Annotated in this window: 45 protein-coding genes, 1 tRNA gene and 1 pseudogene (1 of these 47 only partly in view); 24 read left to right on the forward strand and 23 right to left on the reverse strand. The window is 42.0% G+C overall.

Annotation, left to right across the window (positions count from 1 at the left end):
* Positions 1-448: 448 nt before the first annotated feature.
* Together AACU25_RS00220 and AACU25_RS00225 are read right to left on the reverse strand one after the other, a co-directional pair.
* Entirely contained in the window at positions 449-1,714 is a 1,266-nt protein-coding gene (locus AACU25_RS00220; RefSeq protein ID WP_096573370.1) for a hypothetical protein, read from the reverse strand.
* A gap of 129 nt (positions 1,715-1,843) precedes the next feature.
* The gene (locus AACU25_RS00225) at positions 1,844-3,535 is read right to left on the reverse strand and encodes a potassium channel family protein (RefSeq protein ID WP_096573371.1); all 1,692 of its coding nucleotides are present in this window, start codon (positions 3,533-3,535) and stop codon (positions 1,844-1,846) included.
* Positions 3,536-3,709: 174 nt separating this feature from the next.
* On the opposite strand from AACU25_RS00225, the gene AACU25_RS00230 reads away from it, so the two are divergent.
* Entirely contained in the window at positions 3,710-4,204 is a 495-nt protein-coding gene (locus AACU25_RS00230; RefSeq protein ID WP_096573372.1) for a hypothetical protein, read from the forward strand.
* A gap of 540 nt (positions 4,205-4,744) precedes the next feature.
* Here the strand turns inward: AACU25_RS00230 and AACU25_RS00235 are convergent.
* The 4 genes and pseudogenes from AACU25_RS00235 to AACU25_RS00250 all read right to left on the reverse strand — a co-directional run bounded on the left by AACU25_RS00235 (position 4,745) and on the right by AACU25_RS00250 (position 9,821).
* Positions 4,745-6,433 carry a hypothetical protein gene (locus AACU25_RS00235; RefSeq protein WP_096573373.1) on the reverse strand — a complete coding sequence of 563 codons (1,689 nt, stop codon included), beginning with the start codon at positions 6,431-6,433 and terminating at the stop codon, positions 4,745-4,747.
* Positions 6,434-6,571: 138 nt separating this feature from the next.
* Positions 6,572-6,679: pseudogene (locus AACU25_RS00240) on the reverse strand (VOC family protein); the annotation flags it as partial.
* A gap of 130 nt (positions 6,680-6,809) precedes the next feature.
* Positions 6,810-7,640, reverse strand: coding sequence for an ATP-dependent sacrificial sulfur transferase LarE (gene larE, locus AACU25_RS00245; RefSeq protein WP_096573374.1), 831 nt, complete (start codon positions 7,638-7,640; stop codon positions 6,810-6,812).
* A gap of 282 nt (positions 7,641-7,922) precedes the next feature.
* Positions 7,923-9,821, reverse strand: a complete 1,899-nt coding sequence (locus AACU25_RS00250) for a transketolase C-terminal domain-containing protein (RefSeq protein WP_096573375.1) — start codon at positions 9,819-9,821, stop codon at positions 7,923-7,925.
* A 503-nt stretch (positions 9,822-10,324) separates the two neighbouring features.
* Here AACU25_RS00250 and AACU25_RS00255 point away from each other — a divergent pair.
* On the forward strand, positions 10,325-11,083 hold the full coding sequence (locus AACU25_RS00255; RefSeq protein WP_096573376.1) for a DeoR/GlpR family DNA-binding transcription regulator: 759 nt from the start codon (positions 10,325-10,327) through the stop codon (positions 11,081-11,083).
* 381 nt (positions 11,084-11,464) lie between these two features.
* Positions 11,465-12,457: a metal ABC transporter solute-binding protein, Zn/Mn family gene (locus AACU25_RS00260; protein WP_096573377.1), complete on the forward strand. Its 993-nt coding sequence runs from the start codon at positions 11,465-11,467 to the stop codon at positions 12,455-12,457.
* 34 nt (positions 12,458-12,491) lie between these two features.
* Here the strand turns inward: AACU25_RS00260 and AACU25_RS00265 are convergent, their stop codons facing one another.
* The gene (locus AACU25_RS00265; protein ID WP_096573378.1) at positions 12,492-13,028 is read right to left on the reverse strand and encodes a GrpB family protein; all 537 of its coding nucleotides are present in this window, start codon (positions 13,026-13,028) and stop codon (positions 12,492-12,494) included.
* Between the two features lie 255 nt (positions 13,029-13,283).
* Here AACU25_RS00265 and AACU25_RS00270 point away from each other — a divergent pair, with 255 nt between their 5' ends.
* Positions 13,284-13,979 carry a phosphatase PAP2 family protein gene (locus AACU25_RS00270; RefSeq protein WP_096573379.1) on the forward strand — a complete coding sequence of 232 codons (696 nt, stop codon included), beginning with the start codon at positions 13,284-13,286 and terminating at the stop codon, positions 13,977-13,979.
* Between the two features lie 210 nt (positions 13,980-14,189).
* On the opposite strand, the gene AACU25_RS00275 is transcribed toward AACU25_RS00270, so the two are convergent.
* A complete protein-coding gene (locus AACU25_RS00275; protein ID WP_096573380.1) occupies positions 14,190-14,687 on the reverse strand; it encodes a DUF427 domain-containing protein in 498 nt (165 codons plus the stop codon).
* 152 nt (positions 14,688-14,839) lie between these two features.
* Between AACU25_RS00275 and AACU25_RS00280 the strand changes: the two genes are divergently transcribed.
* Positions 14,840-16,525, forward strand: a complete 1,686-nt coding sequence (locus AACU25_RS00280; RefSeq protein ID WP_096573381.1) for a M14 family metallopeptidase — start codon at positions 14,840-14,842, stop codon at positions 16,523-16,525.
* A gap of 259 nt (positions 16,526-16,784) precedes the next feature.
* Here the strand turns inward: AACU25_RS00280 and AACU25_RS00285 are convergent, their stop codons facing one another.
* Together AACU25_RS00285 and AACU25_RS00290 are read right to left on the reverse strand one after the other, a co-directional pair.
* On the reverse strand, positions 16,785-17,096 hold the full coding sequence (locus AACU25_RS00285) for an RNA recognition motif domain-containing protein (protein WP_045871993.1): 312 nt from the start codon (positions 17,094-17,096) through the stop codon (positions 16,785-16,787).
* Positions 17,097-17,664: 568 nt separating this feature from the next.
* Positions 17,665-17,737, reverse strand: a tRNA-Arg gene (locus AACU25_RS00290).
* 357 nt (positions 17,738-18,094) lie between these two features.
* Between AACU25_RS00290 and AACU25_RS00295 the strand changes: the two genes are divergently transcribed.
* The 3 genes from AACU25_RS00295 (at position 18,095) to AACU25_RS00305 (ending at position 20,995) form a co-directional block, all read left to right on the forward strand.
* Complete coding sequence (locus AACU25_RS00295) at positions 18,095-18,754, forward strand: Npun_F0813 family protein (protein ID WP_045871991.1); 660 nt, start codon at positions 18,095-18,097, stop codon at positions 18,752-18,754.
* Positions 18,755-19,075: 321 nt separating this feature from the next.
* Entirely contained in the window at positions 19,076-19,927 is an 852-nt protein-coding gene (locus AACU25_RS00300) for a hypothetical protein (protein WP_045871990.1), read from the forward strand.
* 21 nt (positions 19,928-19,948) lie between these two features.
* Positions 19,949-20,995 (forward strand): transposase, encoded by a 1,047-nt coding sequence (locus AACU25_RS00305; protein WP_190445940.1) that lies wholly within the window; start codon positions 19,949-19,951, stop codon positions 20,993-20,995.
* A 185-nt stretch (positions 20,996-21,180) separates the two neighbouring features.
* On the opposite strand, the gene AACU25_RS00310 is transcribed toward AACU25_RS00305, so the two are convergent.
* On the reverse strand, positions 21,181-22,122 hold the full coding sequence (locus tag AACU25_RS00310) for an ADP-ribosylglycohydrolase family protein (protein ID WP_096573386.1): 942 nt from the start codon (positions 22,120-22,122) through the stop codon (positions 21,181-21,183).
* Between the two features lie 392 nt (positions 22,123-22,514).
* Between AACU25_RS00310 and AACU25_RS00315 the strand changes: the two genes are divergently transcribed.
* The 4 genes from AACU25_RS00315 (at position 22,515) to AACU25_RS00330 (ending at position 27,732) form a co-directional block, all read left to right on the forward strand.
* Entirely contained in the window at positions 22,515-23,051 is a 537-nt protein-coding gene (locus AACU25_RS00315; RefSeq protein ID WP_096573387.1) for a porin family protein, read from the forward strand.
* Between the two features lie 307 nt (positions 23,052-23,358).
* Positions 23,359-25,383: a sulfite reductase, ferredoxin dependent gene (sir, locus tag AACU25_RS00320; protein WP_096573388.1), complete on the forward strand. Its 2,025-nt coding sequence runs from the start codon at positions 23,359-23,361 to the stop codon at positions 25,381-25,383.
* Between the two features lie 468 nt (positions 25,384-25,851).
* On the forward strand, positions 25,852-26,571 hold the full coding sequence (locus tag AACU25_RS00325) for a 16S rRNA (uracil(1498)-N(3))-methyltransferase (RefSeq protein ID WP_096573389.1): 720 nt from the start codon (positions 25,852-25,854) through the stop codon (positions 26,569-26,571).
* 84 nt (positions 26,572-26,655) lie between these two features.
* Positions 26,656-27,732, forward strand: coding sequence for a tetratricopeptide repeat protein (locus AACU25_RS00330; RefSeq protein WP_096583397.1), 1,077 nt, complete (start codon positions 26,656-26,658; stop codon positions 27,730-27,732).
* Positions 27,733-27,941: 209 nt separating this feature from the next.
* Here AACU25_RS00330 and AACU25_RS00335 read toward each other — a convergent pair whose 3' ends face one another.
* Entirely contained in the window at positions 27,942-28,511 is a 570-nt protein-coding gene (locus tag AACU25_RS00335) for a hypothetical protein (RefSeq protein WP_096573390.1), read from the reverse strand.
* A gap of 422 nt (positions 28,512-28,933) precedes the next feature.
* Between AACU25_RS00335 and AACU25_RS00340 the strand changes: the two genes are divergently transcribed.
* Positions 28,934-29,602, forward strand: a complete 669-nt coding sequence (locus AACU25_RS00340; protein ID WP_096583399.1) for an alpha/beta fold hydrolase — start codon at positions 28,934-28,936, stop codon at positions 29,600-29,602.
* Here the strand turns inward: AACU25_RS00340 and AACU25_RS00345 are convergent.
* A complete protein-coding gene (locus tag AACU25_RS00345) occupies positions 29,532-29,963 on the reverse strand; it encodes a VOC family protein (protein WP_096573391.1) in 432 nt (143 codons plus the stop codon). The two genes, AACU25_RS00340 and AACU25_RS00345, sit on opposite strands and share 71 nt — an antisense overlap.
* Positions 29,964-30,718: 755 nt before the next feature.
* Between AACU25_RS00345 and AACU25_RS00350 the strand changes: the two genes are divergently transcribed.
* From AACU25_RS00350 to AACU25_RS00360, 3 genes are all read left to right on the forward strand, one after another.
* Positions 30,719-31,513 carry a TIGR00297 family protein gene (locus tag AACU25_RS00350; RefSeq protein ID WP_096573392.1) on the forward strand — a complete coding sequence of 265 codons (795 nt, stop codon included), beginning with the start codon at positions 30,719-30,721 and terminating at the stop codon, positions 31,511-31,513.
* A 228-nt stretch (positions 31,514-31,741) separates the two neighbouring features.
* The gene (locus AACU25_RS00355; RefSeq protein WP_096573393.1) at positions 31,742-32,500 is read left to right on the forward strand and encodes a peptidylprolyl isomerase; all 759 of its coding nucleotides are present in this window, start codon (positions 31,742-31,744) and stop codon (positions 32,498-32,500) included.
* Positions 32,449-35,187 (forward strand): type I secretion system permease/ATPase, encoded by a 2,739-nt coding sequence (locus tag AACU25_RS00360; RefSeq protein WP_096573394.1) that lies wholly within the window; start codon positions 32,449-32,451, stop codon positions 35,185-35,187. Before AACU25_RS00355 ends, AACU25_RS00360 begins: the two co-directional genes overlap by 52 nt.
* Before the next feature lie 271 nt (positions 35,188-35,458).
* Here the strand turns inward: AACU25_RS00360 and AACU25_RS00365 are convergent, their stop codons facing one another.
* Positions 35,459-35,653: a hypothetical protein gene (locus tag AACU25_RS00365; protein ID WP_096573395.1), complete on the reverse strand. Its 195-nt coding sequence runs from the start codon at positions 35,651-35,653 to the stop codon at positions 35,459-35,461.
* A 133-nt stretch (positions 35,654-35,786) separates the two neighbouring features.
* Positions 35,787-36,149, reverse strand: a complete 363-nt coding sequence (locus tag AACU25_RS00370; protein WP_321206840.1) for a DUF4351 domain-containing protein — start codon at positions 36,147-36,149, stop codon at positions 35,787-35,789.
* A gap of 596 nt (positions 36,150-36,745) precedes the next feature.
* Between AACU25_RS00370 and AACU25_RS00375 the strand changes: the two genes are divergently transcribed.
* Positions 36,746-37,927 carry an aldo/keto reductase gene (locus tag AACU25_RS00375; RefSeq protein WP_096573397.1) on the forward strand — a complete coding sequence of 394 codons (1,182 nt, stop codon included), beginning with the start codon at positions 36,746-36,748 and terminating at the stop codon, positions 37,925-37,927.
* A gap of 82 nt (positions 37,928-38,009) precedes the next feature.
* On the opposite strand, the gene AACU25_RS00380 is transcribed toward AACU25_RS00375, so the two are convergent.
* Both AACU25_RS00380 and AACU25_RS00385 read right to left on the reverse strand, forming a co-directional pair.
* Positions 38,010-38,396 (reverse strand): hypothetical protein, encoded by a 387-nt coding sequence (locus AACU25_RS00380; RefSeq protein WP_096573398.1) that lies wholly within the window; start codon positions 38,394-38,396, stop codon positions 38,010-38,012.
* 476 nt (positions 38,397-38,872) lie between these two features.
* Positions 38,873-39,835, reverse strand: coding sequence for a M48 family metallopeptidase (locus tag AACU25_RS00385; protein ID WP_096573399.1), 963 nt, complete (start codon positions 39,833-39,835; stop codon positions 38,873-38,875).
* Between the two features lie 125 nt (positions 39,836-39,960).
* On the opposite strand from AACU25_RS00385, the gene AACU25_RS00390 reads away from it, so the two are divergent.
* From AACU25_RS00390 to AACU25_RS00405, 4 genes are all read left to right on the forward strand, one after another.
* The gene (locus AACU25_RS00390) at positions 39,961-41,538 is read left to right on the forward strand and encodes an ATP-dependent DNA helicase (RefSeq protein WP_096573400.1); all 1,578 of its coding nucleotides are present in this window, start codon (positions 39,961-39,963) and stop codon (positions 41,536-41,538) included.
* An 865-nt stretch (positions 41,539-42,403) separates the two neighbouring features.
* A complete protein-coding gene (locus AACU25_RS00395; protein ID WP_096573401.1) occupies positions 42,404-43,978 on the forward strand; it encodes a group II intron reverse transcriptase/maturase in 1,575 nt (524 codons plus the stop codon).
* Between the two features lie 53 nt (positions 43,979-44,031).
* Positions 44,032-44,256 (forward strand): DUF2839 domain-containing protein, encoded by a 225-nt coding sequence (locus AACU25_RS00400; RefSeq protein ID WP_321206841.1) that lies wholly within the window; start codon positions 44,032-44,034, stop codon positions 44,254-44,256.
* Positions 44,257-45,286: 1,030 nt separating this feature from the next.
* Entirely contained in the window at positions 45,287-45,634 is a 348-nt protein-coding gene (locus tag AACU25_RS00405) for a DUF1815 family protein (RefSeq protein WP_096573402.1), read from the forward strand.
* Between the two features lie 166 nt (positions 45,635-45,800).
* Here AACU25_RS00405 and AACU25_RS00410 read toward each other — a convergent pair whose 3' ends face one another.
* Entirely contained in the window at positions 45,801-47,876 is a 2,076-nt protein-coding gene (locus tag AACU25_RS00410) for a CHAT domain-containing protein (RefSeq protein ID WP_096573403.1), read from the reverse strand.
* Positions 47,877-48,430: 554 nt separating this feature from the next.
* Here AACU25_RS00410 and AACU25_RS00415 point away from each other — a divergent pair.
* Positions 48,431-48,931 (forward strand): acyl-CoA thioesterase, encoded by a 501-nt coding sequence (locus AACU25_RS00415; protein WP_096573404.1) that lies wholly within the window; start codon positions 48,431-48,433, stop codon positions 48,929-48,931.
* Positions 48,932-48,987: 56 nt separating this feature from the next.
* Here the strand turns inward: AACU25_RS00415 and AACU25_RS00420 are convergent, their stop codons facing one another.
* Both AACU25_RS00420 and AACU25_RS00425 read right to left on the reverse strand, forming a co-directional pair.
* A complete protein-coding gene (locus AACU25_RS00420) occupies positions 48,988-49,185 on the reverse strand; it encodes a hypothetical protein (protein WP_045871967.1) in 198 nt (65 codons plus the stop codon).
* Positions 49,186-49,426: 241 nt separating this feature from the next.
* Positions 49,427-49,831 (reverse strand): hypothetical protein, encoded by a 405-nt coding sequence (locus tag AACU25_RS00425; RefSeq protein WP_096573405.1) that lies wholly within the window; start codon positions 49,829-49,831, stop codon positions 49,427-49,429.
* Positions 49,832-50,534: 703 nt separating this feature from the next.
* On the opposite strand from AACU25_RS00425, the gene AACU25_RS00430 reads away from it, so the two are divergent.
* On the forward strand, positions 50,535-50,963 hold the full coding sequence (locus tag AACU25_RS00430) for a hypothetical protein (RefSeq protein WP_096573406.1): 429 nt from the start codon (positions 50,535-50,537) through the stop codon (positions 50,961-50,963).
* A gap of 550 nt (positions 50,964-51,513) precedes the next feature.
* Here AACU25_RS00430 and AACU25_RS00435 read toward each other — a convergent pair.
* The gene (locus AACU25_RS00435; RefSeq protein ID WP_096573407.1) at positions 51,514-51,891 is read right to left on the reverse strand and encodes a hypothetical protein; all 378 of its coding nucleotides are present in this window, start codon (positions 51,889-51,891) and stop codon (positions 51,514-51,516) included.
* Positions 51,892-52,507: 616 nt separating this feature from the next.
* Positions 52,508-53,458, reverse strand: coding sequence for an RpoD/SigA family RNA polymerase sigma factor (locus AACU25_RS00440; RefSeq protein WP_096573408.1), 951 nt, complete (start codon positions 53,456-53,458; stop codon positions 52,508-52,510).
* Between the two features lie 250 nt (positions 53,459-53,708).
* On the opposite strand from AACU25_RS00440, the gene AACU25_RS36875 reads away from it, so the two are divergent.
* Positions 53,709-53,831, forward strand: a complete 123-nt coding sequence (locus AACU25_RS36875) for a hypothetical protein (protein WP_422641093.1) — start codon at positions 53,709-53,711, stop codon at positions 53,829-53,831.
* Positions 53,832-55,572: 1,741 nt separating this feature from the next.
* On the opposite strand, the gene AACU25_RS00445 is transcribed toward AACU25_RS36875, so the two are convergent.
* Positions 55,573-57,671, reverse strand: the 3' portion of a protein-coding gene (locus AACU25_RS00445; protein WP_096573409.1) for a HEAT repeat domain-containing protein. Its footprint extends 1,948 nt past the window's final position; 2,099 of the gene's 4,047 nt are visible here — the last part of the coding sequence; its start codon lies beyond the right edge, outside the window; it ends in the stop codon at positions 55,573-55,575.

Below are 57,671 nucleotides of genomic sequence, written 5' to 3' on the forward strand. Positions count from 1 at the left end.
TATTCAAAGGATTTTCCTAATCGCTTTAAATACCGACTTAATTTACTAATATGCGATTTAGCTAGATCAAGACTGTAAATGTCGTTACCTATAATAACAATACAGTTCAGATAAGATCATTAGTGATTGATTTATCACTTGTTGAAACACTAGCTCAATTGGGGGATTCTCCCCCAAACCCCCGATTGGGTGACGGTTGCGTCCCCCAAACCCCCTCCAAAATTATTGTTTTTGTTGTCAATTTATTTTTTAAACTGAACTGGATTGACCTATAAAAGTAGAAATACAGCATATTCCAGGTAAATCATTTATGCGAGTAGGACACAGGGACTGCTCATACCTGTTAATTTAACCTTAAACCCTACCCCCCCTTTCAAGGTTGTTTGGGGGGATAAGCGCTTAAAGTTACAGCCGCTCATTTTTCAAAAAACCTCTAATATTTTTTGTATCACTTGCGAATACCATCATTATCAATTGCACTGTAACTGTCATTACTCATCAATCCCAACCAAGGATCGGAATTAGGAGTTAAAAACAATTCAGCGTAAACTTTTTCATTCAATTTATTCACATTATTTGTGGCATTACCCTGCATAAACCACTGATGAATTTGGTGATGCAGTGTATATTCGTTCCTGATTGTATCTAATGCCATTACAGTTTCAAAATTGCCCACAACTCGCTGTAAATTATCAGCTTTATTAGCTTGAAAACGCTTGTTACGTATTAATGCCACACTGTTATTATCTAACTTGGCATCTGCTTTGTAGAGTTGGGCAATTCGCTGCCATGTTGCTGAGTCAGTAATATCTTGAAGTGCTGTTTGATTGGTACTAGCAATATTAATATCTCGCAATAAAGGAGATTCAATTCGCATTTTACTCACAGCTATAGTACCAGCAACCGCGGCACTAGGTGTTTCACTATTATTAGCAGGTATTTCCACAAGTCGAGGAAGATTTTTAATACCTAGTTTTGCTAAATCTGCTCCCCATTGACGTTGGCTAGATGCTAATTGTTGACGATGATACTCTTGCAAAAAACCAGCGCGGGCTACACCTTGAGAATTAGTATATTCTTTAACTGCTTTTTCCCCAGCTACTAACTGACGCAGGAATGCTTGCGGCCCATATAAACCAGGAATTGCATCGACTGGTTCACCAGAACTATCGAGAATATAGTGAATGCTATTACCTGTAATGGTGCGTTCTAACTTGCGCCCGTCACCAAAATCTATGGTAACTTTGGGGACAGGACGTACCGATTGCCAGTGGAGAATATAGCGATCGCGCAGGAATTTGGAAATTTCTGCATTGGGATATAATGCTACGCGGAAAAAGCGACTATTGGCACAGCTTAAATCTTGGTCAAGATTTCCTAACAAACGTAATGAAAGTATAGGCTTATTACTAGCTTTAGCAGCAGCTTTTGCTTGTTCTAAATCGGTGTACCAATAAAGTTTAGAAGCATAGCAATCTCGTTGCTGACAAAGTTTATCTAACGCTTCTTTGATTTGTGGCGAGGGGTTTTTTAATTCTTGTGCATGATTATTAAGAAATGTCTCTAAACCTTTTGCCCCTTGGGGACGAAGTGATGCAACTTGCTGTGTAAGTTGTGCGTAATTTGCGCTGGGTGTTTGAGTATGAGCAGTTTGCGAAAATCCCACACTAATCAGCGATAAAGCGATCGCAATTTTAATAGACCTAACTTTCATATTGGAACTAATTTAATAAAAGAAAATAGACGTTTTCTTGGGTAATTAGTTCCCGATGAAAGTTAGAGCAATGAAGTGAACAAATGACAAATGGCAAATGACAAATAACAAATGACAAACGACCACCAATCAACTTACCATTACTTGCGATCGCCCATCGCGCCATAATTCATATAATCTATTTGCAGGCATTGTTAAATATAAAATATCGCCTGGACTCAGTTGAGTTTCTAATAAATCCCAGCCGTGAAAGGTTTGGCAACTCGCTTCTACGTACAAAGGGACAAAATCAGCCGACATCGCAGCATCTTTGACTAATTGACCGCAGAAAGGATGTGCTGGTGTAATCATCGTGGCGAAAGCTACCCACAAACTATCGGCGGTAATCCCATTACCTAGGATGCGTCCCCCTAATGCAGCCGCCGCAAAAGCTGGTGCAGCTAGTTCTGCAGGACTGAGTACGGCTTCAAAATCAAATACTTGTTGTGCCATCCCTGCAAAATCTGGGTCAGCATAATGCACAATGACAGGAATGCTGGGTGATAATCCTTTGGCTTTGAGAGCAATTTCTAAGTTAATAGCATCGTTGCTAGTAACAGCCAGCACGGCGACAGCATTATCAATATTACTGGCTTGGAGAATAGCGCGGAAACTGGCATCACCTTGAATGACGGGAATACCTAAGCCACGAGTTGTGTTGACAAATCTGTTGTTGCTGTCGGTTTCAATTACTACCACCTCATGTCCACTGGTATGAAGTTCTTGCACAATTCTCACGCCAATACCACTCAATCCGCAGACTATGTAGTGATGTCGCTGCGGAATGCGCGCAGCATCCCAAAATTGCTTGAAGCGGTTACCTAAAATAAAATCGGTGAGCATAGCATACCAAATACCAATTACTGCTGCACCAACTAACATCATTACGACAGTAAATAATTTAATACTGCTGGGAGCATTTTCAACTATTTTGTCATTACCACCTGCTCCCGTAATCATGCCGACTGCAAAATATAAAGCATCGATAAAAGAGATATTTAAACTAGCAGAAACATAGGTAAGTGTAGCCATCAAAATAATGGCAAATAACACCATTGCCATCGCTACAACTGATTGAGCGTGTTTTTGAAATTGCTGCAAACTAGTGAGAACTTTGATGAATTTTCTTACCCATGATTTGCGGATAGGACGAACGCGAGGTTGGATACCAACAATTAAGCGATCGCCTACTTTTAATTCTTGCCCAGATAGCACTGCCGCGACTAAATCTAAATCACCTTCTACAGGAAGGTAATAGATTAACATTCGCGACCTCTCTTCCCATAAATCGCCTAATTTACGACCTAACCAAGGATGATATTCGTCAATATATTCTTCTTGAATCGGCCAAGTTTGTTGAAATAATTTAATTTGTCCGATCGCTTTATTACCCAGTGCTGCAAAAGTAAACACTGGTGCTGCCAAACCTACCACACTCATACTTAAATGGTCTGGCAAAGTATGATCGAGACGTTCTGCCAGACTATTATTATAAAAGCGGTTGATAATGCGAATATGCGGATTTAGTATCCGCGCTTGCATCATAATTGCTAAATTACGCGCATCATCAGAGCTAGCAATGACTAAAGTATGGGATTCTTCAATTCCAGCGGCTTTGAGGGTAGCCGCCGTATGCAAATCGCCAATAATCACATCTCCTGCGGTTTCGCCAGGGATAGGCTTGTGATGAATACCAACTACAAACGCACCCTGCTGTCGCAGCAGACGAAAGACTTTATATCCAGTCCGTCCTAAGCCACAAACAATAATTCTAGGTTTCATGAAAGAGCCGCAATATTGCGATGAGGCTGCATTCTCAAGTATTTATTAACATTGTTGCTGAATTAGTTGTGTAGAACTGTAACTGACAACACGGTAATCTTAAATAAGATGGCACTTTCGCAAGATTTTGCGAGTCAATATTAATTAGATAGGTTGAATTTGCAAAAAATCTATATGAATACTTGGCTAAAATTAACAACTCTTGGTGTATTTCTATCTCCCTTAGCAGTGGTAGTAACACTTTTTGCTAAAGCACAAGCGCAACCAGAATCAGCAACAGGTCCAATTACTACACCAAATGTCAAATTAAATATCCAAAGTACTGCGGGTACTTGTCCTGAGTCAGTTGGTTTATGGTGGTTGACACTACCTTATGAAGGTGGTGCTGAACATACAGTAATTGCTGATACTAGACCATTTTCTAACACCACAAAATTAGTTTCATCTAATAAGCAAGTTGTAGAATATGTTGCCAGCTTAAATGATAAATATGCTTCTTGTGTTGGTCAAACACAGAATAAAGAATACACATTTTACAATGTGCAATTTAAGAATAAACAAGCATATTTCCGTGTAGATTTGCGAAAAATTCAGGCAAATGCTAAGGAAATCACCTACAAAACTGTAGCAGCTTCTCGACCTTATGTCAGATGGGCGATCGCGGATTAATAGGGACTGCTTGTCCAGTCAGAAATCTTCGACAAAAATCTGCACGTCGAGCTGGTGGTTTAAGCATTGGGTAACAAGTAGTGTTTGAGACCAAAATCTGAAATTGATATTACCCCTAATTAACCCTGTTTTGTCACTCTCGGAAAACAATAATCTCAGGCTGATTCTGAGATTATTAGTTAAGAAAATTAATTGACAACAAAACCACAAAACTAGTAGTCTGTCCCATAAGTTCTGAGGTGTTGAGGAACGAACCGCAAAGGCGCGTTCGACGAAGTCGTTCCCGCAGGGTAGTACACAAAGGAAGAGAAATGAAGAATGAGTTCACCCAGCAAAATTAATGGGACAGACCAATAGTTACTCAACAAAAAACCGAACAATAATTTTGGAGGGGGTTTGGGGGACGCAACCGTCACCCAATCGGGGGTTTGGGGGAGAATCCCCCAATTGAGCTAGTTGTTTCCACAACTGACAAATCAATCACTAATGATCTTATCTGACCTGTATTGAATTAGATTTTCCCAATCTGACAAAAGAGGATTAAGAACCACATGTACCCAAAGGCAATTGATGAACATTTGTCATCACATCGCCGCCAGGTTGTGCTTCACCCCTTTTGTTGGGGCCGTAGAGATAGTCCACAACAGTTGTGAGATTGTTATCTGTATAATCTCTGACTAGAGAAGGTACTTTCCTTGTATCTGCATTAATTATGTCATTGAAAGGGCTAGGGCCACGTACTTGAACACTACCTGGTTCTGGGTCTAAATTTTTGGGGGGATGGGTATGATATATTCCCACCACGTATACACCATTTTCATCAGGCGGGGTGTTTCCTGGTGCAACGCTACCACTAATGGGATCTCCTACTGTGACATTTGTCACTGAAAGTTTTCCAGTAGTGCTATTCCACAACACCCATCTCAGTCTCTCTCTATTATCAGCTTGTGTTCCTTGCCAGTCTTGGTCAAGAGATTGCCTGACTACAGGATTACAAAAGATTTCTAATTTTGATGGCGCTTTAGGTGTGGGTGTTAGGGTATTTCCTGTTCTGGGAGCAGATGAGTCTGGCTGTGAATTTGTATCATCACCTGTACCAGAAGCACCGTTTGCATTATTACCTGTACCAGGAGTACCGCTTGCGTCATTACCTGCGTTATTACCTGCATCGTTATCTGCATCGGGAGTACCTCCATCAGCCGGACGAGCTGATAAACCTAAGCGCTGTCTTCCTGTGTCACCAGGAACAGCAACTTCACCAGCTGGATTGTATTCTACGCCCCCATCTTGTGTTAGAAGTAATGCTTTTTTTGTAGACTTAGCTGCTAAGTTTACATTGGCATTTGCTTGCTTACGAAAATTATCAGGAACGTAAATTTGAATTAGTGTCTTGCTGTAGTAAGTAGGCAGATAACGGATGTAAAATCCTTGGGGATTAAGTGACCAACGACCCTCTGGTATTTCTGGCCCATCTCGTTGCGGTTCTCCAGCCAACACTGCAATTTGCTCTAGTTGCGTGTAACTTGTACTCTTGATTGTGAGCATTTCTCGGATACGCGCTTCTGTTTCAAACACCAAACGTAATGGAGAAGGCAAATTAGCAGTGGCTTTATCTAATACTGATTTGGGTATTAAGCCCAAAGCACCGCCGTTGAGTTGAAAAATATCATCTTTAGTGAGTAATTTTGCTGCTGTCTGCTGGATTTCTGCGTTAGTATCACTAATTTTTGTGCGGGCAATAATAGCCCATAGCAACACTTGTATATCTTTTTGGGGAATTTCTGGATGACGGACGGAGTTTTGCAGAATTTGCTGGATAAGTCCGGCTTTGGAACCTTTTAAAGGTGCGTAGAGATAGCCATTTCCCTGACTAGGCCCATGAGTACCTGCTCTTAAACAGTAACTTTCCACTGCCAATTCAAAAGCCCCCGGACGTAATAAAAAACCACCATTAGCGCCGCGTGGTAGCTGTGTTAAGCGTTGGAATTTCTGGGGTTTAAAGTTATCGGGAAGGGTTGATTGCTGGCGAGTATCGGCAAAACTGGTGGTGATCGGGGGGTCTCCCTCTAACAGTTTGGTAATATCGGGGATGGGAAGTTGTGGTGTTGGAATTTCAGGTATGGGAATGGGGACAGTTGGTATGGGGATAGGTAGAGAAAATTGAGCCATTGCTGGTGTTGCTGTCACTAGCAATAAGCTGATGAAAAACAATACAATAAACTTTTTCATCAATAAAATATTTGCTTGCAGTTGTAAGGTATATTAGGTAACCTTTGAGGTAATTATGCAAGCATTTTTTCGGAATTTAATCAAAAGAATATAACTATCAAAGTCAATTTTCGTAGTTTTTCTGTGAAAGTGTCAGCTTTATTGAGGATGGCAGCAAATTTCAATCATCAAGCCATCTTGATAGTAAAAATATACACCTCTACCAGTAGGACAGGTGACTGGGCTATGAGCGATCGCTATCCGATTAGAGATTTCCAAGAAATAAATTATTCCATCTTGTGGGGCAGGCAAGATGCCCGCCACATCAACTGGGCGGAAAAGATGTCCACCCCACAATAAATACTGGGATATTTTTTTATTTGTCAGTTCCTTAGCTCTAAATTTTCAAGCTCAAGGCTTGCGGCTGCAAAACTTGATTTAACTTACCACTGCGATAGCCTTCTAAGTCGAGGGTGACATAGATAAAACCAAACTCTTGAAAAGCAGACACGACTTGCGGTAAATCTATCGTCAATACAAATTCTTTGATTTGTTCTGGTGGTAATTCAATGCGTGCTGTATCACCTTCCGAACGCACGCGCAAATTTTTCAAACCCAACTTACGCAAGTAAATTTCTGCTCTCCCAACGCGTTGTAACTTCGCAACAGTAATCTCCTCACCATAGGGGAAACGGGAACTGAGACAGGGTTGCGCTGGTTTATCCCACCAAGGTAAACTCAGTTCCTGTGAAAGCTGGCGGACTTCCATTTTACTCACACCAACTTCCGCTAGAGGCGATCGCGCACCTCTTTCTTTAGCTGCTTGAATTCCTGGGCGATAATCGTGTAAATCATCGGCGTTTACGCCATCCACGACGTATGGATAACCCAATTCCCTAGCTAGAGGCTTGAGGGTGTCGTGCAATTCGCTTTTGCAGAAATAGCAACGGTTTACAGGGTTAGAGGTGTAATTGGGATTGTCCATTTCGTTTGTCTGGACAATTTGATGAGGAATCCCAATAGTTGCCGCTTGAATTTTTGCATCTTCCAATTCTTCCGGCAATAGCGATGGTGAAACAGCAGTTACAGCCAAAGCGCGATCGCCTAAAACATCATATGCAATCTTGGCAACCAATGTACTATCAACACCCCCAGAGTAAGCAATTAGCGCTTGCTCCATTTCTGCGAATATCGCTTTTAGTCGCTCAAGTTTTTCTTTCTGTGTCATTTTCCAGTCCTACCGCAATCCTATAGCACCCAACTCTATCTTAATGGAGCAATTTATCTCCCGTTAGCGCGACGAAGTTGACTAATATAGAACTAAACACAGCAAATCATTAACCGCGCAGAGGCGATCGCATTTTTGCACGGCAAATCGAGCATCAAATACCTTTAATATCGGCTATCAGGTTTTGCGATCGCATAAATTTTTTGTCTCTTCCTGAAAAAAATCGGTGCGTTGCGCTACGCGACAACACACCCTACTCAATTACGAATTACGAATTACGAATTACAACAATTCTTTCACCTTCTTGATAATACCCACTGGATCGATACCTTGATGGGGATACTGTTCCCACAAGCCACCGGAACCTTCTCTATAAGTTCCCAAGTGAGCATATTTAGGAGTCAAGCCGCGTTCTAACAGCCAGGAACCGAAACGGCTACCTAAGCCAGTGCGACGGTTGAATGCTTCCACTACTAAGACAAAGGGTGCTTTACCAATTTTAGCGATCGCTTCTTCATCAACTACGTTTAAAGTCGGTTTGTTAATTAAACCCACGTCTAAGCCTTCTTGCTTCAAGCGTTCTACCGCATCTAAAGAACGGTATAAAGCATCACCATAGCTGACAATATAGCCTTGTGTGCCTTCGCGGATTACTTCATCTTTATCAGGGACGAATTTGTAACCACTGCCAAAGAATTCATTACCGTTACTATCCAAAATATTGGGGACTTTGGAACGGGTGGAGAAGATAAACCGCAATCCGGGGTCAAAAAATACAGCTTCTACACAAGCTGTCATTTGATTCACATCGGCGGGGAAGTAGAGTCTTGTGTCATGGCGGTCATCTAAGCCATTATCGGCAAACATATTATTTAAGCCGAAGTGACAGGTATTATCCGCCATGTCATCGATACCAGCATGGGAAAAGTGACAGAGAACGTTAGATTGGTTCAACCGCGCCATTGTGATTTCAGAAATGCACATTTCTAAAAAGGCGCTGAAGGTGGCGAAAATGCCTTGTTTGCCTTTTACCATCCCAAACCCTGACGCAGCCGAGAAATTACCCCTTTCCATGATGCCAGAGGGGATAAATACTTCGGGATAGGTATCATGGATTTTCTTCAATCCGCAGGAGCCTTCTAAGTCGCTATCAATGACTAAGACTTTCTCCTTGCGTTCGGCTTCACTCATGCGGCTGAGGACATTTACCACAGCTTCCCCAAACACGTTGCGGTTAGCGCCCCATTTATCGCTAGAACCAATAAATGTATAGGTTTGCTTGGGTTGCTCGATATTTTTCAGGTATTCTACAGCCGCAGTCTGTCCGCGAGATTCGAGATATTTAATCGCTAAATCGACGGAAATCACATCATGACCGTGGGTTGAGCCTTCTAAGCCTTCAATACCGGGACACATGGGGCGTTTGTTGATGACTGCGATCGCACCGGGTGTATTTACGGCTTCGCATAGGCGGCTGTACAAATCGTCTAAATCTTCCCCATCTCCCTGAAGTATCTTTAATCCATGCCCTTCTAAGGTTTTGGCGACGGTGAACCCAGGTAAATATTTAGAAGGATGTCCGGCGATGGTGACATCATTATCATCAATAATCAGCTTGACATTGAGATGTTGAGCAACAGCCAACCGCGCCGCTTCTGCGTCGTTACCTTCCTGCTGGGAACCATCGGAACCAAGGCAGAACACTACTTTGCCAGGATTCGCCATTGCTACACCGTTGACGTAAGGCCAGACGTGTCCCAATCTTCCAGAGCTAAATTTTACCCCAGGAGTAAACCCTAATTCCGGGTGTCCGGGTAAATGAGAATGGGCTGCGCGATATTGTAGCAGGCGCTCTGCGGGTAAATCCCCATGCAGCGTTGACATGAGATACTGGGTAGCGACACGATGTCCAGCTTCATCAAAGAAAATCGGCACAAATTGCTCAGATACTCCCCGGAAGAAAGCATCGAGAATCATCACTTCTGGAACTGTATCGTATGGCCCACCAGTGTGACCACCCACGCCTCTAGCTGCACCTGTAGCGGTAAAAAACACGATCGCATCTCGGCAAAGTTGAATATTGGCTTTGAGTGCGTCTCTTTGTTCCGCCGTCAAGCTAGGATTCGCCGGATTAAGTGATAAATACTTGTAAGCACCGAGATCAATAGGAAATTTAGTCATTTGTTATTTGTCCTTTGTTAATTATTGGGCATGGGGCATTGGGCATGGGGCATTGTATTTGTTCCCTTTCTCCTTTTCCCTTTCCCCTTTCCCCTTTCCCCCACTCAACCATGCACGAATATGCTTGAATCCAAGTGAAGATACGGTTAAATGCACGAAAATATGCACTTTACCGCTATTGTGAAATGAATAACCCTTGCAGCAATCTCTCTTTTGGCAGAAGATAGGCTGAAATGTCTGCTTGCTGGTATAGGAAAAAGCAGCCGGAGGTGATATCAAGTCCGATTTAATACTGATCGATAGGTTGACACTGGTCAATCGAAAAGCTTACTCTGTAAGGATTCAGAGCGACAGGAGCAAGGAGAGTTGTTTGATTGGCAATTAGGCAGACATCAGATTGAGTCTAATGCTTGTGATTTATTTGTATTGAACTGTATGCAATAAGTATAAACTCACAAACGTGCAATTTCAAGATTAAAAACGCAACTTCCGGAAAATTAATTATGCTCACTGCTGAACGCCGACAATTCATCCTCGAAATTCTGCGTCGTGATAAAAAGGTGCTGTCAACTGAACTGAGTGCAGTTCTCAAGGTTTCGGAAGATACGATTCGGCGGGATTTGCGGGAATTAGCCGAAGCTGGACTTTTACAGCGCGTACATGGCGGCGCATTGCTAACTTCCCCAGCCACCGCCAGTTACGCCGATCGCCAAAAACAAGCGCCCAAAGAAAAAGAAGCGATCGCTATTGCTGCAGCTAAATTAGTTTGTCCGGGACAGGTGGTAATTTTAGATGGGGGAACGACTACGCTGCAAGTTACCCGCCATTTACCAAAAGATTTGCCAGCCACAGTCGTCACCAATAGTCCGCCAATTGCGATCGCCTTAGCAGAACATCCCCATATAGAAGTTGTAATGTTGGGTGGTAAGCTCTACAAAAAAGCCTTAGTGAACGTCGGTACTGTCACCATTGAGTCTTTACGGATGATTCGTGCAGATTTGTGCATGTTGGGAGTGTGCAGTTTGCATCCGGAAGTTGGCATCAGTGTACCGAATTTAGATGAAGCCCATGTTAAACGAGCCATGATAGCTGGTTCGGCTGAAGTAGTGGGATTAGTCACCGCAGAAAAATTAGACACAGCCGCCCCTTATGTAGTGGAGTCGATTCATGCACTGACTTACCTTGTAACTGCACCGACAGTATCTAATCAAATGCTAGCTGCTTACAAATCTTTAGGTTTGACAATTATTCGTGATGAGTAAACCTCAATACTTTGCTAAAGCACTATCTGGTTTCATAGCTTGAGAGTTAGCATTGCTGTTACTGCTGCAATATCTTATGGAAACTAGAGAATTTACAGCTTCAGACAGTTAATAATATGTGGATAGAATGCTGCAAAATAGCAAACAAATATGTTATGTTATGTCCGCAAAAGATAAATTGCTGTTGCTGAATTATGGAAAATTAAAACTCTTATCCTCTTTGCGGCTTTGCGCCTCTGCGTGAGCTAAATCATCCCGAATTGATGCAACATCGATAAATTTTATATTTAACCATCCCTTCCGATACTTATGAGACTTTTTCAAACATCTTTTTAATGAAATAATTCTCATAATTATTTTTAAATATCTAACCTTAATAGTATGTCAAAATTAGTAATAAAAGATAATTATATCCGTGCCACACTTATCGCTTTGACAATAGGATTTGTTGGCTGTGGTAACCAAGCAACAAGTACTTCCTTAACTCAAACCACCACTCGAGTAAATACTAATCTACCGCGAGTAGTTGCAACCACAAGTATAATATGTGATTTTGCCAGACAAATTGCTAAAACTACTATTAACCTTACCTGCTTAATTCCGCCAGGTACAGACCCGCATATTTACCAGCCAAAACCAGAAGACCGAGAAGCTTTAGAACAAGCTAATTTGATTTTATATAACGGCTACAATTTAGAACCAAGGCTGATTAGACAAATTAGAACAATTAAAAGCGCTGCACCTAAAATTGCCGTTGCCCCGCTTGCTGTTCCCAAACCACAAAAATTTAGGGAAGATGGCAATATAGTTACCGACCCGCATATTTGGCACAATGCTAAGTATGCTATCAGAATGGTTGAGATAATTAGCAGTAACTTAGGTAAATTAGAACCTAGCAATGCGAGAAATTATAATAGTAATAAAAGAAAAATTACCCAAGAAATCAACCAATTAGACCGCTGGGTTAAAGCGAGAATTGCCAGTATTCCTAATGATAAACGTACAGTAGTTACTACCCATAATGCACTTGGTTATTACACCCAAGCTTACGGTCTTTCCTTAATAGGAACTTTAGAAGGTATTAGCACCAATGACAGACCAACAAACAAACAAGTGAAGAACTTGGCTAAAAATGTTGAACGGGCGAAAGTGCCGACAATTTTTGCAGAAGCAGATATTAATTCTAATGTGATTCAGTCTGTAGCTAAAGAAGCTACAGTCAAACTTTCCGAAAGACAACTTTATGCTGATGGGTTGGGAAGGCCGGGAACTGAGGGAGAAACTTATCAAAGTATGATAGTTGCTAATACGCGCACACTAGTAGAAGGGTTAGGAGGGACGTACTTAATATTTGAACCAAAAGCTTCAAAGTAACACCAAATAAAAAACCTCTTCATCCTATCTTTAGTTAAGAGTTCTCTATCGTTTGTTGCGATCGCTTCCATATTAGAGCTTTTCTTTCCATCTCCTTGACGAATCCATCTTTCCCATTGACATATCCTTGGATATCTTGCGGGAATTGCTTGGCTAATTCACGTTTCAAGTCACTGTATTTGAGCGCATCATCAGGATGTGCAATCATGTAATCGCGAAAAGCCAAATGTCTTTGGACTTCAGCAACGTCAAACTCAAAAATGTGAACGTGATGCGTCCTTGTACCTGCTTTATTATCCCTGCGAAAGAAACGACGACCTGGTAAGCCAAACTCACCCATAGCTTCATAACCTAATGCAATCATCGCTGAACATTGCTGATCTAACTTAGCAAGGTCTTTCACTTGAACCAACAGATCAATAATCGGTTTGGCATAGATATTGGGAATTGAGGTGCTACCAATATGGTGAATTGCTACTATATTGTCACCAAGTGCTAGAGCAATTCGCTTGGCTTCCTCCTCAAATTTGACACTCCATGTTGAGTCATGCGGTACCACTTCTACTTTCATGAGGGAAATAGGGAAATATTTATTTAAACTAACTAGCAATTATACGGAAGTCTATGTTATCTGTGTTTTTTCAGGAATATGGCATTTATTGAACTGAATTGATGAAGTTATGGAAGTGAATAAAGCAGCAGCGATCGCTACTTCAACCCAGGTGAGAGTTGAGAAAGCTTATATTATCAGAGTTAAAGCTTAGTTTTCAATTGGTCGTAGCTTCCAGATTACTACACCAATTTTCAAGTTAATCTGACAAACGCAATGTTTAACTCTGCTTTTTGGCGATACTCAAAGTCTTTCCTAACTTTTTTGTGGCATCTGGTTATTAAGCGCCGTGCTGCACTCGTTATCTTGTTCATCGGCGTATTTTTACCGCTACAAATCTTTGGAGAATTAGCCGAAGAAGTTTGGGAAAAGGAAGGTGGCTTTGCTTGGGATGTACCTATCTTGTTAGCAATACACTCAACAGCCCAACCGCAACTAGATACTTTTGCTTCCACACTGACCAAATTGGGGGTATTCTGGGGTGTATTTCCAGTTGCTAGTGCGATCGCATTGGCTTTGTTTATCCGTAGAAAATGGCGTAAACTTGCGTACCTCCTCACCACTCTGCTGGGAAGCATCATCATTAATCGCACTGCAAAAGTACTGTTGCATCGAGTACGCCCCCATCTGTGGGAATCACCAGCCCCAGAGTTTGACTACGGATTTCCTAGCGGTCATGCTATGTCAAGTATGACTTTGGTGGTAGCCTTAGTAATTCTCACCTGGGGAAGCCGTTGGAGTCTATTTGTTCTGATTGTTGGAGGTATATTTGTCTTAGCAATTGGCTGGACACGCCTATATTTGGGAGTCCACTATCCCAGCGATATTTTAGCCGGCTGGACAGCTTCAATTGCCTGGGCAACTGGAGTCAGTTTGCTCATTAGGCCATATCGCACCAAGCGGCAGCAGTAGCCACCGAATTTTAGATTTTAGATTTTGGATTTTGGATTGAGATTTAATATTGACAGTGTCCTCTAAAATTTAGAGTCGCTGCGCCAGAAGCAAGCTACATAGAATCAATTTAAAATCCCCATATTCAAAACAAAATTGTTAATTGAAAACACAGCATTTGTTCACCCTTGGAAACAATCTAAAATCTAAAATCCAAAATCCAAAATTGATTCACCATCCCCAACTACCAGGAATACCTTTAAAAGGCCCAACAATATCGCTTGTAATCCAACCGCCGTAAAAGTTACCTGGTTGTGGTTGTACTTTTTCGCCATCGACATAGCAAGCATCCATTATATGAGCATAAAAAGCTACATAATCTTTGATAGATGCAAAAGCTGGTGTGGGATTAGGATAGAACCAGGCAGCATTTTTAACTTCTTTGTCACCAACACGCAGAGTGTAATAACCTGCACTTCCTTTCCATTCACAAAAGCTAGATTGTGGTGTCAGCAACAGGTATTCCATTTTGATATCCGCAGGTGGGATATAGTAAACCGGGGGATGGCTAGTTTCTAACACACGCTTGGCTGAGTGCGTGTCTACAATTGTTACCCCATTAAAAATAATTTGAATATGTTTACTTGTATCCTCAAGGCGCGGTGGACGGGGATAATCCCACACCGATTCTTGTCCAGGTAAGGGTTCTATGCGTTGGGGATAAGCCATAATAACCGAAGTTGCTAGTTAACGTAGATATAGTGTTGGAATTTGGTAATAGGTAATTGCTAATTGGGAATTGCGACAAAGTTTTTACCCATTACCTATTACCAGCCAATGGTATTGTAAAGGATGTTCACCTGGCGCATGAGAGGGCAGTTATGCCAGATGTGCGGTTTAACAAGTATTATCGTTACGCAGAATTGACCAATATCTTGCATAGTTATGCTGAAGAATTTCCTCACTTGGTACGCATTGAAAGCATCGGCAAGAGTTATGAAAATCGGGACATTTGGCTGCTGACTGTTACCAATTTCACTACAGGAACAGATGCCGAAAAACCTGCTTTATGGGTTGATGGCAATATCCACGCTACGGAATTAGCGCCCTCAATTGTCTGCCTGTATCTGCTGCAAACATTAGTTACAGCTTACGGCACTCAGGCAGATATTACTCGTTGTTTGGACAGCCGCACCTTTTATATTTGCCCCCGTGTTAACCCTGATGGTGCAGAGTGGGCTTTGGCTGACAAACCAAAATTTATTCGTTCTGCTACCCGTCCCTATCCTGAAGGTAGGGAAAGCAATGATGGCTTAATCATGGAAGACATCGATGGCGATGGTCGGATTTTACTTATGCGTATTCCTGATGCTAATGGCGCATGGAAAATCTGCCCTAGTGAACCCCGGTTATTAATGCGCCGTGAACCCACAGAAATAGGCGGTCAATATTACCGAGTTTTGCCGGAAGGAAGTATAGAAAATTATGATGGAGTGCAGATTAATATTCAGCCTCCGCAACAGGGGTTAGACTTAAATCGTAATTTTCCGGTGATGTGGCGGCAAGAATTTCAGCAGCTAGGGGCGGGCCCTTATCCAGCATCAGAAACAGAAGTGCGATCGCTTGTCCAATTTATCACGAACCATCCTAATATCACTGGGGCTGTATCTTTCCATACTTTTGGCGGTGTCATCATCAGACCTTTTAGCTATCACAGTGATGATGAATTCCCAGTTAATGACCTCCGTACTTATCAGTATATTGGTCAAAAAGGTGCAGATTTTACTACATACCCAGCAATTTCTGCTTTTCATGATTTTCGCTATGACCCCAAAGATTTCATCTCCGGGACTTTCGATGACTGGGCCTATGATGAACGGGGGATATTTGCTTGGACGGTAGAAGTCTGGAGTCCCCAAAACCAAGCGGGAATTAAAGATTATCAACACGTCGAATGGCAACGCGAACACTCTTTAGAAGATGAACTCAAGTTGTTGCGCTGGAATGACGAACAACTCTCAGGCAAAGGTTATGTAGATTGGTATGCTTTCGACCATCCCCAACTAGGTCAAGTAGAATTAGGTGGTTGGAATACTATGTATGCTTGGGTGAATCCACCTCCAGAGTTTTTAGAACGAGAGATAGCCCTTTTTCCTGATTGGTTAGTTTGGCATCTATTAATCTCCCCCCGCTTGGAGATTTATCAAACTAATGTCCATAATTTAGGTAATGACATATATCAAGTAGAGTTAGTAGTACAAAATACAGGTTGGCTACCTACCTACATTACCCAAAAAGCCCTAGAGAAAAAGCTTGTCAAAGGCTGTATTTGTGAAATTCAATTACCTGATAGCGTAACTTTAATCACAGGCAAACTCCGCGAAGAATTAGGACAACTAGAGGGACGTGCCTATAAACCTTCATATCCGACGAGGAGACAGAGTGATCCAACCCAAGACCGCGCCAAGGTTAAATGGGTTGTGCGTGGATCTGCGGGTAGCAAAGTTCAACTTTTAGCCCGTCATGAACGCGCTGGTGTTGTCCGTGCTGAAATCATATTGGCTTAAAATTGCTGCTCAGAAATCAAAGATTCATCTATAACTTATACACATTTCAATACTTGTCGGTTAAGGGCAAAAGGGGTAAGAAAAAACCTTTAACCCTTACCCTTTAACCTTTTCCCCAAACTAAATTCCGATTTGAAAATCCTTAACCGAGCAGTATATAGCAAAAAGGCTCAAGCATCTTGCCTGAGCCTCAGCCAAAATCTATATAGACTTATTTAAAAACAAATAAACCTGTATGTTGTGATGTCAAAACAGTAGCTTAATAGCGATTACGAGAACCACCGCCGTAGCCACCACCACGGTTACCGCCAAAGGAACCGCCTCTATTTTCCTTTGGTTTAGCCTTATTGACTTTCAGGTCACGTCCCATCCATTCAGCACCATCAAGTGCTTCAATGGCAGCTGCTTCTTCAGCGTCGGAACTCATCTCTACAAAACCAAAGCCGCGTAAACGACCTGTTTCACGATCAGTAGGCAGCTGAACGCGCTTTACAGAACCATATTCTGCAAATACAGCATTCAAACTCTCTTCTGTAACTTCGTAGGAAAGATTGCCTACATAAACTGACATAAGTCGTCTCCAAAATCAAAACGGTGTAGAGATTTAGATTTCGGAGAAAAGTTTGTGAATACCACAAGGAAAAAGCCTATCAATAATAAAAACAAACGCGGTCGCCGAATTAACTCTCCATTTCCAGTGTTACACAGCAGCCTGCTCTCAGGGGGTCAGTTACAAAAAGCGTTACAAAAAGTCATTTAAACACGGATATTTAAGTATAAGTGTTCTCTATTTACTGATTATTCAGGCTCTCGCTGCATTGATTACCGATACCAAAAATTGCTAAATTTTTAACAAAATACTCCTTTAGGGGGTTGTCATAAAACAGCATCTCATATTGTGGAGGACAGAGACGCAAACAGCAGCTAGGAAAGGTTTGATCGCCTAGAGGAATGGAGAAAATTTATCTTTTGGAGTTCAAAGACGGAAAATGAATAACGATATTGTTTTATTTTTGATTACTGCTGGTCTGATTATCTTATATCTATTTTTCTCGGCATTAACTGAGATGGGTACAAAGCTACCTTGGAAAAAGTAGGTTATTTTGGTAATGCCAAAACTTTGGCATTGTAATTTAAAACGAGCGCGGCAGGGTTCGAACCTGCGACCAACGGATTAGAAATCCGTGGCTCTATCCACTGAGCTACGCGCCCAACATAATACTGTGGCTCTTTAACGAGTCATCTCTCCAATTATATCGTTTTCTCTAGCAATAGGCAATTGAAAATTGCAGATTTGCTAGTAGCAAGGCTAAGATGCTAGTCGCTAGTTAGTCAATCTACAACTTTAAACGAAGTAAATGGACTATTTATTCAATATATTGTGTGGTCAATGGGTTATTTGGGTATTGGCGTAAATCACCTTTGGGCGAATTACTGTAGAGCAACCTCTGGCGATCGCGAGGCTGACCCCTACTGTACGTTAGGTAATCGCACTCTTGGCGATGCCTTGAAATCAGATTATAGATCGCATATTGAGAACGCCCCTGAGAGGAGTTATTTGCTAGTGCCATGTTTATTCTCAAACGGCAGGATGTAGAAATATCAAGCATTCCGCACCCTAAGCGAGAGCAGCCAATGCCAGTCCTCCACTATCAGGGGCAAACTTTCCGCTTGATTAGTGTTTTTAAAGCTAGTCAAGAGGAAGAAGCCAGAGCCTTGTGGAGAGAATTAACAGACGGGCGAGGTAAAGCCTGTGTCTTGTTGGAAGAACCAGACCGCTATAGCATTTGGGGAAAAATCCGTTTAGACCAGCTAGGTTCTGATACGGATGTCCACAGCAAGACAGGAGTGTTTATCCAAGCTAGTATTTTGCTGCTGCAAGCTGTCTATCTAGAAATAGAAGATTTTTTAGGTTCTAAACAAGCAGCTTTATTTGAAAAAGATATTACGGAAGTATTGCGGCAGAAGCAATTACCACAAGCATCTTCGCCAGAAGCCGTAAAATATTTGCTCAATGAAGATCCACTGGATACGACCAGTCTGCCTTCTTGGCAAGAAAATCATGTAATTACTCTGTTACAAGAACTCCATAAGCTAGGAAAAACCTATTTTGGTAATGCTAACTTCGCTCATCCAGTGGTTGATCGCTTACAAGATCTACCCGAAGGAGAGCGATCGATGTTTATTAGTTGGCTAAATCAATCTCCAATGAGTAAACTGTGGCAATAGCATTAACAAAGTGGGAAAAATATTGCCAAGGATAGTTGCTCTTGGCATTTAATTATGCATCGTTTGGTAGAGCAATTGACTAGTACATCTGTGCGGAAGTCAAAAGTAGCCATTGCTTGGTGCGGGTGCGCCGCGTTGTAGTAATTGGCATTCAAAAGCCTAGATTTTGAGCTTTTTGGCTGTTTTGTAGATACTAGACAGCTACTCTTACGAGTTCTATTTCCACCATGCTGTACTAGTTAATTTTCAGTACAAAAGCTTCTCACACAGTTATATAAGTCAAAATCCTGCCAAAGTGTGTTTACATAATCAAGTCATATTATGAGTAGTTCTTACGAAAGCTCCCAGCGTTCTAAATCTATTTTCAATACAGGAAATATAGTCTTAGCGAGCATTGGCTGGGCTGTACTAGCACTGTTATACTTTTTATTGTTTAGTGCTAAAGTCCCGGGTGCAGATGGCGTAGAAAGTCGTGCTGAATGGTATGTAATTGGTACAAATATTTTTGAAGCGTTAGCTTACCTGGGTGCCGGTATCTTATGCTTGAGGAATTGGCGTAGCCAAAAAATTGTCAGTGGTCGAAATGTTTGGCTCGCTATTGGCATAGGTATGCTGTCTTATTTCCTGGGGGGGATATTTTTCGGTTATACGGAAATAATCTTAAAAGAAGAACCGGATGTTTCTATTGGTGATGTGTTTTTTGTAGTAACGTATCTGTGTCTTGGTACAGGCATGATTTTAGCAGCGGCTCACAGGCGAATCAATCTCGAAAAATGGCAATGGCTAGTTGTCTTAGCTATTGGCGTGTTTGGCAGTTTGTTAGCTTGGTGGATTTCTCTGCAACAGCCAAAACCTCTGGATTTGCTAGGCACGGTATTGAATTGGTTTTACATCGTTAGCGATGTAGCTATTCTCATTATTGCTACTACCTTGCTCTTAGCTTTTTGGGGAGGAAAAGTTGCCCAGTCTTGGAGAATGATTGCAGCCGCAGCGTTTTCGCTATACATTGCAGATATGTGGTTTAAATACGCCCAAGGTCCCAATTATCAAAGTGGAGAAATATTAGAAGTGTTTTGGGTTTTTAGTGGAGTTTTATTTGGTATGGGCGCTGCTCTCGAATATGAGGCATCATTGAGCCGCTCGCGGCGGGAACGCGGACGCAAACGAGCATAAAAAAGATTTTTGGTGTCTACCGTGAGAAAATTAACAGATTCTGACAAACAAGAAATTCTTAAGTTATATCGAGAGACTGCCGAAACCACCTCAACTTTGGCAGAGCGCTATGACGTTAGTAACTCGACAATTAGCCGCCTGCTCAAAAGTACGTTACCAGAAGACGAGTATGAATACCTCGTTTCTTTAAAACGTGCGGCGAGAACTCCCGAGGGTAGAGCGCAGGTAAACTATGAACAGTTACCACTGTTGAGTAAACCACAGCCAGAAATAGACATTCCTCACGCAGAAAGTCGCCCTGTAGAGTTGCCGAAAGTTGAGCCAGAACCAGTAGTAGCGAAGTCTGAGGACAGGGATAGTCGGGATATAGCTCCTCCTATCAGGCGGGTACGGCGACGCTCTTCTGCAGAAGGAACACTAGAGCCTCCAGCAGCAGAGCAGCTAGAGATTTTACCCACCAAAAAATTACCTGAAATCGTCAGCATTCCCAGCCCTAAACCGCCGGAAATGCCCATTCTTCCCACTCCCAAGCGGCAAGAACCTGCAAGTATTTCTAGCCCATTGTTAGAGGACGAACGTCCAGAAGCCAACGTTTTAGCTCAAATGCTAGGCGAAGACTTGCTAGATGAGTCTGAAGATTTGGACGATTTAGACGACGATTTAGAAGATGATGACTTCGAGGATGACGATGAGGAATATGATTTTGAGGAATCAAGACCTCTAGTCACAAGGCGCAGACCAGGTGAAGCACCAGTCCAAGTTTTACCCTTGTCGTCAGCGCACTTGCCCAAAACCTGCTATTTGGTCATCGACAGGTCATCAGAATTGATTACTCGACCGTTGAAAGACTTTGGCGATTTGGGGCAAATTCCCAGCTTAGAAACCCAGCAAAGAACACTACCAATATTCGATAATCACCGCGTAGCCAAGCGCTTTTCCACTAAGCGCGATCGCGTGATTAAAGTCCCTGATAGTAAAATGCTGCAAAAGGCTAGGACTCATCTTCAAGCTAAAGGTATTACGCGGCTATTGATTGATGGTCAGGTGTATTCTTTATCTCCGGTGTAGTGGGGACTGGGGACTGGGGACTGGGGACTGGGGACTGGGGACTGGGGACTGGGGACTGGGGATTGGGGATTGGGATATGAGAGATGAAGGAGAAAATTACTCTTGTACAGACGCGATTAATCGCGTCTCTCCGTCTCTTTTAAAGACGCGATTAATCGCGTCTCTACGGCTCTTGATTCTATCCCCTAGCTGTAAACAGCAGCCGCAAAGCGGGTAGCTAAGTTAATAATGTCCTGCTTGCGGGCGATTTGGTTAATCCATGCTTGGGGGATATTTTCTACCCCATAGTAAATTCCTGCTAACCCACCAGTAACGGCGGCGGTGGTGTCTGTATCTCCGCCTAAGTTAACTGCTGTCAATACCGCTTGTGAGTAGGAAGAACTATTTAAGAAGCACCACAGTGAAGCTTCTAGGGTATCAATCACATAGCCACCAGAATTAATCTCTTCTACTGGTAACTGAGCAATTGTGCCACTGTAGATTCGGGCAAAATGGTGTTTCTCTAATAAATATTCGCGCTGTGAGTAAATTGGCTCCAGCTTGTGTAAGCTTTGCAAATAAGCCGTTTGCGGGTCAGCCCCTTCAAGTAAAGCAACAGCAATAGTGATATAAATACCACAAGCCATTAGCGATCGCGCATGGGCATGGGTAATTGCAGAAACATCATGTACCCGCGCGATTAATTCGCTGAAGGTGAGTATCTTGTGACAATAAGCCATTGGCAGGATTCTCATCAGTGAACCATTGCCATTGGTATTTTCGATTTTTCCCCCTGCTTCCCGGGGCAAAATACCCTGCTTTAAGCGCATAATCGCGGCATGGGTGGTATGTCCAATATCAAAGAGTTCACCACGGGGAGTCCAGTAAGCTTGCTTGTACCAGCGCCAGAAGGAATTGGCTATAGCATCTAAGGAATACCCGCGACAAAGAGTTTCTGCCAAACAAAACGTCAAAGAACTATCATCTGACCAAGTTCCCGGCGGTTGATTCCATGTGCCATAACCCAACATCTTGGTAACTGGAGATTGCACCCGTTCGGCGCGGCTGGTAAACTCCACCGGCACACCCAACGCATCACCGACACATAAACCCATCAAACCAGACAATGTTTTTGCAGCGGTTAGCATTGTTTAGTCTCCATCGAAGCTCCCAAAACTTTACTTTATATATTCCCTCTAGAGCTTGTTGCAATAGCTGCTACAACCGATGATTTCATTCTCTGTAAAAATAACCTATTTATCAGGTAATAGGTTAGTCGAGCCACCTCGATTAGATAATTTGTATTGCTAATTATTGTGCCAGTTGAAAAACCGTCTATCTTTTGGGAAAAGTCCCGGAAAGAGGCAAAATGTTTTGTAATTATAACTATTTTATATAAAAATTAAATGAATACCATGACTAAAGTTATATGCATCAATAGCAACAATGATTAAATATAAATTGCCAAATAATAGGAACATTTCTTGTGAGTTTGCGACTAATAATTTATCAGCATAATTCACGATTTTTGGGCAAGATTATGAAAGGTATTGTTAAATCTTTTGTGACAATTTCTGCATTGTCTTCTTTAGTAGTAGCTCCGCTTTTTTTAAATGCTGGACAAGCATCTGCACAAACACAAAAAGGTACTGATGCTAGCTATATCGGTGCGGGTGTTGCAGGTGGTGTAACTAATGGCGGACAAGTTGGTCAGGATGCTCAATTTGGTGGTAACGTTAGCGGACGTTTAAAATTGGGCCCCACTCCATTTTCTGCACGTACACAAATCCTCTTTAGCGATCAGACGACAGCAATCATCCCTCAAGTTTCCGTAGACGCACCAATTGCTAAAGGAACTAACGTCTTTTTAGGTGCTGGTTATTCTTTTGTCGAAGCTAATGGTAAACAAACTCCCCTTGGTGACAGAGATGGAGTAGCGCTAACTGCTGGTGTAGAGTCGGAAGTTGCTAAAAACTTTTTGATCTACAGTAATGCTACCGTAGGTATGAAGACTTACCAAAATAGCCCTGCTTCTGCTGTTAGTATCCAAGGTGGTCTGGGTTATCGCTTTAGATAACAAACTATAGAGAGCAAGAGGAAAAGGTGAAAGGAGAAGGGAAAAATTCCTCTGATTCCCTGAAGTGAACAAATATTGAGACCCAGGGAAATCACTATTTTTTACTGGTTCCCTGATTACCGAAATATATGTATGCTGGTTTTGTGAAGTGTTACATCACTGACAAAGCCAGCTTTTTGCTATGTTAAAATTAAATATTCCCCATAATTTCGACCGGATATCCGGGGATCATCTTGCCGAATAGATGCTTTTAAATTTGCAACTTCGGCCTCTACTGATGCCTTATTCAGAATAGTCTACAACTCTAATGGTTAAATCTCCTCCTTCCCCGATAGCAAGCCGTAAGCCTTCCAAAGTCGAAGGAATCAAGGAAAATAGTAATTTTTTGCGTGAACCTGTAGCCACCGAAGTACTTCAGGATACGACTCACTTTAGCGAAGACGCAGTGCAGTTACTGAAGTTTCACGGGTCTTATCAACAAGATAACCGTGATAATCGCGTCAAGGGGCAGGAGAAAGATTACCAGTTTATGCTGCGGACAAAAAATCCTGGTGGTTTAGTACCGCCGCAGCTATATCTAGCTTTAGATAAGCTATCTGATGAATATGGTAACCACACGTTGCGAGCGACTACCCGTCAAGGGTTCCAGTTACATGGGATTTTAAAGAAGAATCTCAAAACTGCGATCGCTACTATTGTGAAAAATCTCGGTTCCACTTTGGGCGCTTGTGGCGATATTAACCGCAACGTCATGGCACCGCCAGTTCCTTGGAAGAATCGCCCAGAATACCAGTACGCTTGGGAATATGCCCAAAATGTTGCTGACTTATTGTCGCCCCAAACTGGTGCTTATTACGAAATTTGGCTAGATGGTGAAAAGGCAATTAGTGCAGAAGAAAGCCCAGAAGTCAAAGCCGCGCGACAACGCGATACGAATGGGACACTCATCAGCAATACTGAAGAACCCATATATGGCACCTACTATATGCCACGCAAATTTAAAGTTAGCGTGACAGTGCCGGGGGATAATTCGATTGATTTATATTCCCAAGACCTCACCTTAGTCGTGATTACTAATGAAAAAGGTGAACTTGAAGGATTTAACGTATTTGCTGGTGGTGGCTTAGGAAGAACACATAACAAAGAAGAAACCTTTGCTAGGCTGGCAGATCCCATTGGCTACGTAGATAAAGCAGATGTTTACGAAATAGTCAAAGCAATTGTTGCCACCCAAAGAGATTATGGCGATCGCACTGACCGCCGCCACGCCCGATTAAAATATTTACTGCACGATTGGGGTGTAGAGAAGTTCCGCGCCAAAGTAGAAGAATATTTTGGCAAAGCGATCGCTCCCTCTAAGGAACTGCCAGAATTTAAATATCATGACTTCCTAGGATGGCATGAACAAGGCGATGGCAAGCTGTTCTTCGGGCTTTCCATTGATAATGGTCGGGTAAAAGACGAAGGTTCGTTTCAACTGAAAACTGCTTTACGAGAAATTGTTGAGCAATTTAACCTGCCCATTCGCCTTACAGCTCACCAAAACCTGATTTTCTACGAAATTGCACCAGCAGATAAAGCCGCGATTCAAGACCTTCTTGACCGTCGCGGTGTCATCTCCGACCCCAGCAAAATTGCCCGCTTAGAAAGGCTGGCAATGGCTTGCCCAGCTTTACCAACTTGCGGCTTGGCTATTACCGAATCAGAACGTGCAATTCCTGGGATTTTAGAACGGATTGGCACAGTTTTGGATAAAGTTGGTTTACAAAATGAAGAATTTGTGGTAAGGATGACAGGCTGTCCTAATGGTTGCGCTCGTCCTTACATGGCGGAATTGGCTTTTGTCGGAAGTGCGCCGGAAAGCTATCAAGTATGGTTAGGCGGTTCGCCCAATCAAACGCGGTTAGCGCAGCCTTACATGGAAAGGTTGCACCATAACGACATAGAAACCCAGCTAGAGCCGATTTTTGTTTACTTCAAGCAAGCGAAAACAGCAGAAGAAAGCTTTGGCGATTTTTGCGATCGCGTCGGTTTTGATGCCATCCGCGAATTTGCAGCTAATTACACAACTCAAGCTGTTGCTACCTCAGACATTACAGACGATAGTGATGGTTTAGTTGAAGCCATAGCCGACTCCAGAACCGCAGAAAGCGAAGGACAAGAAGTGGCGATCGCAAATACCACCATTGCCACCTATAAGACTCGCCGTCGCGTGAGTTTGCAACATGAGGTGTATGACAAGCTGAAAGCTGCTGCAGCTAGCCAAGGTAGGCCGATGACCGAATTGGTGCATGAGGCGCTAGAAGCTTATTTCCAGAACCTTGAGAAGTAGGGACTAGTACCGCAAGGCGGAATTCAAAATTCGTCTTCTCCCAAAGGGAGAGGCTACGCCAAGGAAAGTTTGCTCAACGGGGGGAACCCCCCTCCGGGTTCACCACTTTGCTTATGCCGGGAAACCCGTCCACCGCAAGTGGTTCACCGCACGCAACTTTCCGCAAAATTCAAAATTCAAAATTAAGACAGAGTAGGCTTTTTGTTGATTTTGAATTGTCTGTTTCTCTTACAAAGTTTGGCGGGACGGAAACCGACACCGCCAACTTTGCGCTATTTACGCCGTGATGTACTAGTTAGCAATTTTAACCGCTGATATAGACGCTCTGCGGCTTCCCGTAGGGTATGCAGGTGAACGCCGATGATACAGATAGATTATCGGCGTTTATTTTTATTTATAAGTTCTCTTTAACTCTGTGTTCTCTGTGCCTCTGCGGTTCGTAAAAATTACGAATTACGAATTGTTATCATGTCTCAACTACAAAGAATTGCGATCGCACCCTCTCAACTCCAAGCAGGGGAAATTTCACTCACCAAAGAACAACAACACTATCTAGCAAGGGTTTTACGGTTGCGTGAGGGCGATCGCTTTATTGCGATGGATGGTAAGGGTAAATGGTGGTTAACGCAGCTAGTAGGGGAGCAAGGGCAGGTTTTAGAAGCCTTGGTGGTGGAAACTGAGTTACCTGTATCAATTACTCTGATGGTGGCTTTACCTAAAGGTAGCGGCTTTGATGAAGTCGTCAGGTGTTGCACAGAGTTGGGAGTCACAACTATTGCCCCCATATTGAGCGATCGCACTTTACTACAACCCAGCCCCCAAAAACTCGAACGCTGGCGGCGGATTGCGGCGGAAGCTGCGGAACAATCAGAGCGCGCTTTTATACCGACAATTTTAGAAGCTGTGGCTTTTAGCAGTAGTTTATCTTTTGCAAACAGCCACAGATATATCTGTGAAGCGCGAGGAAATTTACCTCACCTCAAAAATTGCTTGCAACACCAAGGACAAATGACAAATGACCAAGAACTAGTTATAGCTATAGGCCCAGAAGGTGGATGGACACAACAAGAAATTGAGAGTGCGATCGCGGCGGGATTTCAACCAGTTTCCCTTGGGCGGAGAATTTTACGAGCAGTCACAGCGCCAGTAGTTGCTTTATCACTAGTTTCCGCAGCGTTTGAAGTATAAATGATGTATATCTCATGCATTTAGCCCAGCCGTTACCGCAGGGTAGGCGCGAGACATTCTTTTCGCGTGGATGTAAACAAAGTGATGATTGAACAAGTTGCCACGGCCTTTGAACGTAAAGACTATAGCACCGCAGCTAAATTAATCCAACAGCTGTTAAAAGAATCACCAGAAAATCCTTGGGTGCAATTTTATCTAGGAAGGCTGCATGAAGTCTCGAAAAAGTACGAGAATGCGGAAAAAATTTATCGGCAACTACTACGAAGTACAACCAATAGTAAAATCTTGACGCAAGCGCGTCAGGGTTTGCAGCGAATCCAAGAAATTGAGCAAGAAGTTAGACAAAGGGCTATTATTCAGGCGACCACAGAACCTAGCGAGACTGAACTAGGCGTACTCGTCTTAGAACCTCTCAGCAACGAATTAAAAGCTGAAGCAGCACCGAAATTTGCTCAAATATGGCAAATTGACACCTATACTGCCAGGTTAACTTTGCCGAGTCGCGGCTGGAAGTTATATCGCACTGGACAAATCGGAGAACTGAAATTTTACGGCACACAATTACAAGCGGTTGGTATTCCCTGCTTTTGGGCAACAATTACGGAAATTAAGCAGATACAAGTATTTCAAGTCAATTATTTTGCAGAATCTGCGGCTGATACTACTGTTGTTTGTCGTAATCAAACCAGTCAACTTGGTTCTTTAACCTTTAACTGGTCAGAGGTGAAAGCACGGGTGTCGGGAATGTTACCGATTTTTGAACAAGTTGTAGATGTTGACGCGCAACGTAAACTAGAGCGTAAAACTCAAACCCAAGACTATGCCGAATTTTGCGATTTACACCTACCTGGTAGGCGTTGCATTTTGCGCCTTTCCGATCAAAGCTATCAATTCCAACAAGGGCTAGAAATCGCTACTCACCCTAACCAAAATACTATCAAAATTAATTGGAATCTTTTACAAGAATGGCTGGGACAGCAAATCCCTCAAGTCAAAGTATGGTCAGATTTTACACACTTTGCTGAGACAATATTAGACCATACAGAAATGCTGAGTAACATTCAGTCTCACGTTCTCCTATTTCGGAGGGATAAGACCAATTGGGACTCAGCATTTCATTTATATAGTGGGTTGGTATTTTCACATCTGAGGGAATTTTAGATTTTGGATATTAAATTAGGACTTACGCAAGTGTCATATTTTTTTCGTGTAGGTTTGTCCAGGGTCAAATGTCAATAGTCCAAAAAACCTAAATTTTTGACCCTTGACCCTTGACTCTTATGCCAGAAGATAACTGTGCCAGTTGCGTAAGTCCTGTAAATTTTTCGATTGAAAATTCAAAATCTAAAAAGCCCTCTGCCTAAATCAACTTAGCCAGGAGTTTTTACTTGACGTGCCATATCTAAATAAACACTCATGTTAGCTCCTGGACGACGGCGACCGTTGGAACTACCAGCGCCAGCAGCAACATATTTGGGTGCAAAAGTAGTTTCTTTTGGTTGTTCTTTAACTACTTTGGCTGATACAGCTTTGTCATTTTTACCAGGTTCAATTTTCAAGCCTTCAGCAGTTTGTACTAGAGCAACATCAGCAGGTTTTGGTTCTTTAGCTGATTTTTTCTTAGATGATGATTTCGATGCCGCAGTTTTTGTGCCGTTCAATGATGGTGCTGGAGCTTGTGATGTGACTGTTTCAGCTACTTTTTTGGCATTATCTGCAACTGTTTCGGCTGCTTTCTTGGTATTATCTACAGCTGTTTCGGCTGCTTTTTTAGCATTATCTGCAACTTCTTTAGCTGCTTCTTTAACAGCAGCTACTGGCTTTGCTTCCTTAGATTCATCAAGTTCCAAGTAGTAACCATTGCTTTTTTTATTTTTACCTGGTAATAGTCCAGTAATAAAACTGACAATCCCTGCAATCAACTTTTTGATAAAATCCATTACAATCTCTCCCTGCCTTTTAAATCTGTAATCCCTACCGTAATTGTTAAAAATTACGACATTATTTTACGTTTTTTTTACTTTTCGTCATCTTATTCTAGATGACAACCAATATAGGCTTCTACTTAATCAACATTGTAATAATAATACAGGGCAAGTGTTTTCGACTGATTTGTACAAGCACCTGCAGCCTGCGTACAATGCATACACTGAAAATTAATTATTAAATTTTACTGTAACTGAGGGCAAGATTCTGAAAGTCAGCGTAACAAAAATTAACATTTTGTTATCTACTCCATACCATTAGTAATTCTAATGTAGTGGCTAGCTGTTAACCAGTGAAACTACTGTCATATTTTCTTTGTCAATCAGACGCAGACTAGTTAGATTTTCTACAGAAGTGATTAAGCAAAGATATGGAGATAACTACTAACAACCAGCAGCGCAATCCCTTGTTGTTAATACATGGTATTGATGACACAGGCGCAGTTTTCTACCGTATGGGGAAATATTTAAAACAACAGGGTTGGTCTGTATATGCTTTAGATTTAGTGCCTAATAATGGTGCAGTCGGTTTAGATAAGTTAGCGCAGCAGGTAGCAGATTATGTCGCCAAAGAATTTCCCCCAGAACAACCACTAGATTTAGTTGCTTTCAGTATGGGAGGAATTGTCAGCCGTTACTATATCCAAAGGCTTGGGGGAATTAACCGCGTACAGCGTTTTATTACAATTGCGTCGCCCCATCATGGTACGGTGATTGCTTATGGTTCTCTGCGACCTGGTTGCGTGCAAATGCGCCCCAACAGTGCTTTGCTCAATGATTTGAATTCTGATGTCGCAATGTTGGAGGCGATTAATTTTACATCAATCTGGACTCCCTATGATTTGATGATTGTCCCAGCCAAGAGTTCACAAATGCCAGTAGGACGAGAGGTAGTTTTACCTGTGGGATTACACCCTTGGATGTTGACCGATGCTAGGTGTTTAAAAGTAGTAGCAGAAACCTTAACAGAACCAATTAAACCCTATCCCCAATTTGCGTATACTGAGAACTTTCAAAAATCGCCTCTGGGTGACAGTAATATTTAAACTCCATTAAGTTATAAAAGGGATCTTCTAAAAAGAAAGTACGATGTTCTAAAGGCAAACCAACAAAACGATATTTCGCTTCTTCCCTAAATAGTAGTTTTTGCTTTTGTGCCTTTTCTAATAAATCTTGCCAGTCTTGTTCGGCTGTAAAAACTAGCCCAAAGTGTCTAGGATAAATACCGCGTTGTGGTGTTAATGGTTCTTTAGTAACGTGAGCTACTAATTGATGACCATATAAATTAAGTATCAAAGCATGGGGATTTTCCCGGCCAGGAATACAGCCTAAACCATCAACATAATATGCTTTAGTTTCGGCAATATTAGTTACAGGGAAAGCAAGATGAAATAAAGTAGCGCTCATAGCTTTTGCCTAGAACACGAGTAGTTGTTATTACTATATATAATTTATGCTGAAATTATTAATTATACGAATAAGAGGTTATTTATAAAGTAAAAATAAAATTATCGTAGGATGTGTTAGGCGCTGGTTTACAAGATGATTTGTCACCAAAGAACTATCCTAGCGCCTAACGCATCATCCACGCGGCGGTGCGTTACGGCTAAATTCCATTGTCTCTGTGTCCCAAATCCTTTCATAGCCGTAACACACCCTACTTAAGATTTACTGAAATGATTAATTATACGAATAACAATTCAAATAATGTTGACGAAAAACAAACCCTTTATAGGGCACGGCACCAGTAAGATAATTTGATATACCGAAAGATTGTGGATGTTCCCTACCAATCTGTTGCGTTTTTTGCAAAATGGTATAATTAATTCACCATCCATCCGGCTTTGCGTTAGGCGCTAGGATAGTTATTTCGTGACAAATTATATTGGAAATCAGTGCCTAACACACTCTACTTTATAAGTAGCCTCTAACAAGTGAATTTTAGTACGTATTCAGCAATCTCAGTGCGGAAAATCGAGATTGAAATGCTGACTAAAAAATAATTTGATCATCAAAATTAATATTTTGAATCCCTAGCTTTATCCGGAAAGAGTGGAGAATTTCTGTAATTCTTGGACATAGGGTGGAGAAGAACCAGCAGCAAAGTGAGAAATTCGCTATTCTGTTGATATTCGGGCCACACTAATTGTCATATATTGCTAATGCTCTCTTTCTTTGATTCTGCAAATCCTTGGTTGGTGGGAGTCGGATTGAATGCCATTTTGTTGGCTTTAGTTTGGATTGCTCCCAAAAAGCTGCTGACTCCAGCAGGAATATTCCACGCTTGGGTATTAGGCGTAATTATTTGGGGAACATTAGGTTGGCAAGGGTATCTAGTAGTAGCGTTTTATTTTTTAGTAGGTTCTGGGGTAACGCGCATTGGGATAGCCCAAAAGGAAGCTGAAGGGATTGCAGAAAAGCGTTCTGGGGCTAGAGGCCCGGAAAATGTCTGGGGTTCGGCGTTGATTGCGGCGCTGTGTGCTTTAGGAATCGGAACGTTAAGTGCAGGATTCTTTTCTCTTCCCCAGTCTGTAGTCGCTAGTCTCAAATCTCTATTGGTTTTGGGCTATGTGGCGAGTTTTAGTACCAAACTTTCTGACACTTGTGCGAGTGAGGTAGGTAAAGCATACGGTAAACGAACCTTTTTGATTACCACACTGCAACCAGTACCTCGCGGAACCGAAGGCGCAGTGAGTTTAGAAGGAACCTTAGCTGGGGTTGTCGCTTCCATTGCGATCGCCTTTGTGGGTTGGGGTGTTGGTTTAATCGATTTTGCAGGCGTAGTTTGGTGTGCGATCGCAGCTTTGATTGCTACCAGTTTAGAAAGCGTCATTGGCGCAACGCTGCAATCTCAATATACTTGGCTCACCAATGAATTGGTCAATATTATCAATACCTTGATTGGTGCGATCGCTGCTATGTTAATTGCCTTTACCTGGGCTAGTGTGATGGCTTAATTCTCGCTCTGAAATCTCAATATATAAATGTTTCGTAGATAGGTAAAAGCTAAATTTAGCAATTCCCTTCTACTAGAAAACTATTAGCAATTAACAAAAATGATTTACTAAAACGTTTTAATTTAAAGATTAACGATATTTATTTGAATAACTAATTATATGGCTATTTATAGATACTTGTGGTTGTAATAGTATAAAAAATTTAATTTTTCCTCTCAGGATTGCTTTATGGAATCTTTATCATTTTTAACTGTTGATCAGCAATCTATTTCTATTGAACAAGCAGTAAAATATCTCCAAGCCTCTGGCAAATTGTCGCAGTTTATTGGCGATATTATTCGCCAGTACGTGATTGAACAAGAAATCAATACTAGAGACGATATTGATATCAATCCGGCTTTAACTGAACAGACAATTATTGATTTTCGTCTCAAAAATCAACTCACAGACCCCCAAATTTTTCAGGAATGGTTAAAGAAAAATGGCACAGATTACGCAACCTTTCATGCATCAGCTGCCTACAACTTTAAGTTAGAAAAACTGAAAGCTTTAGTTACAGAACCGAAACTACCAGAGTATTTCATTGAGCGAAAAATTTATTTAGATCGGGTGGTACTATCGAGGATTTTTGTTGATAATCGCGAGCTTTGCGAAGAACTACTAACTCAAATTGAAGAGGGAGGTAGTTTTGAGCAACTAGCTAAAGAATATTCCTTAGCAGAAGATCGCATTGTTAACGGCATGATGGGGCCAATTAGTCGGGGAACATTACCAGATAAAATCAGAGCCGCAATTGATGCAGCAATTCCCGGAGAATTGATTGGGCCAATAGAACTAGAAGAACGTTATGGTTTGTTTCGATTAGAACAATTTCTGCCAGCTTCTTTAGAAGATACTCAACTAAAGCAAGTGCTACAAAATGAGTTGTTTGAAAAATGGCTAGCAGAGAAAATTCAAAAGCTGACAGTCAAATTACAAGTGAAATAAAACTTCTGGATAATCAATCTTTACGAATAAACGTGCTAGCTTCTGTACCCTGGAATCAACCACCTCTATGCTGGCTGACTCCTGAACAACAAACTCGATTACAAAATCACTCAGAAATTCGTCGCTATCGTCTTGGTGAAAAAATTTGGTCAAATACTATTGGAGGTTATCAGTTTTTTCTTGTTACTGGTAAAGTGCGCTTGCGTGAAGAAAATATTGGCAAGCCATTAGCTGCTTTGCAAGCAGGTGATTGGTTTGGTGACTTACAAAATCTAGCTGTAGAGTGCAAAGCTGTAGCTGCTAGTAAAGAAGTCATTGTAGTCTGTTGGGAAACAGCATTATGGAAAGAAGTTTCTACGCCACAAATGGAAAGCTTCTTTCAAGGCGTACAAGATGAGCAGGGGAGCAGGGAGCAGGGAGCAGGGAGCAGGGAAGTAGAGGAGCAGGGGGAAATTATCACTTCTTCAGTTCCTAGTCACCAATCCCCAATCCCCAGTCACCAATCCCCAATCCCCAGTCCCCAGTCCCCAGTCCCCAATCCCCAATCCCTAATCCCCACCTATAACTATCCATTTGTCGCTAGCTGGAATACAGCCGCAGCTTGTTTAACGATGGTGGCGCAGCATTTGGATCATGCTGTGAAGCTGGAATGGGTACAACGCCAACTGCGGGGACAACGCCCGAAAAATGTTGTGGAAGCAGCAGAAAAGTTAGGGTTAGTGTTGCAGCGATTGCAAGTCAATTGGACTGATTTACGCGCCTTGTCCTTTCCGGCTTTGATACAGTGGAATGCTGGCGCGCAAGAAAGTCCTAGCTGGGTGGTAGCCTATGGAGTCAAAGGCGATCGCTTAATTATCGCTAATCCCCTCAATAGCGATCGCACTTGTGAAAGTCTCCCCCAATCTGTGGTAGAAGCAGCTTGGGATGGGCAAATGTGGACAGTAGAACTGATTTCTCAGCAAGAAAAATTTAACCTGAGTTGGTTTACTCCCGCAGTTTGGAAATATCGCGGATTATTAGGCGAAGTTTTGCTTGCGTCTTTGACATTGCAGCTGTTGGGGTTAACGACACCGCTAATTACCCAAGTTGTGATTGATAAAGTCATGGTGCAAGAGAGTTTACCGACTCTCGATGTCATGGCGATCGCACTTTTATTGGTAGCAATATTTGAAGCTGTACTCGGTATACTGCGTTTATTTATCTTCACCCATACCGCCCGACGTTTAGATTTAAGTTTATCGGCGCAGTTATTTCGTCACTTAATGCGTTTGCCTTTAGCTTATTTTGAATCGCGGCGCGTTGGGGACACAGTAGCGAGAGTTCAAGAACTCGAACAAATCCGCCAATTCCTCACAGGTACAGCCTTAACGGTAATTTTGGATAGCATCTTTGCTGTGGTGTATTTAGCATTGATGTTCTATTACAATATTCCCCTCACCTTTGTAGCTTTGGCAGTATTGCCATTATTTGCCACATTAACCATCGTGGCAACACCAATTTTGCGGGGTTGGCTGAACGAAACCTTTAACCGCAGCGCTGATAGTCAATCCTTTTTAGTAGAGACAGTTACTGGGATACATTCAGTTAAAGCCCATGCAGCCGAACCAGTAGCCCGCGATCGCTGGGAAGGTTTATTTGCGCGCTTCATTCGCACCAGTTTTAAAGCCTCTACTACCTCTAACATCAGCAGCAATTTGGGTGACTTTCTCACCAATTTTTCTACTTTATTAATTCTTTGGTTTGGGGCAAAATTAGTTATCGACCATCAACTTACAATTGGTCAATTGGTAGCTTTTCAAATGTTATCAGGAAGAGTCACCGGGCCATTGTTACGCCTAGTGCAGTTGTGGCAACATCTGCAACAAGTTCTGCTTTCTGTAGATAGAATTGGTGATATTCTCAACGTTGCACCCGAAGCAGAACCAGGGACGGGCTTAGTATTACCAGCACTCAACGGACAAATCACTTTTGAGCAAGTATTTTTCCGTTATCAAGCCAGTACAGAACCAGTATTACGAGGCATTTCTTTTAATGTTGAACCCGGACAATTTGTTGGGATTGTTGGGCGTAGTGGTTCTGGTAAAAGTACCCTTTCAAAATTACTGCAACGTCTATATTCAATAGAATCAGGACGCATTTTAATCGATGGTTTTGATATCAAAAGTGCCGATTTAGCTTCACTACGACAACAAATTGGTGTTGTTTTACAAGAAGACTTTTTATTTAACGGTTCCATCTTAGAAAATATCACCCTTGGCAACCCCGATATTACCGCCGAGCAAGTAGTAGAAGCCGCTAGGCTAGCCGTAGCCCATGACTTCATCAGTCAATTACCCTACGGTTACGAAACCAACGTGGGCGAGAGGGGTACAGCCTTATCGGGGGGACAGAGACAACGCATAGCCCTAGCGCGGTTGTTCCTTTCCTCAGCACCGATTTTAATTTTGGATGAAGCCACCAGCGCCTTAGATAGCGAAACCGAACAGCAAGTACTGCAAAACCTGCAAAAAATTTCCGCCAACCGTACCGTGTTTCTCATCGCCCATCGATTCGCTCCCCTCAAACGTGCGGATTTGATTTTGGTGATGGAACAAGGGGTAATTGCAGAACGTGGTACCCATCCGCAATTGTTGCAGCAAAAGGGGTTGTACTGGTCACTTTATCAACGCCAGCAAGCGAATATTTAGGAGCAAGGGCACGGCACCAGTAATATTATTGTCTGTAGCACAAGATTATAGATGCCCATTGGTGTCAACTTAAGCTAAAAGCTATATACGGCGCGTGTTGTACAAAAACCCTCGCCCTCATCCCCTCACCCCTTCTCCCCCAGGAGAAGGGGAATTAAATCTCTTGCTCCCCTCTCCTGGTGGGAGAGGGGCTGGGGGTGAGGGCAGAACGTTGTCGCCAAGAGGGTTTCACGTTAAGTTGACACCAATGATGGATGCCGTGCCCCTACAGTTATAATGCTATGTTTGCTGCAATATCGGCTTCAGCTTTCGCGATTAATTTATCTAATTTTCCCGATACCAAATCAGTTTCGATTTGTTTATCCCACATTTGTTCTAAATATTCTTCCAGCCAAGCAGCTAGTTGACGAATATCATTTTCCGGTAATTGTTGGATAGCAGCTTCGATTTCTGGCAAAGTACTCATATTTGAGTCAATACCTCAATGTTTTCCTTAATTTTATTGTTGTAGTCAAAAAACTTAAACTCTGTAGCAAATATATTAAAAGTCAAGCGATCGCCTTATTCAATTATTCAGTCGATCGCTTTCCTGTATGCGCTTAAGCTGGGGAAATATTTGTGAGGTAATTGGTTAAATCAGCTTGGCTAGTGAAATCTAACAGCGCCTCGGCTAAATCTTCTAATTGAGTAATAGATAAACCGCGAATCTGCTGTTCTGTTTGCGGTTCAACTACACCAAATCGTCGTGTCAAAAGACGCAGAATTAGTTGTAACGCCTCTTGTTTCTTTCCTCGTTCTTCTCCCTGTTGTAATCCCTTCTGCAAAATATCTTGGTAAATCACAGATTCTTGCATAATATCCTCTCGAAAAAGCTGTGTAATTAAACTTTTGTCAAACCGCAAACCAGCTAGAACTTGAACGCAAGCTGATATATTCTGTCGCTCATCTGTTTCTTCAATCATATCCACAGCAGTCGCTACTTGCTGTAATAAGTCTTCTGGTGAGTTACTTTTAAAGCGTAGGCGTAGCCAGCCGTAGGCATCGCACTGTGGAATTGTTCAGGCGATCGCCTCAGTATATTTACTGTTTAATGAGGAAAATAACCTCATTCACGAGCTTCTGAGCCTCATTCACGAGGAAAATAACCTCATTAATGAACTTCCGAGCCTCATTCACGAGGAAAATAACCTCATTCACGAGCTTCTGAGCCTCATTCACGAGGAAAATAACCTCATTAATGAGCTTCCGAGCTTCATTCACGAGGAAAATAACTTCATTAATGAGCTTCCGAGCCTCATTCACGAGGAAAATAACCTCGCCAACCAAAACCGCAATATCAATTACGTACAGCTTACTTTTTGGTTTAGCAGTAGGCTGATTAATTTTGGGATGCGATAAAATCTGGCAACGTCTTCACAGAAAAAAGGCGAAAGAGTGAATTTAAAAATTTTCAAGTAGCAGAAATACACATATCCACGTGGGATATAAATCCCTAAAAACTGCTGTAAACTTCTTTCTGTCCCCTTCCCCAATCCCCAATCCCCTTTCCCTATCATCAATGCTATACAGAAGATTTGGACGCACAGAATTACAAATCCCGGTATTTTCCTGCGGTGGGATGAGATACCAGTTTAAATGGCAGGATGTTTCGCCAGCAGAGATTCCCCAAGATAAGCAGGATAATCTGGAAGCGACAATTCGCCGGGCGCTGGATTTAGGTATTAATCATATCGAAACTGCCCGTGGTTATGGCACTTCGGAAATGCAATTGGGGCAAGTATTACCCAAGTTTCCCCGCGAAAAGTTGATTGTGCAAACAAAAGTTAGCCCTGTTGCAGATCCTCAAGAATTTAGAGAGACATTTGAGCGATCGCTAAATTATCTGCAACTAGATTATGTTGATTTACTAGGGCTACATGGCATTAATCATGCTGAATCATTGCACCATAGCATCCGTCCTGGTGGCTGTTTAGAAGTGGCAAAACAGTTACAAGCTGAAGGAAAAGTGCGATTTATCGGCTTTTCTACCCACGGCGCTACAGATGTAATTGTGGAAGCCATCAATACCAATCTATTTGATTATGTGAATCTGCATTGGTACTACATTAATCAATGGAATTGGCCTGCAATTGCCGCCGCTACTCAGCACGATATGGGAGTATTTATCATTAGCCCATCTGATAAAGGCGGAAAGCTTTACAACCCACCGCAAAAATTAGTAGATTTGTGCGCGCCTTTGAGTCCGATGGTGTTTAACGATTTATTTTGCCTCAGTCATCCCCAAGTGCATACCCTCAGTTTAGGTGCATCCAAACCCCAAGATTTTGACGAACACCTAAAAACTCTAGATTTGCTAGACCGAGCCGATGAAATTTTACCACCAATCATTGCCCGATTAGAAGGAGAAGCGATCGCCACTTTAGGAGAAGACTGGGTAAAAACCTGGCGCGTCAATTTGCCCAGCTTTGAGCAAACACCCGGACAAGTGAATATGCAAGTAATTTTGTGGCTATGGAATTTAGCGATCGCCTACGATATGATTGACTACGCCAAAATGCGCTACAACTTACTAGGCAATGCTAGTCACTGGTTTCCTGGTAACAAAGCCGACAAAATAGACGAACTAGACTTACGCTCATGTCTTGCTAATAGTCCCCAAGCCCATAAAATCCCCCAAATTTTAAAACAAGCACATCAATTATTAGGGGGTGAAGCGGTTAAACGTTTATCACAGCAATAATAGGGAAGAGGGGAAAGGGGAAAGGGGAAAGGTAAAAGGGGAAAATGGATAGAATTACCCATTACCAATTACCAATTACCAATTACCAATTCTTCTTAAATTTCATCTTCAAATTAGTAAAATGCAAAATTGCTTGAATCATTTCTTTTTGTTCTGGCTTTAAATTTAATTTATCTAAGGCTTGATTAAAGTCAGTACCATGATGCAATTCTTGAGCTAATTTTGCTCGTTGTGAGGAATTTAAAACAGCGTAAATTTCTTTATTTCTTCGTTGCCTTATCGCTTGGAGTCTTTGTTTCTGCAAGGGAGTTAAATCGCTGTCAGAATAAGAGTTAGGAGCTTGAGCAATTACCAAAGTAGATTGAGCATGAATTTTTCCTGGTAATGCTGTGGCAATTCCTGGCAGTAATAATATGATGATAAAAATATTAGCTAATATAGACAATAACTTAGTTAACTTAATTACCATATTTTATCTTCCCTACTCCAGTGTTCAGACAATTCTCAATGATTTATTTATTAAATATTGACTACTAGTATTTATCTTATGGGAAAAGGGGATCAAAAATAATTCGTAATTCGTAATTCGTAATTTTAAACAAGTCTACTTGGCAAATTAAATTTTATAAGTCAATACATTTCAGTAAAACTAGTTACTCAACACAAAACTGAACAATAATTTTGGAGGGGGTTTGGGGGACGCAACCGTCACCCAATCGGGGGTTTGGGGGAGAATCCCCCAATTGAGCTAGCTGTTTCCACAACTGACAAATCAATCACGAATAAACTTATGTAAACTGTATTGTTTTATAAGTTACGGCTTATGCTTAACCCACGCTACATGATACTTCAAATTGATATTAGCTCAGACTAGAGAATCTAAAAATATTAAGTGGTACGTTATTTAGCTAACGTACCACAGCAAAAATTACTCAGTAGTAAATATCACTCAGACCGTTTAATTCTGTTAATTTCCTGTTGCAATTCTTCAATTTGACGGCGCAAATTTTCTGCATCATATCCGGAAGATTCGGAGGTAACATTTACTGCTCCCGAAGCAGGCGATCGCTGATAGTTTCCTTGGCGAATTTGCTGGTATTCTTCTGATACCGCCCACTCACGTAAATAGTGTACACGCTCTACAGCAAACGGATGAGTTAGCATCATGCCTTGAGCGCCGTTGTACAACAAGAACTTGTACACTTGATTCAAGCCATCTGAGTCTAATGCTTTGTAATTTTCTGACTGGTTGATGAATTCTTGTAAACTACATTCGTGGGCATATTTGATACTACCACCAGAAATTTTCATCATCGAAGACATTACAGGATTCAAGTCATCCATTAGCAACAGCGCCGCACGATCCGCCGATAACTCTGCTTTGCGCCGCCATTCAAAAAAGGCGTAAATTAAGGCTTGAGTGACAAAATTTCCGATCCCAAAGGTTAACTCTCCTAAGGCCGAAGCAGCACTCATCGCCCACATCGCCATTTGAATTAAAATAGTATGACCACATTTAATATGCCCCAGTTCATGGGCTAGCACCGCCCGAATTTCGACTTCGTCTAGTAAGTCCAGTATCCCTGTATTTATGACTATGTAAGGATTCTCTTGCCCCAACGCATAGCTATTAGCTTGGGGGTTTTGCAAGACAAACAGTGCAGGTTCCGGATAGATATCCAAATCTCGCACACATTCGCGGAACATCTGGTAAATAGTGGAGTATTGACGTGGCCCAACTTGGATGGTGTTACCCATTAAATAAACTAATTGAGGGCGTTCATAGATAAATTCCACAAACTTACGGGCGATTAAATCAAATCCCGGCAAATTACGTAAAGCTTGCTCGGCTTGGCGATCCAGTGGATGCCTAAAGGCTTCGCTGGAAATTCCTGTGTAAGTTGGCATAATTTAGGGAAATAGGTGATTGGTCATTGTTGACTACAAATAACTAGTGACTGATGGCTAATGCCAAGATAATAGAAATGGGGCAATTGGAAGTAAAAATCATATTTTAATGGGATTAAAAGCGTGTGATAGAGGCAGAAGTTCATTTGTCATTACATAACTTCCTGCGATCGCAGGCGGGGTTCCCTTCCTGGCCCCATCATTTGACGATGGCAAGGTTGGTAGCACGCGCCTTGCGGTTGGGACGTAGCGCCTTAATTCAAGTCGGAGCTGTTAGCGGTTATCAGGGAAGATATCGCACTAGTTTTATAGCATCGGCATTGATGTGGCATGGCCCTGTAATTATTGTGGCTCCGGAATCCGTGCAACAACGCCTATTAAAAGTTGAAATTCCGCGGCTACAAGAGTGGCTGCAAGCTAAAAAGCCTATTAGAACTGGTGACGATTGGCCTAGTTCTGAGTTCCAAGGGATACTGCTAACTACCCCAGCAGCTTGGTTAAGCAGACAGATAAAAAATGTGCCACATTTCCCGGAAGGGATTCCCACAATTATTGATGGAGTAGATGATTTAGAAGATTGGGTACGCCATCAGCTTACCCAAACTATTCAACCCCACGATTGGGATGAGCTGATGCTGGCTTGTCCAGAACAAGCGGATTTAATTCGTTCGGCGCGATCGCATTTGACGAAAGAATTTTTTCAGCACCCAGCTAATCCCTACGAGTGTTATCTGATTTCTCAACTAGAAGTAGAGATTTTGCAGCGTCTATATTCAGCTTTAGATAGTACTCAACTACCCGACGCTTGGAAAAATTTCTGGCACTACTTTCAAGACATCAACGAAAAATTCTCTCTTTTATCCCCTCAATCTCCCACCGTTCCACCTCCCCCCCTCCTCTGGGCAACAATCGCTCGTCGTCAAGGTTCATTTTCCTTACATTGCGCGCCGATTGAATTAGGAAAAATAGTCGCACCAATTTGGCGACGACAACCTGTAGTGTTTATTGGTAGTGCCTTAGAACCAGAAACAGAGGCTCCTTTGTTCCGTCAGCGTTTGGGATTGGAGGATGTCACTTGTCTGAAGTTCTCGGTAGATAGCCAAACAGAAGCTATTCAACTGTACGTACCCTATAAGTTACCTCTACCAAACACACCAGAATTTCAAGCGGCCTTTATTCATAAAGTGCGGACGCTGCTGTGTCTCAGTGCAACTGCATCAGGATTAACAGTTGTGTTAGTTGGAGATGTACCACTAAAGGCGCAAGTTGGAGCAATTCTTGCTTCTGAGTTTGGTTCGCGGGTGCAAGTAGAAAAAACTTGCTTGGATGAAAACGGGATTTTAATTAGTGGTTGGGAATTTTGGCGAGAACATCAAGGCGTTTTACCCGCACCCAATTTGTTAATTATTGCGACTTTGCCCTTGCCATCTTTAGAAAATCCCCTGGTGGCTGGTAGAGTAGCCCACTATAAGCGATCGCATCAAGATTGGTTCCGTTTATATTTATTACCCACAGCCTTAAATGAATTGCAACGTGCAGTTGCACCAGTGCGCGAAAGTCAAGGTATTGTCGCCTTACTTGATGGGCGTGTCGTTAATCGCAGCTACGGTGCACAAATTCTCTCATCTCTGAGTCCTTTGGCGCGAATTAACTACCTCGATCCCAGTCTGTTCTCCCATCCCAACGCCGAAAATTCTGCTTAGTCTATATTTTTGACCAATGCCCAATGCCCAATGCCCAATGCCCAATGCCCAATGCCCAATGCCCAATGCCCAATGCCCAATGACTATTTACTTTTGTCAACCGCAATGCGTAGGCGTAGCCCGTCGTAGACATCGCTGCACAGCAAACGTTATCATCAGCTTATTGCGGCATTCCATGCTTCAATGGACTGCCAAAATCTCATTGGCACTGGAGATGGTATTCATTTGGAATCAATGCCAATCTACACTTAGAACATAAATGAATTGAGAATTTAAATTCCTGATTATGGGTGAAGCAAAGCGTCGCGTGCGATTCGTTGTTTAGTGAATCACGGTAACCAGCCCGTACATAACTAAACCAGTCCGACAGCAGATTACTGTCACTAAGGGCTGAACTCTCGGTCAGATGCAAGTGCAAGTCTTGCCATTCAGACTCAGAATTGACTCCTTATCTGCCCACACCGAACAAGCTCGGTTCTTGTAGAGTGAAGCTGGGAACAGGGCGCAATCAGACGACCGTTGCGGGTTGACACTGGCGCTAACAGGGAGTTCCTATGATGAAACAGAGCCTAGAAAAACGACTTATTTGCAGGCAGGGCGCAACGCAAAACCCCTGACCTCACTGGAGTTTATTCCCGCCGAACACGCGTCGAGCAACGGCAAGAGTCCAGGGAATCCAGTAGTTGAATTGGCTACATCTAACGGAACAATCAATCTCTCCGAGGGAACGAAGAAAAACGAACTGTGGGTCTTGAGACGGTCGAATCTCAGGTAGCCCAGACGAGCGGAGGAACCCCCACAGTTCGGGTAGGACAGTCCGTAATTGGACTGAGGTGTTCAGAGAATACGAACCAGAGAAGAGAAAATGATTAGACACAGTAGACATACTAGTGAATCTTGGAAAGCCCTACCGTGGAAGAAATTCCGCCGAAATCTTTTCCGCCTTCAAAAGCGCGTATTTAAAGCTGTTCAAGTTGGAGACAAGCGGAAAGCGCGGTCACTCCAAAAGCTCATTCTAAAATCCACCTCGGCTCGATTTCTTGCAATAAGACAAGTATCTCAGCTAAATGCTGGTAAAAAGACTGCGGGTATTGATGGGAAGAAATCCCTCTCATTCGAGGAACGCTTCAACCTTGAAGAATTACTAAGAATGAACAGCGGAAATTGGAAACATCAAGGACTAAGAGAAATCCCCATCCCCAAAAAGGACGGGACTATCAGAATGCTTAAGATACCTACCATCGCGGATAGGGCTTGGCAATGCCTAGCAAAATACGCACTCGAACCAGCACACGAAGCCACTTTCCACGCCAGGAGTTATGGGTTCAGAACTGGGCGTTCTGCCCATGATGCACAAAAATATATCTACTTGAACCTTAATTCCAAAGCGAACGGAATAAATAAGCGAGTAATTGAACTCGATATCGAAAAGTGCTTCGACAGGATTAATCACTCAGCGATAATGGACGAACTCATTGCCCCCAAAGGCTTAAAACTCGGTATCTTCCGATGCCTCAAGGCTGGAGTCAACCCAGAATTCCCAGAACAAGGGACACCTCAAGGGGGAGTGGTCAGTCCTTTACTAGCTAACATCGCGCTCAACGGGATTGAGAGTATACACAGATACCACGAGAACAAAGGACAGAGAATCACTGGCAAAACTTCTGCCAGTGATATCACTGAACCATCAGTCCGATACGCGGATGACATGGTTATCATACTCCGACCCGAAGATGATGCGACAGAGATACTTGAAAGAATCAGCGAGTTCCTCCGCAAACGCGGAATGAATGTAAGCCAAAAGAAAACCAAAATTACCGCTGCGACAGATGGGTTTGATTTCCTCGGCTGGCACTTCAAAGTCCAGAAAAACGGAAAGTTTAGATGCAATCCCTCAGTGGATAACTTCAAAGCGTTCCGTAAGAAAGTAAAACACATCGTCAACAACTCGAACTATGGTGCTACCACAAAGGCTCTTAAATTAGCGTCGGTAGTTAGAGGCTGGAGAAATTACCATAAGTTCTGCAAGATGGACGGGTCAAAGTTATCACTTTGGTTCACGAGTCACAGAGCTTACACGGTGTTCAACAAGGAAGCAAAACAAACACGCTATTCTAGCAAAAAACTGATAGATAAAGCGTTTCCAAAAGTTTCCTATTCCGAAAACAAACACATCCCCGTCAAAGGAACTAAATCACCTTACGACGGAGATATAGCCTATTGGAGCAAACGTAACAGTAAGCTCTATGATGGAGCAACCTCTAAAGCTCTTAAAAAGCAAAACCATAGATGTGCTTCCTGTGGTCTGAAATTCATCGGTGAAGAAAAGGTTCACCTGCACCACATCGACGGAAATCACGCCAACTGGAAGGAAAATAATCTAGAGGCAATTCATGAGAGTTGTCACGATTACAAACACATGAGCAAAAGCGCAAGCTAAGAACATCGGGAGCCGTGTACACGGAAACGGGTACGCACGGATCTAACTGAGAGGTGCGGGGAATAATATCCCCCATCGACTCAACCAAAACCACACTGGGAGACAAATACGGTCAAGATACTCGCATCTTACCGTGGGTTCCAATTACCAAAACTCAAGGTGAACTATTTGTGCAATGGACTACTCGCGGTGCCTGGATAGGTATTGGTGTCATGGTTGCTGCTTGGGTTACCATCCGTTTTATTGGCCCCGCTTTTGGTTGGTGGCAAGTAGTGTAGTCTCTTAAGATTGGGGACTGGGGATTAGCATTTTTACTCAGCACTCACAACTCTTGGAAAGACGCGATTAATCGCGTCTCTCAAACTCAGCAACGCCAGTTGCTACAACGGAGGGAACCTCCGCAACGCACTGGCTCCTCAGCACTCAGGACTATTTTCCACACAGAGTTAATTTAAATTTATAAAGGGGCACAATAATCCTGTGCCCCTAACTTATGTATGTGGATATGATCCCCAATCCAAAATCCAAATCCCAAACGCTCAAACATGAACTTTTTTGTATGTTATGTTACATTTGATTGTCATTGCCAAGATATTTTCGGTAGCTTAAACAACATTTCGCTATGATGTCAAAAGCCGTAAAAATCTTGCCTAAATGGCAACATAAATCTTCTAACTTTAGTTATTCTCAGTATTAAATCTACCAAACTTGGTTTTATATTTAGCATCTAGCCAACCAAGCGTATAAGTATAAACAAATACTGCTAAAGCAGCTTGCTTCTGAAATTGCCAGTCTAAAAGTTACACGTCATCTGCCAAAAGTTAGATATGTGAAAAAATGTGACTCTGCGTACCCAATCCGGGGCAATATCAAGCAGATGTTAGAGAATAAACAAGTTATTAAGCCAGTATTTGACATTGAGGCTACAAAAAACAGCCTGAAAGCCTTTACTAGTAATAGATTGGGCTATTCTGGCAGATAGAGATACAATATGTATCTTTCTATATGGTTGACTAGTGGCAAATTTGAGTTACTCTTAAATCGGATCGGTTCTCATAAGCATCTAAGCTGACAGAACCACATAAAGACAATCTTAAGTTTAAATATTCTGTCAGATATTTGGACTTCTTAAACTGAATACTTTGATACGGCATCAAAAACCGTTATCTACTACCCTAGCAAGATAGTCAATAAATAGACTACGTAAATGGATGGTTATTGTAATGGATAGTTTACAATACCAGAGGAAGAGAAAATCTAAAGAAAATATAAAAGAACTCAAATGACCGTGGTGTCTGGAGGAAAAAAGTGTTTCTAAGACTAGCGCATCAACATCGGCAATTCGTTCAAGACTTGGTAATGAACCTACAAGCATTAGCAATTGTACTGGAACGACGTGGATATCCGGCTTCTTGTTATACCTGTGGTGACCAAATGAATAGTGCTTCATTTATGGTCAGCTTGGGAGATAATCACCTAATTCGGTTTTTAGTATCTGACTATGGGATTACCTGGACAGAAATGCGGGATGACCGTGAATTAATGAAATTAGAAGGTGCAGAGGCGATTAATCAGCTACAAGAACTTGCTAATATTGTCAAGCACCAATCTGGGGCAATCTCCACAGCTAACAAAACCTTAGCCAAGAAGTTTTAAGGATTCTTGGTCGAATGGGTTATTTACGAAAAAGCGTCAAGCACTATCTGGTAATTGGGAATCGGTAATTTTGGGTGATTTTGCCCATTGATTACCTATTCACTCTTACCATTAATTGATTGTTTTATTGCTGATATCAGCCACAGACTTAAAAAACTCGAAGTTATTACAATCCATTACCAATTAAAATGAAAGGTGCCCAATAGTAAGGATGGCTCAAACCACTACTCGTTGCTATGGGAACATTTTTATTTTTTACCTTAGAGTCTGCATGAATCAATGCAATTTGTGCTTGCCTGAGGGCTTCGGCTTTTGTCAGCTTACCTGGGGATAACAAGGCATAAAAAGCGCTCATCAATGCTTGAGTACCGCCGTCATCTACAGACCATAAGGAAGCAATAGTTGCTCTAGCGCCTGTTTTTTGCATCTGGTAGCCAAACCCTAAAATCTCTTCACCGTTACCTAATTTGCCTCCCAAACCTGTTTCGCAAGCGCTTAAAACTACCAAATCGACATTAGTTAAAGACCAGTTGGCGACATCTCTGAGGTTCACGCGATCGCCATTGCCAAATAAGATAAATGAATCCTCGGGTTTACCTACCACAAAGGCTGCATGGGTAGCAAAATGGACAATGGAATAATCATCCATTTGCGGTATAGTCGCTTTGGGACTGAAAGCTTCATCAATTAGTTTTTGTGTTCCGGGGATCGTAGCTGCTAAACCTTCCACTTCTTGACCGGCAAATGGTAAGCCAGAAAAAGCTAGCCTTTGATTACCCACCTCAACTTGATAGTTACCCTTAGTAAAAGCGCCAGCTAAAACCCGCAAACTTGATGCTGGTGGAGTATTAAAGTTCGTGAGACTAGCAGCAGTGATGTAGTTAACACTGAAGCGTTCTACCAGCCATTGTTTGCCATCATGTAAAGCAGCCAGAGGAATATAGCGTAACTGATCGTCAGGTGCGTACATCAAATTCGTTGCGCCTGAAGCTTTAATTTCATTTTCTATAGGTTTAATTAGCCAGTTATATAACTGGTTAGCTGTCTTGATGACTGTGTCGTTACGTTCAGGAGTTTGTAGCTGCTGGCGAAAGGTAGCAATTGTTTGGTTGAGCTGTTCGCGTGTGACGGCAACTTTACGATGAATTGGTACAGATTCTGGGCTAACAACAACCAATTCCAAGTTATCATCCAAGACCAAAGGATAGATGAGGATTGATTTTTGCGATAAACGAGCCAAATTATCTCTCAGTTCGTTGATACTGGCCAAATCTAAACTTTGTCGCTTGGCTGTAACGCTAAGTTGCTCTAGTTGTGTCTTAACTGCTGGACTAGCAATAAAATTGTTAAATTGCTCTAAAAGTTTCTGCTGATCTAATACTAATTGCTCGATCCTCTGTTTTTGTGCTGGCGATCGCTGTTCGGGTGCAATTTTACGAAGTTTTGTTAACTCTTTACCTAGTTCTACAGCATTATTCCCAGTTTGCTCTAACTGTTGTTTAAGTGCTTTTTCTCCTGGGGCAATCTCAATACCTTTAGCGGTGCGTTGATTACCTGGTACATCTTTCAGAAATCCCTCGAGTTCTTCAACTTTGAGGAGATCCATACTCCGTTGTGCTTCTACTACACGTCCTTGCTTCAGGAGTTTTTCCCCCAAAATTCGATATGTTTGGGCAACAGTAACGTTATAAGCATCTGGTTGCGGCGCAGAAAGTACTGCTGGATTTAGACGCGCAATTTCACGATTAATTAAACAATGCTTGTAAAAGAAAATTGCTAACTCTGGTTGGTTTTGAATATCAAATAAGTAACCGATATTACTATAAGTTTTACCCAATTGGACGCGATCGCCAATTTCTCTATTAATGAATAAAGCTTGCTGATAAGACTGGAGTGCTTGTGAGTAGTTAGCTTGTTTTTGGTATAACCTGCCAATATTATTTAGGGTGACAGCTTCCCAAAAACGTTCTCCTTTGTCTTGGCTAATCTCTAAACCTTTCTCTAATTTCTGTAATGCTTCTTTAAATTGACCTTGCTGCAAGATATTAACAGCCTCGTCATTTAGCAGTTTGATTTCTGATTCTTGCTGATTCTGCGGTGAAACCTGAGGTGTTGCTGTTGAGCCTTGTTGTGTGCTGACAGGGGAATTTACCTGTTTATTATCTAGGTTTGTACAACTAGAAACTAGAAAGACCAGGATAGAAAAGGCAAAAAAATTGAATCGCTGAAAATAAGACCGCATAACAAAACACTCCCGATTTTGGGGAGCGTAGATGCTGAACTTTTAAATTTTACACATTTTCCCAGAAATTTATGCTCAAACTTTAGTTTTGGCTAAATACAGTTCAGTTAGGAAAATTAATTGATAACAAAACCAAAAAACTAGTTATTCAACAAAAAACCGAACAATAATTTTGGAGGGGGTTTGGGGGACGCAACCGTCACCCAATCGGGGGTTTGGGGGAGAATCCCCCAAGTATTCTGGCTTCTTTAATAAGTGACAAATCAATGGCTAATCAGCTTAACTGAACTGTATTGAGTTTTGGCTGGCTTTTAATTCCACAATCGACAAGAGTTTACTGACGGTAGTCAATTGTAGAGAAGAAACTAGTTCTCATCAGGGTTGAGAGGAAATATACAACAGTACCTACCCTGCAAAAATTGCTCTGATGCTGCAACTTTAGTGCTAGCTATTGTTTTTGATCCCAAAATAGAAAAGAGTTGGCTTGAACAAGTCTTGAATAATTGTGTCAAGCTATTCAATGTGAAAATTTACAGCTATTCAAAAATTGCAAGATGTCACAAGCACAATCAAGTCAACCCCAATTACCACCAACTAGTGCCATTGACAGTCCATTAAATCATACATCTGAAAATTGGTTCGCTTATCCTGTAAGAGTCCAACCCCACCACACCGATTATGCAGGAGTTGTCTGGCATGGTACATACATAAATTGGATGGAAGAAGCACGAATAGAATGTTTGCGGTCTATTGGTATTGAATATGTAGATTTAGTGGCTTTAGGCTGCGATTTACCAGTTGTAGAACTTTCCGTGCGCTACCATCGGTCTATTCAATTAGGTAAAGCGGTATTAGTTAAGACACGCATGGCTGATGTCACAGGTGTACGAATTAATTGGGATTACGCTATCACCTCCACTGATGGGCAGGAACTCTACGCAACTGCTAAAGTAACTTTAGTAGCGTTAGACCGGGAACGAGGTAAAATCATGCGTCAGCTACCTGCAAGCGTCAAAGATGCATTAGCAAGAGTTTCTTTATTACAAAATAACTAACTAAGAAGGGTGAAGGATAAAGTATGAAAGTTGTGCTACTTCATCCTTCATACTTTTTATTTACCACTACGTATTTGCGAGAGCGTTTGCGGTAAATTAGCGATCATATCCCAAATATCTTGGGGAGTAATACCAAAACTGATATTTAATAAGATGAGAATCGCCGCTACAGTCAGTGCAGTCCTGATAGTTGTCTTGACGATTTTCCACAAGATTGCAAATACGATCCAAGCTAAAATTAGGGTAGGAATCATAAGTATAAATTAACAAATCACCCTCTTAGTCAAGAGGGCCTTAATTTAGAAGGAATAAATTTTTTGTGCTAACAATTACGACTGCGAAAGCTAAGTTCTAGCTTTTGATGCGAGAGATTCTGTGAATTATACCAGAAAGTTACCCAAAAAATTAACGCGAAGTAATAATTTTTGCAAATTTGTGGAAAATATTGTCAGGGTGTAGGGGAAAGAGCAGTATTTTCTCAGAACTCAGCACGCACTACTCAGAATCATCATTTCTACCAAAAATATTTTTGTGTGTTTTGCTTTTATCAAGTAAGTATTCAGAGCATTCTTTTGCTTCTTCTGTCATTACTAGAGAAGGATTAACTGCACATTTAAGATAATGGTTGTTTGAATAATATTGACAATTTTTACAAGGAACTTTTTTTATACCATTAATTATAAAAAATCGCTTATTATCTACTATTGCTTGGCTTTTTCGTAACATTAAAAAGAAAACTATCCAACTGATTAGTAAAGCCAGAGGAGTTAAAGATATGGCAACATCAGGTATGTTTAATTGATTGGGTTTAGCCGGTTCGTACTTAACATCGCTTCTGACAACACCAGGCAGATTTTCATCTGCTACCAAATTTTTTTGTAGTATTTGCTCAACAGACATATTATTTACCTTTGGTTATAGCTTGACACCTTGATGGTTGATGCCTATTACCACTACGCAAATTCCAATTTGAAAACCCTACATTTGAGGTTATGCGGACGCGTAGAGGCTGAAGGCCAGTTATTAGCTTTAGCTTTGCACCCTACTAGTAATTTGAATTAAATATACTCTTTGCCGACAGCATAATGTCAGTATGTTTTTGGCAAATAATTAAAACCCTCTATTAAGAGGAATTAATTTTTATAAATTGGTTACTGACTTGTCGGAAATTAGATTTGCAAGGCTTCAATTATAGGTTTATCAAAAGAGCAGTCATCGTATATCTGCCAAGAGTTTTGCTTGTTATTTATTGATATATATCTAAAGGAATATATTAATCATTTCTGGGCATAAACTTGAGTTTATGCTATAATATCGTCGCTAATAAAGAGCTAAACTATTAGAGAATAAATCGAAAATCATTACATCTGTTCTATCCCAAAGAAGGATGTTTTATGTGGTGCTAGGCATAAAACTTAACGAATCAAAAGCTTGAGGAGAGGTGAATTAAGCTAGTGCTAACAGACTACTTGTATTGCAAAAATTAAAAAACAAGTCAAGTTTTAAATTGCAGTTGGTTGATTCGGCATAATATTAAATAATTATAAATAGATAATTAAGTTAAAAGTCACAAGTTTGTAAGAATTTAATTTTTAAATATTTTATGAATATAGAACTTTATCACAGAATTCCTTGGATACCTTTAGGATTACTCTGGTTAGCTTACGCTCTTTTAGGATGGTATCTTGCGGTTCATCACATTGTTTGGCTAGTAGGAGGTTTTATTGCTGCTGTGGCTCTAGCTATAGCTAGAAAAAGTTTCTCTTGGTTAGAGCGCTTAATTAATTTTGGCTCTCAAACTTTAATTGTGGTTTTATTTTTAAGCCTATCAATTGCTATAGTTGCAACTTGGTCGCTATTATTTAGCCTGTTTCTGATACCAGTAGCAACAACGCTTTTAGCAGATTTAGAATTGCGGTTTGCTGGTTTTACTAAACTAGATGCATTTTTAGTGTTAACAATCTTAGCGGTATTGGGTTTGGCAGTAGGTGAAACTATAGATATTCTACTTTTACCAAGTAGTAGGTTATAGGCCAATACAGATTAGATAAGATTATTAGTGACTGATTTGTCAGTTGTGAAAACAACTAGCTCAATTGGGGGATTCTCCCCCAAACCCCCGATTGGGTGACGGTTGCGTCCCCCAAACCCCCTCCAAAATTATTGTTCTGTTTTTTGTTAAGTAACTAGTTTTTTGGTTTTGTTGTCAATTAATTTTCTTAACCCAAGCGTATTGGGTTATAGGCAAGAACAAGAAGTATGAAGTATGAAATGGTATAACCTACCAATAGATGATTGCGGCTATTATAGGGCTTCTCATATTGGTAAGGTATAGCAATCAAAAATTAACAGCCGTTCGCGTAGCGTTCCGCAGGAATGGCAAAAGATATAGAGGTGTAAAAGGCTAATTTCCGAATTCTCCAAAGGAGTACCCGCAGGTTACGCTGATAAATACAGCATGATATATTAACCTTTTGACTTTTCAACGCCAGTTGCTACAACGCGAGGAACCCGCGCAACGCACTAGCTCTTTTTGAGTTCCAAGGTAGCGGTACTAGCTATATTTAATTGCAACGACCTACTTATTTGAGGATTTCATCTAGTAAGTTTCTTGCAGGTTGTGCTTTCGTGAGTGCTGCTTGATGATCGCTGTAAACACGCACCAGCTTTAGCAGTCCATTCACCCCTGATTTGAGTTGCTCGAGTTCTTCACCTACAAGCAATTCGCCATCTAGCATCCGCACTACCAAAGGTTTAATATCGCCAACTTCTTGGCGGACTTTTTGCAATTTTTCTACAGCACTCAGTAAAGCTTTAAGTGAGTTTAAGATTTCGTCAATGTCTTGGCTATCCTCAGCAGCTTGAGGTGTATCTTCAACGGTTGTTGTCTCTTCATTCTCTGCAACGGCGGACGATTCCTCTACAGGTGTGTCACTTTTAGCCGCGTTTGTCTTTGCCATTAGTCATACCTCAAATGATTTTTCCCAGTTTATCGTTAAACCGATTATCCGGTTTGTCAACTACCTTAGAGCAATTTGAGGAAATCAGGGTAAAGGGTAAAGGGAAAGATAATAGTTTTCCCCCTTCCCGTTTCTCCTTTTTACCCTTTACCAACAATTCTTAACTCATACCAATTCAAATAATGTTTGTGACAGATAAATTCTTTGTAAGGGCACGGCATCCACAATCTTTTGGCATATCAAATATCTTACGGGTGCCTATTGGTGTCAACTTAAGGTGAAACCCGCTTGGGTGGAAGGTTTTGCCCTCACCCCCAGCCCCTCTCCCTGTGGGAGAGGGGAGCAAGAGATTTATTTCCCCTTCTCCTGCGGGAGAAGGGGTTAGGGGATGAGGGCGCAAGGTATTTGTACAACACGCGCCGTATATAGCTTTTAGCTTAAGTTGATACGTATGACTGGTGCAGTACCACTACTCATCTGTCGCGTTCTTTTTTCAAAATGCACATACTGTTTGGCGTGCGCCTTTGAGGAAATCAAGAGGAAAGGGGAAAGGGAAAGATAATAGTTTTCCCCCTTCCCCTTTTTCCCCTTAACCAACAAGTCTTGCGCCTATTGTCTAAACCGACAAATATTGTTCAATCGACGGTTGTTGACGACGCAGGATATTGATAGCTTGCTGCTGAATTTGGCGGACTCGTTCGCGACTGACGTTTAACTTTTGCCCAATTTGAGCCAAACTGAGTTGTTGATCGTCTTCAAGCCCAAAGCGTAAAATTAGGACTTCACGCTGCATGGGTTTGAGAGAAGCTAGCAAATTTTCCATATCTTGACGCAACAGCTGTTGTGTTAGCTGTTCGCTGGGGGAAATACCTTCATCTGCTAAAAGTTCGTTGAGTTCGGTGTCTTGGTTGTCTCCCACCTTTAAATCTAGAGAAAATGGCTGTTTTGCAGCACTGAGATATTCTCGGATTTGGTTGGGTTGGAGGTTTAACGCTTCAGCCACTTCTGTAATTGTGGGAAAACGTCCAAGTGCTTGAAACTGTTCTCGTTGGACTTTTTTGATTTGATTAAGTTTTTCGGTGATATGAATTGGTAGCCTCACAGTCCGAGATTTTTCTGCGATCGCTCTTGTAATTGCTTGGCTAATCCACCAATATGCATAAGTTGAGAACTTATAGCCGCGATTTGGATCGAACTTCTCTGCACCTCGTTGCAAACCTATTGCTCCTTCTTGAACTAAATCCAAGAATTCCAAATTGCGGCGCTGATATTTTTTGGCAATTGAAACTACCAGCCGCAGGTTTGCTGTTACCATCTTTTGCTTGGCGCGTTGACCTAGCTTGAGTATCTGTTTCAATTCAGCTTCACTCTTGTCAACCTCAGCAGCTAATTCACTCAAAGTAGGTTCGCGATCTAATTTTTGCCTGAGCGTTTCTTTTTGTTGCTCGATGGCCATCATTTGCTGTACCTGCCTACCATAAGCAATCTCTTGGTCTGCTGTTAACAAGGGGTACTGACCAATCTCTTGCAAATAAACGCGAACTGTGTCGGGACTGGGGCTGGACATACAACTTTCAAGCTTTTCGATAATCAGACGAATCTAAAAGTATAAATCAAATCAGGATCTCTATTTTCCTGAATTCAAATCCGGAAAAATTTCATTTTGTCATTGGTTATTGGTCATTCTTACAAAGTTCTGATCGGAGGAAACCTGCGCTCAGACTTTGCGCTTTGTCATTTTGTGACAAATCACAAATCACAAAGCGGTAGGTGCGTCAGCCTGCAGTATAACGCACCACTGAGGATTGACGAGGGAGATGGACAGCAATGTTTGCTTGAGTAGGTGCGATCGCACTGCTTATCTTCACTTTTTTTATCCCGTTGCCGTGGTGATGCGATCGCCTAGCGAATGCTTTTCCCCTGACTACAGCTACTACTAATAGATTTTTATCCCCTTGCGGGGTGATGCGATCGTCAAAGCAAATAGAAATTCAACTGCGCTGGGCAATTCGTCGGTTTCCATCCCCTCTCAGGGCGATGCGATCGTCAAGTCGGTGCTGCGTCTATCGCTCCCAACACTTGTGTGTTTCCATCCCCTTTCAGGGCTAGTTGATCGTAAAGACAGCAATGGCTTCTTCCAGATGAGCTGCGCCACAGTGTTTTCATCCCCTTTCGGGGCGAGGTGATCGTCAAGACGCATCAATGTAGATGAAAACAGCCAGGCTAACAGTTTCCATCCCCTTTCGGGGCGAGGTGATTATAAAGGCAATTCATGGACACAGTGGCAGTGTGCCTGACCTGAGTGTTTCCATCCCCTTTCGGGGCGAGGTGATTGTAAAGATGACAAAGATGCTCTCAAAGGTACTATGGCTCAGAGTTTCCATCCCCTTTCGGGGCGAGGTGATTGTAAAGTTGGTTTTTTCAAGATTTGCAAGCAGCATGAAGTTGTTTCCATCCCCTTTCGGGGCGAGGTGATTGTAAAGGATTACAAGGCTGGTAGCCGACATCAAGGTGCTATTACAGGTGTTTCCATCCCCTTTCGGGGCGAGGTGATTGTAAAGAGTTCACTTTTGGAAACCTTACCAGGAGAGGGTTTGAAACCCCTCAATCGACACCACTTTTTTGAGTGTCAATAGCTCCAAAGAATTCTCAGTAAACCCAAGCTGTCAAAACCTGAAAGCTTTGCTGCGTAGGCAATCGACAGAAGTCAAAGAAATTATGCGGTTTTCAAGGTGCTGGTGATTGGTGTCGATGAAGGACACAAACTATCCTTAAAATACAACTTTTGCCGATTTTTAGTCAGATTTGTTACTTAATTTTTACATAAATCTAACTGGTGGATTTTGAGCAATAGTTGCTTTTGCTTGCTAAATACACTGAAATGAGAAAGTAAAAGCTGCTTTTGAGAAAGCAATAGTTGCTTTTGCTTGCTAAATATACTGAAATGAGAAAGCAAAAGCAGCTTTGAAGAAAGCAATATCTACTTTTGCTTACTAAATACAATTAAATGAGAAAGCAAAAGCAGCTTTGAAGAAAGCAATATCTACTTTTGCTTACTAAATACAATCAAATGAGAAAGCAAAAGCAGCTTTGGAGAAAGCAATAGTTGCTTTTGCTTATTCAATTTTTGTGAGTAAAAAAACCTGTACTTGAAGTAGTAGCGTGGCAAGACTAAAATAGTGCATTGCTCAAACTCTTGTGGGATGGGCATCTTGCCCGTCCTGGGCGGACAAGATGTCATAGGTGTCAAGTTAAGCTAAAAGCTATATAGGGCGGGCGTTGTACAAATACCCTCGCCCTCATCCCCTAACCCCTTCTCCCCCGGGAGAAGGGGAACTAAATCTCTTGCTCCCTTCTCCCTGTGGGAGAGGGGCACAGGGTGAGGGCGAAACCTTGCAACTAAGAGGGTTTCACGTTAAGTTGACACCATTAACAAGATGTCCACCCCACAAGAAAATTATATTGCCACATTTAAGGCTAGACACGCCAGTAGGGTGTGTTACGCCGCAGGCTAACGCACCGCCGAGAATTGACTTTAGCGGGGATCTGGACAGCAATGGTTGCTTGAGGATATGCGCGCACTGGCTTTGTTAATTTTGAATTGGGATAAAGCTACCAGTTCCTTAATATACAAAGGATTTTATACAGCGCCATTGAGGGTTGGCGGTGCGTTAAGCTACGCTAAGGCACCCTAGCACCTAATTCTGTGAGTTTTTTATGAGCATATTCCCTGAGTTTGATGTCTAAATCATTGCCAACTATGTCTTGTAATAGTGGTAAAGTTTGAGAATGATGGGGGTATTGCTTGATAATAATATCTAGTGCTACTCGTCGCGGGTTGGTTTGCCAACTGTTACGGCGCTGAAAGGGATCGTTAACAGCGCAGTTGTAAAAAATTTCAAACATCCCGGTTTTTTCTTTAAAGTGGCGCGCTAATTCTTGCAGTGCGGTTTGTCTTACCTGCCAACTTTCATCAGCAATGGCGCAGTATTTGCAGAAGTTGGGAATGTCAGCATCATCTGGAAAATTATTTGCTAACTCTTTTATGGCTGCACGGCGTATATGCCAATGAGTATCAATGGTAGCACGAGATTTGAGGAAGCAAATTGTCTCAGCATGATTTTGGCAGTTCCTCGCTAAGGCTTGCAAAGCGGCACGTCGCACGTAATAATTTTTGTCAGTAGTGGCGCGGGTTTGCCAAAAAGTAATTATCTCTGCATCATCAGGGAAGTTACGCGCTAACTCTGCTACTGCCACAAGGCGCACATTCCAACTAGAATCATGTGTGGCGCGATATTGGAGAAAGCTGATAGTTTCTGCATCATCTAAAAAGTTGCGTGCGATTTCTTCTACAGCTACACGGCGCACATCAGCATCATCATCTACAGTCGCGCGGGTTTTGAGCAAGTCGATAATTTCGGCATCATCTGGAAAGTTACTGACTAATGCTTGCAGTGTAGCTTGTCTGACATCGGCATCATCATCTGCGATCGCACGGTATTTGAGAAAACTGATAATATCACTGTTGTCTTTAAAATAGCAGGCTAACTCTACTGCAGCCACGCGTCGCACCTGCCAATTTTCATTAGCGGTGGCTAGGTTTTTGAGGAAGCTAATAACAGTATCATCGGCAAAATTTCTGGCTAATCCTTGAATTGCGCTTTGGCGAACATCGCTATCATTATCAGCAATGATGCGGTATTTGAGAAAGCCAATGGTATCTGTATGATTTTGATAATGACAAGCTAATGCTTCCACAGCGACACGGCGCACATCTGCGTCATCATCCACATTAGCACGGTCTTTGAGGATGCTCAGGGTATCTCCATCATAAGGAAAGTGGTGTGCTAATTGTTCAACGGCTACACGACGCACATCTGCATCCTCATCAACGGTAGCATGGTCTTGAAGAATAGCCATAGTATCAGCATCATCAGGAAAGTGCTGTGCTAACTGTTCTACAGCGACACGGCGCACATCCGCATCCTCATCTGCGAGCGATCGCTCTTGTAAAATGCTGATGGTGTCGGTATCATCGGGGAAATTGCAAGCTAATTCTTCTAAGGCGACACGACGGATATCGGCATCATCTGCAATCGCACAGTCTTTGAGAAACTGTACAGTACTGCTATCATCTCGGAAATTGCGCGCTAATTCTTCTAAAGCGACACGACGCACATCTGTATCTCCATCTGCAATCGCTCTATCTTTGAGGAACTGTATAGTACTGCTATCATCGGGGAAATTGCGCGCTAATTCTTGCACACCTGCGCGGCGTACATTCCAGCTTTCATCAATAATCGTGCGTTGTTTGAGAAAATTAATATTATCGCTATCATGCACAAAATTACGTGCTAATTCTTGCACTGCTGCACATCGCAAGTGCCAATTCTCATCTAAAGTTGCAACCTGTTTTAACCAAGATTTGATTTTGAAATCATCTTTCCAAGTAGTAGCGATTGCTGTCACGGCTTGGGTGCGAATTTCATCAACGAGTTTCGTTTCTTTGTCGTCAAATAATTGATCATAATAATACCAGAGATCATATTTGGTTAAATCTTGTAATTGCACTAGTAATTTATTGGCAGTTAACCCAATGACTGAACGCTTTCTCACTTCCGCCAAACATTTAGCAGCTAAAAATAGATTAGTAAACTTTTGCTGTTCGCCATTTTGCAACATTAAATATTCAATTAATGCAGCTACAAATCTTGGCTCAATCATGCCTGCAATTAACCGCAATACTTCATGCCAAGTTTCATCTTGCCAATGTTTACCAA

Source organism: Tolypothrix tenuis PCC 7101 (genome assembly GCF_963874875.1).
Lineage (GTDB): Bacteria > Cyanobacteriota > Cyanobacteriia > Cyanobacteriales > Nostocaceae > Aulosira > Aulosira tenue.

Coding starts and splice junctions, on each gene's coding strand:
- AACU25_RS00220 (WP_096573370.1), bottom strand. CDS start 1,714: ATGAAAGTTAGGTCTATTAAAATTGCGATCGCTTTATCGCTGATTAGT.
- AACU25_RS00225 (WP_096573371.1), bottom strand. CDS start 3,535: ATGAAACCTAGAATTATTGTTTGTGGCTTAGGACGGACTGGATATAAA.
- AACU25_RS00230 (WP_096573372.1), top strand. CDS start 3,710: ATGAATACTTGGCTAAAATTAACAACTCTTGGTGTATTTCTATCTCCC.
- AACU25_RS00235 (WP_096573373.1), bottom strand. CDS start 6,433: ATGAAAAAGTTTATTGTATTGTTTTTCATCAGCTTATTGCTAGTGACA.
- larE (WP_096573374.1), bottom strand. CDS start 7,640: ATGACACAGAAAGAAAAACTTGAGCGACTAAAAGCGATATTCGCAGAA.
- AACU25_RS00250 (WP_096573375.1), bottom strand. CDS start 9,821: ATGACTAAATTTCCTATTGATCTCGGTGCTTACAAGTATTTATCACTT.
- AACU25_RS00255 (WP_096573376.1), top strand. CDS start 10,325: ATGCTCACTGCTGAACGCCGACAATTCATCCTCGAAATTCTGCGTCGT.
- AACU25_RS00260 (WP_096573377.1), top strand. CDS start 11,465: ATGTCAAAATTAGTAATAAAAGATAATTATATCCGTGCCACACTTATC.
- AACU25_RS00265 (WP_096573378.1), bottom strand. CDS start 13,028: ATGAAAGTAGAAGTGGTACCGCATGACTCAACATGGAGTGTCAAATTT.
- AACU25_RS00270 (WP_096573379.1), top strand. CDS start 13,284: ATGTTTAACTCTGCTTTTTGGCGATACTCAAAGTCTTTCCTAACTTTT.
- AACU25_RS00275 (WP_096573380.1), bottom strand. CDS start 14,687: ATGGCTTATCCCCAACGCATAGAACCCTTACCTGGACAAGAATCGGTG.
- AACU25_RS00280 (WP_096573381.1), top strand. CDS start 14,840: ATGCCAGATGTGCGGTTTAACAAGTATTATCGTTACGCAGAATTGACC.
- AACU25_RS00285 (WP_045871993.1), bottom strand. CDS start 17,096: ATGTCAGTTTATGTAGGCAATCTTTCCTACGAAGTTACAGAAGAGAGT.
- AACU25_RS00295 (WP_045871991.1), top strand. CDS start 18,095: ATGTTTATTCTCAAACGGCAGGATGTAGAAATATCAAGCATTCCGCAC.
- AACU25_RS00300 (WP_045871990.1), top strand. CDS start 19,076: ATGAGTAGTTCTTACGAAAGCTCCCAGCGTTCTAAATCTATTTTCAAT.
- AACU25_RS00310 (WP_096573386.1), bottom strand. CDS start 22,122: ATGCTAACCGCTGCAAAAACATTGTCTGGTTTGATGGGTTTATGTGTC.
- AACU25_RS00315 (WP_096573387.1), top strand. CDS start 22,515: ATGAAAGGTATTGTTAAATCTTTTGTGACAATTTCTGCATTGTCTTCT.
- sir (WP_096573388.1), top strand. CDS start 23,359: ATGGTTAAATCTCCTCCTTCCCCGATAGCAAGCCGTAAGCCTTCCAAA.
- AACU25_RS00325 (WP_096573389.1), top strand. CDS start 25,852: ATGTCTCAACTACAAAGAATTGCGATCGCACCCTCTCAACTCCAAGCA.
- AACU25_RS00330 (WP_096583397.1), top strand. CDS start 26,656: ATGATTGAACAAGTTGCCACGGCCTTTGAACGTAAAGACTATAGCACC.
- AACU25_RS00335 (WP_096573390.1), bottom strand. CDS start 28,511: ATGGATTTTATCAAAAAGTTGATTGCAGGGATTGTCAGTTTTATTACT.
- AACU25_RS00345 (WP_096573391.1), bottom strand. CDS start 29,963: ATGAGCGCTACTTTATTTCATCTTGCTTTCCCTGTAACTAATATTGCC.
- AACU25_RS00350 (WP_096573392.1), top strand. CDS start 30,719: ATGCTCTCTTTCTTTGATTCTGCAAATCCTTGGTTGGTGGGAGTCGGA.
- AACU25_RS00355 (WP_096573393.1), top strand. CDS start 31,742: ATGGAATCTTTATCATTTTTAACTGTTGATCAGCAATCTATTTCTATT.
- AACU25_RS00360 (WP_096573394.1), top strand. CDS start 32,449: ATGGCTAGCAGAGAAAATTCAAAAGCTGACAGTCAAATTACAAGTGAA.
- AACU25_RS00365 (WP_096573395.1), bottom strand. CDS start 35,653: ATGAGTACTTTGCCAGAAATCGAAGCTGCTATCCAACAATTACCGGAA.
- AACU25_RS00370 (WP_321206840.1), bottom strand. CDS start 36,149: ATGATTGAAGAAACAGATGAGCGACAGAATATATCAGCTTGCGTTCAA.
- AACU25_RS00375 (WP_096573397.1), top strand. CDS start 36,746: ATGCTATACAGAAGATTTGGACGCACAGAATTACAAATCCCGGTATTT.
- AACU25_RS00380 (WP_096573398.1), bottom strand. CDS start 38,396: ATGGTAATTAAGTTAACTAAGTTATTGTCTATATTAGCTAATATTTTT.
- AACU25_RS00385 (WP_096573399.1), bottom strand. CDS start 39,835: ATGCCAACTTACACAGGAATTTCCAGCGAAGCCTTTAGGCATCCACTG.
- AACU25_RS00395 (WP_096573401.1), top strand. CDS start 42,404: ATGATTAGACACAGTAGACATACTAGTGAATCTTGGAAAGCCCTACCG.
- AACU25_RS00410 (WP_096573403.1), bottom strand. CDS start 47,876: ATGCGGTCTTATTTTCAGCGATTCAATTTTTTTGCCTTTTCTATCCTG.
- AACU25_RS00415 (WP_096573404.1), top strand. CDS start 48,431: ATGTCACAAGCACAATCAAGTCAACCCCAATTACCACCAACTAGTGCC.
- AACU25_RS00420 (WP_045871967.1), bottom strand. CDS start 49,185: ATGATTCCTACCCTAATTTTAGCTTGGATCGTATTTGCAATCTTGTGG.
- AACU25_RS00425 (WP_096573405.1), bottom strand. CDS start 49,831: ATGTCTGTTGAGCAAATACTACAAAAAAATTTGGTAGCAGATGAAAAT.
- AACU25_RS00430 (WP_096573406.1), top strand. CDS start 50,535: ATGAATATAGAACTTTATCACAGAATTCCTTGGATACCTTTAGGATTA.
- AACU25_RS00435 (WP_096573407.1), bottom strand. CDS start 51,891: ATGGCAAAGACAAACGCGGCTAAAAGTGACACACCTGTAGAGGAATCG.
- AACU25_RS00440 (WP_096573408.1), bottom strand. CDS start 53,458: ATGTCCAGCCCCAGTCCCGACACAGTTCGCGTTTATTTGCAAGAGATT.
- AACU25_RS36875 (WP_422641093.1), top strand. CDS start 53,709: ATGGACAGCAATGTTTGCTTGAGTAGGTGCGATCGCACTGCTTATCTT.